Genomic DNA, 57018 nt, shown 5'->3' with positions numbered 1-57018 from the left:
CGACGACAGTCGTCTATTTCCAGGCAACGTCCTCGCCGTCCAACTATAGTTTTTCCCCAACGTCAGACTACGCGGCGCGCTACGCGGACGCTGCTTCGACACCTGTCGATCCTCCGGTGATTCTTACTTATACCGGGGATAAATTTGCTGGACTCGAAGCCACGCCGAGTACAGCGGTCTACCTGAAGGACGATGACAATGGTCAGTTCGTTAATCCCGGCGGAGCGGACGTGATCCGCGGTGAGTGGAGTTGTTCGCAACTCAATACTATCGGCTTTCTCGAACCACCCGATGGGGATCATGTGACCGGTGTGGCCTGGGTGTTGGGACCCGACGGTTCACGCGTGACAAGCTCGGACCCCTCTAAGCCAGTAATCGTCGACACTTACATGCCCGACCCGCCGACAGTCACAAGCGCCACACCTACCAGCGTGGTGGGCACCGAGACGGTTTCCGCCTTGTACAGGGCCAATTACGCCAATATCAGCATCCACATCGCCGAGAAGGCAAATCCGTCAATTCCAAGGGGTGACGCAACTCTCAGAAGTGATCTTAGCTGGACTATCGCCCCGATTCCGCCGCTGCATTCCGGCGATAAGATGATAGCTTGGGCCAGGACCAAGGCAGGTAATGAATCAACTAACAGAGACTTTACTGTGGGCTCGGACATCAGGCCCAGGCCGCCGACAATCCTGCAGACGGGCAAGACGATCGGGGGGGCTGGCGTTAACGGCACAACCGTCGAACTATTCCTGGACGGGACTTCTCAAGGAACGCAATCCGTTACTGGCCGAGCTTGGAGTATTCCTCTTCTCTCCGGCACACCGGCAACCAACGGACAGATTCTCTCGGCGCAGGCGACAAATTCAAGCGGTGCTCAATCAGACTTCTTCTACTACGAGGTCGGTCAGGACCCAACAGATTTGACCCTGGTCTCTTTGTCGACAACGCAGGCAACCATAACGGTATCCGATCTCAACCAAACGATTCTGGGCTGGCGCGGTTCCGATGGAAAGAAAGTGATCGACACGGTGCTGACGGGCGAGGGCCAGCAAACTGTCGGTTACATTTCGGGATCGAAGATTGCGGATAATGACACGATCTTTATCTCCGCGCAGGGTCCCAATGCCAACAATGAAGGGACGATGACGGACTACGTTGCTCAAACCGTTCCCTTTAATTGATGTGGCACTTCTGAACCCATCCTTAGCAACTCCACAGCCGGCGGCAAAGCCGCCGGCTGGAAGTGACAATGAAAGCGATGACCCTGACCAGGGGAAAGAAATATTCATATGCGGCTCAAACCGTCGCTCTCCACCCGTGCAGGCGCCCGCGCCAATGTGGCGGCGCCCGCCCTATGAATCAGGCGCAAGCGCTGTTGCCTATCGGTGTGCTGTAGCGACCTTTTTTGATCTCACGCGATTACGGAGAAAGTGATGTCTTTGGAACGTCCCAACCTGGCCCCCCGCACATCGAACGCAGTGCGACCATTGCCGCCCGAGGTGAAGTTCGACCCCGCCGCACGCCGCTTCCATGGAACGGCTCAACCCGGCAAGCTTGTGCAGATGACGAGTAGCGTAGATGCACAGACCCATACCGTTGAAGTTGATCTCGATGGGAGCTGGGCCATTGATCTCGGGTACAAGCCTCATTGGTTCACCATTTTCCGTATCTGGGCTTGCGACCCCTCCAGCGATGTCACTTCGCCAGGGGTACAGGTGACTTTCGGGGGCAAGCGGCCGAGACTCCAAGATGTTTATGCCTGCGAAAGGGTTATTTTCGGCCGATGCAACACTGCCGCGACGGAGATTGCGGCATTTGGTGCCGCCGGGCAGTTGCTCGGCAAGTCCTTTCTGATCGGCGAAGGAGGAGGCTGGTCGATTGCGTTTCCGGAGCGACTGGAACCGGGTGAAAGGATTTGCGTTGTCGCAAGGCTCTTGAGTGGCAATACCTCCCTGCCTCTTTCGGTTGAGGTGGATAAATTCTCCGTGTTGGAGCGCAATATCGCCAAGCTGGGTGGCGACGGGGCCATGCCCGGAGATGTCATTGAGATCTTTGATATCGCGCTCGGTCATTGCATTGCCGAGGCGCAGGCAGACGAAGCCGGCGCGTGGTCGATCAGCTTCGAGAGCCGTCTCGAACCGGGTTCAAGACTTCGCTTAACACGTGCTCATGCGAACGGTTCGCGGTCCGAAGGTCCTGTCGTTACCGCGATCACAGACCCTTGCCTCCCCCCAGAGATTGACGTTGTTTCGGCCAAAAGCGTTGTCGGAACAGCGCAACCTGGGCTTGATGTGCATTGCGGGCACTTCCGCCGCGGCCTGCGCTTGGCCGCATATATTGCACCTGTTTCAGATTCCGGAAGCTGGTCGATTGATGGCCTTGACATCTGGGACGGTGACAGCATCGTGGCAACGACACGCAGTCGCGATGGGACTGCGTCTTCCAGGGCCTGTGCTGCGACTACGCACGCAAGCTACGTACCCGGCTTGCCGCTCCTCTCTCACATCGATGCGCAGGGGGCTTCCGGTCTTGCCAATCCCGACGAGTTCGTTGTGGCATTTTCCGCGGTAGGCGATGTTGTCGGCTGGGCAAAGGTTTTGAAGGATGCGACCTGGTCGTTGACCTGGGCAGAACTGCCGGACAGTCTCGCAAAGACCACCATAGTCCGTTTTGCCTCCTACTCAGGTCTTGTTGGAAAGGGTGTCGGCATTTCATCGTCCTGTTTTGCTGCCCGCTTCGCCTCTCTCTCTTCATGGAAACCAGATCCACCGGTGATCGTTAGTTACAAAGATCTGGTCGTTAGTGGTACCGAGACGACGCCGGACACAAAGGTTAAGGTGGTTGACGACACACAGTTCAAAAATGGTGTGGGTTCTCCCGCAACGGTTAACGACGGCAATTGGTCTACCTCAGCGGATCCGGACTCTCCCCCAAATTTTGGCGACGCGCTTTATGCCTATGCCAGTAGCACAGCACCAACGACGTTCGGGATCACCTCTGAAAACTCCACCCTTTTCTATGTCACTCAAACGTAAATTCGCGATGCAGGTCCTGATCCTTCCATGCCAGAGCCTGTCACCAGACTGAAAGTCTTTTGATGCCGCTCCATTTCGAGAGCGGCATTTCATTCATTGGCACAATGATCACCCCAGCCAACTTGATCTCCAATCTATTGAAGTCAAAGTAAGTTTCATCTGTGTCCCTGCGCTGTTCCTCAATCTGAAACCCGCGACTAGGCTGTGCCGCCTTTGCCTTGGCGGACACCAGCTGGACTCGAAATAGAGTGAGGGATCAAAGTCCGTGTTTGGCAAGTTGACGGCCTTTCAAACGGATACTCTAGGTCGCTGAGCTTGCGGGACGTACCGATTGACGTTCGACCAGGGTGACGGGAAGGAAATGGTGAGAGCTGGGCGCATTTGCCGGGCCGGTGATGGCTTTCAGCGTGGCCTTTGTCAGCGAGGACAGCGACTGGCTGACGGTGGTGAGCTGGTGCGAGGACCAGTCGGAGATCGGCGCGTCGTCGAAGCCGATCACCGAGACATCTTCTGGAACGGACAGGCCGAGTTCGTGGCGCGCGGTGTTCATCACGCCGAGCGCGATTTCGTCGGTCACGCCGAAAATTCCGTCGATGCCCGGCTTGGCGAGAAGCCCGCGGGCGGCCTCGACGCCGGTTTCGTAAGTGTTGCGCCCCCGGCTCCACTGGGTGACCGGCACGAGATGTTTCTCCATCACGGCGATGAACGCTTCCGCGCGTGCCAATTTGGCCGACGTGCGCGAACCGGACAGGACAACGGCCACGTTCCTGCAGCCGGCCGCGATCAGCCGCCGCGCGGCCAGCGCGCCGCCGGCGGCCGAATCCGCCTCGATCTGGTCGACAAGGCCGATCTTCTCCGGCAGCGGCCGGTTGATGAGAACGAGGCGCGTGCCATTGGCCGCCGCCAGCCGCATCAGCGTATCCGGCACGGCCCCGGACAGAAGGACGACCGTGCGGACCCGGTATTCAAGCAGCTTTGCGACGGCATTTTCCATATCGTTCTGCTGCCCCGCCAGATTGAGCAGCATGCATTGCAGACCGTTTTCGTAAAGCGCTGCCGTCAGCGCATCGACCTGGGCGGAAATATAGGGGTTGGAGAGGTTTGCGCCGACAAGGCCGACAAGATCCGAGCGTTCCTTGTGCAGCGTACGGGCAAGGAGATTGACGCGGTAACCAAGCTCTTCGGCCGCCTTCATCACCCGGGCGCGGGTCTTGGGCGCGACGCTCGCGCCCTCCGTGAACGTGCGCGAGACAGCGGAGCGTGAGACGCCGGCGAGACGGGCGACATCGCCCGCGGAGATGAATTTCTCGGCCATGCGCCACCTATATCGCGTGTTCCGCGCCCAGCAGGCTGCCCCGCCTGACCTCTTCGGCAAGGGCGAGCATCGGCGGCAGCGGGTAGCTGTCGCTCAGACCGCGCAAGGTTCGAAGATGCGCAAGAGCGCTCTCGAAGCTGGCGAACCGGTCACGGGCGAAAGTGGAAAGCCACAGCGCGATCAGCGCGACCGAACGCGAGCGTCCGCCGCGGCAATGCACCAGGATATTGCCCTTGCGATGGCTTGGATAATGCGGTTTCGAGGGCACATAGCCGCGCATCAGGCCTTCGATCGTCAATACGCCCGCCGCCAGAAGATGCGGATCGTTGCCGGCGCCGTCGATCATCCCGATCTGGTAGCGGCGGATATGGGTGCCGTCCGGAAGCAGCAGCGGACCGGGAAACATGTTGATCGAGACGTTGAGGGTTTCCGTGATCCCCGCCGCGAGAAGACAGTCGGCGTCTTCGGCGGCCGCAAGATTGCCGAGAAACAGCGCCTTTGCATGCGGGCCGACGCCCTCAATGACGGAGAAGAGAAGCGGAAGCCCGTCCTCGCGTTCCTCTCCCTCGGGCACGTGATCTGGAACGCCGAGGCGCTTTTCTGTCATGGTCTAGATCTCCGTCTCGCGTTCCAGTCTCAGGCGTTCGCCGAGGGCTCGCGCAAGTTCAGGGGCGGTCGTCATGTCGACAAAGGCTGGCAGAACCTGCTTCGACCCGCAATGATCGGCAAGTGCAAGAACATCGTCCCGTCGCGGATGGACGTTCCAGGGAAGCCAGACGGCCGCGTTGCGCTCAATGAGAGCACGCGCCGGCGTGCCGTTTGGAACATGGCTCGAAAATATCAGGCGAAAATCCTCCCTTTGCAAAAGTGCAGCCGAAAGACCGGCCTCAGCGTTGGATTCCGTCGCGACGATCACCTGGTCAGGCTCCGCGCTTTCGCCGTCCACGACGGGGAACGTCTCGCCGGTCGCGGCCTCGACTTCCCTGCCGATGGCCGCGCAGACATGGACGTCATGTCCGCGTGAGGCCATTGCGAGCACCATGTCGGTGCCCCGTCCGGCACCCGGACAGCAGAGCACCGCGCCGCCTTCGGCGTAGTCGGAAATGGCCGCGATCTGGTCGTCGAGATTTTCCGCACGGTCGCCATAGGAGGCGTCGACCACAACGGTCGCTGCCGGCGGGGGATGGTCGAACGCCATGCAGTGCGATTCAAGGCTAATGTCGCCGGTGTAGAGGAGGCCGCCTGCTGCCGTCTCCATATGAAACCAGACGCCGCCGGGCGCGTGGCCGCAGCGTCCGGTGGTCAGCCTAAGGCCACAGGCCTCGAAAGAACCCTGTTCGGGAATAGCCCGGGCAAGCTCCGCGGGTATGCGGCCCTGCAGGAAATCCAGTGTCCTGTCCGTTGCGAAGACGCGAGGGTTGCCGACCGCATCGAGGTGTTCGATCGACGCGGCATGGTCCTGATGGGCATGGCTGAGGAAGATCGCATCGACGGCGCCGATGGCGTCGATATCGGGGTGCTCGTCCTTTTCGAGGCCATCGCCGAAGTCGAACAGGACGCGCGTGCCGGCCGCCTCGACGAGGAAGATGGCCGCGCTCTTGCGGTTCAACCCGCTGATCACGGTCAGTCGTGCCACGGCAGTACTCCCTGCGGAAGCCTTCTTGCGAAGGTGAGGCTGAAGAGCATCAGCGCGAGGATGACGATGACCATCAGGCAGCCGACGGCGGCGGCCAGCGTCGACGACCCGGCTTCCTCCAGGAAGATGATCATCGGGCCGATGGTCTGCGCGCGCGAGGAGACCAGCAGGACGGAGGTCTGGATCTCGTTGATGGCGGTCATGAACACCAGGATGGCAGAGGCTGCCGCCGCAGGCGCCAGCACCGGCAGGATGATATCCTTCAGCCTGCGGAAGATGCCCGCGCCAACCACCTGCGCGGCCTCGTCGAGCGACCGCTCGATCTGAGCGAACCCGCCGAGGATCGGCTGCAGCGCCAGCGCGAGAAAATTCGAGAGATAGGCTGCAAGAATGACCCAGATCGTTCCGTAGAGACTTGTGCCCAGGACGGGCAGGGGCTTCAGGAAGAACAGGATCATCGCCACCCCGATGATGATACCGGGAAGCGCATAGGCAAGCTGTGAGGAGAGATAGAGCAGGCGCGGGGTGACGCCCTTTCGCCAGCTCAGGAAATAGCCGAGCGCGACCGAAGCGGGTATCAGGATGGCGACCGCAAGCCCCGTCAGCCAGAGGCTCGTGAAGAAGGCCTCGCGAATGCCCTCGTGATGGAGGATCGCATTGGAGAAATTCTCGAAGGTCAGCGTTTCCAGCGTGAGCGGCTGCCCGTATCCGCGCACCAGAGCCGAAGCGGCCAGCGCCGAAAGCGGCAGCACCAGCGCAATGAGAAGATAGCCCCACGCCAGCGCGGTGACGGGAAGGCGGAATCCGGCGAGCGGAAACTTGAACGGTTTGGACGCGCCATCGACGCGCTGGTCGCCCATGCGGCTGAGAAAGCCGGCAATAGCCATGCCGAGAATGGTAAGAACCGCGAGCAGCAGCGCCAGAAGCGCCATGTCGTTCAACGCCGAGGGACCATAGGAATTGAGCTGCCGGTAGATTAGCGTGATCAGCGTTGGCACGCGGGCGGGAATGCCGAGCATGGCCTGAATGCCGAAATTGCCGATCGACGACACGAAGGCAAGCGCCGCGCCCGCGAAAATGCCGCCGCGGATCAACGGCAGGATCACGCCGATTGTGGCGCTCAGCGGCGTCGCGCCCACCGCGCGGGCCGCTTCCACCAGATCGGCGGGCACGCGGCGCAGATTGGCCCGGACGGCCAGAAACACCAGAGGCGCGTTGTAGAGGCCGAGCAGCAGGACGATGCCGCCGGCCGAATAAAGCGGATGCCGCATGCCGGGTTGAAGGGCAATGCCGAGAAGGTTCATGACCGGGCTTGCCGGCGAGAAGGCTTGTATCCAGGCGAGCGCAATGACCTGCGGCGGGATCATTAGCGGTAGAACGAAGCCGAACACCCACGCGGTTCGCCCGCGCATGTCGCTCGCGCCGACAAGAAGCGCTGCGATTGTTCCGGCGAGCGTGGCAAGCGCGGTGGCTGAAAGCGAAATCCAGATCGTGTTGACCGTCGCCTCGAACACGCGACGGCCGCCGAGAACATCGGCGATGCGGCCAAGCTCGAATCCGGCACTTGTTACAAACGCCGCGTAGACAAGCCGCCCAAGCGGCAGGATCGACAGGACGCCGACAAACAGCGCCAGCGCCAGCATCAGCGCCCGCTCGTTCTTCAAAAGCCCGGAAAGGGTGGAGAGAGTCCATGAAGGACGCCCTCCGGCGGCTGTGGTCGATAGCGACATTGCGATTACAGACCGAAGATCTCGGCGAACTGCTCGCGCACCGCGTCGTTGTTCGTCACGGCCTCGTCGACGTCGTAGCCGATCAGCTTCATCGAGGAGAGGTCGGGATAGCCCTCAGGTGCTGCGACGCCCGGCAGAAGCGGGATGTTGCCCTGGGCGGATACCAGTTCCTGGCCTTCCTTCGAAAGCAGGAAATCGACGAATTTCTTGGCGGCTTCCTCATGATCGGTCGTGCTCATGATGGCGACCGGCTCGCCGATGAAGGACACGCCTTCCTTGGGGGCGATGTAGTCGACGGGCGAACCGTCGGCCTTGGCGCGCAGCGTGTTGGCGTCGACGATGATGGCGTATTTGGCCATGCCGGAGGCGACAGCCTTGGTTGCCGGACCGTTGCCGCCCTCGGGCACGATGTCGAGATCGTTCAGGCCCTCATAGAAGGCCCAGCCGATTTCCGGCGTGTTGATCAGGGCGTGCAGGTGGTTCAGCGCCGCACCCGAATAAAGCGGGCTCGGAACGGCGATCATGCCGCGATTGTCTTCGACCAGAAGGTCGTTCCAGCTTTCGACCGGCTCGGCGATCTCGGTATTGTAGGCAATGCCCGTGGTGATCGCCTTGGTGCCGAAGAAAGTCATGTCCTTGTCGTAGGCAGCCTTGTCATAGCCGTCGACGGGCGCTTCCGGATAGGCCATCAGATGGCCTTCGGCCTTCAGCGTGCCGAGATTGATCGGGTCGGCGACGAGCAGGACGTCGGGCTGGATATTGCCGGCTTCGATTTCGGCGCGCATCACGTTCATCAGGGCCGAGGTGCCGTTGCGGGTCCAGTTGACTTTGATGTCCGGATTGGCGGCCTCGAAGGCGTCGACGGTCTGCTGGGCCTGTTCCGGCGGCTGGCTGGTGTAAAGCGTGATGGTTTCCTCGGCATGGGCCGCCGTGAAGGCAAGCGTGCTGAGGGTCGCAAGGGCAAGCGTGGAGAGTTTCATCGGGGATATCCTCGATTGTTGGTGCTCAGTGGGAGGCTTCTGCTGCTTTCGGGTCCGGCAGGACCCAGCCGTCGGCAAGCGTGACGGCCACGCGCTGCCCGGCTTCGATGCGTGCCGGGGCAGGGACGTTCATGAAAAAGGTTCGCTCATCCGGGCCGAGCGAAAGCTCGACCCGCACAATGTCGCCGCGATAGGTGATGCGGCGGATGGTGGCGCCAAGGCCGCCTGTGTCTGTCAGCTTCAGGTCGCCCGGGTGAAAGGCAATGCGCGCCTCGTTGCGGGGCAGGGCCGAAGGGTGGTTGCGCACCCGCACCTGCTCGCCGAAGAAGCGGGCGAAACCATAGCCGCTGCGATCGGGCACAAAATCCGTAATCGGCGCGATCTGGCCCTCGCCGATAAAGGTCGCGACCATGTCATTTGCCGGCTGGCTGTAGAGTTCGGAGGGGCTGGCGAACTGGCTGATCTTGCCCCCGTCCATCACGGCGACGCGGTCGGCCAGCGCGAGCGCCTCGGACTGATCATGCGTGATGTAGAACATCGTCGCGCCCGAGGCCTTGTGGAAGCGGGCAAATTCTTCCTCCATCTCGCCGCGCAGATGGACATCGAGATTGGCGAGCGGTTCATCGAGAAGGACGAGGCCGGCATCCATCGCCAGGCAGCGGGCGAGCGCCGTGCGCTGCCGCTGGCCGCCCGAAAGTTCGGCTGGCCGTCGATCCGCAAACGCGCTCAGTCCGACCGTCTCGAGAACGCGAGCCGTGCGCGCCTCGCGCTCGGCGCGGCCAAGCCCCTTGACCTTGAGACCATAGGCGACATTGCCGGAGACCGTCATATGCGGCCACAAAGCATAGCTTTGAAACACGACGCCGATGCCGCGTTCTTCCGGGGCGACGTGCCGGCCATGGCCTGAAAGAAGCGCGTCCCCAACCCGGATCGCGCCGTGGTCGATCTGTTCGAAGCCGGCAAGGGCGCGCAGCAGCGTGGTCTTGCCGCAGCCGGAGGGGCCGAGGACGGCGACGAACTCCCCCGAACGGATCGAAAGCGAAATCCCACGCAACACGCTCGTCTTGCCGAAAGACTTGTCGACGGTCTCGATTTCGATCGCGCTCATAGGGTCTTGTCCCGCGCTGACGGTCGCAGTCGGAAGACCCCTTCTGAAACCGGTGGAATGGCGTTTTGCAATGCTTTGCAATCTTCGCCGCCATCAATGCACCGATCGTGTGACAGTTCTGTTTCAGTGTGTTTTCGGTTTTGTGAAAATTGGCTTTTGAGAGCGCAACGTCCGAACGTGGAGGCAGGCCCGATGCTCTGCGGCGATGCCTTCTCCGTTGGCTCTGGCTAAAACTCCCCCTCCTGCAGCGTTAGGGTGCGCAAATGCTCGAGCATTTTTTCGGCAGCCGGGCTGAGCCAGTCGTTGCGCAGGCGCTGGATGCCTGTGGTCCGTTTGGGGAGTGACCGGGAAAGCGGCAGTTCGGTCAAGCCGGGATGACCCCGCAGGATGGGCGTGACGGCGAAGGTGAGGGCGTCGGACTGTTCCAGATAGGTGGTGATGAAACCGTTCGAGGTCGAGCGAATGCGGGCGACCGGCGGGGTGAGGCCCTCGGTTTGAAACAGCCCGTCGAGCCGCTTCTGGGCGTTGACGGCCTTGTCGGGCATGATCCATGGAAACGCGAGCAAATCCGGAAGCTCCAGCGTTCCCGCCTGCTCCAGCGGGTGCCCGCGGCGCGCGACCACGGCGTAACGCGCGGAAGCTAGCGGTTCCGAATGGAGATCGGAAAACTCCGGGTCGTCGGTCAACTCGGTGAGGATGAAAGCGACCTGTCCGCGCCGGACCAGTTCGGCAAGCTGGCGCTCGAAACCGCCGATCACACTGATTGAGACGCCGGGCAGGTCCCGCGTGGTCAGGTTGATCGCGCGCGGCAGCAGGCCCGTCAGCCAGATCGGGCCAGAGCCCACGGAAAGCTCCGTCTCCTCATGTTCCTGCAAATGCCGTATTTCGTGCTGGGCGTCTTCGAGTTGCCGGAAAATGACTTGCGCCCTGCGCACCATCACCCGCCCGAATACGGTGAGCCGCATGGCCTTGGGAAGCCGCACGAAAAGCTGCGCTCCCACTTCGTCTTCAAGCGCCGCAAGGCCGCGGCTCAGTGCCGGCTGGGTCATGTTCAACTGCTCGGCCGAGCGGGTCATCGACCCCGTTTCGGCTATGGAAAGAAGATAGCGGAGGTTTTGCAGGTTCATAATTCTGATTACCAAAATGCATGACGAATGCGTTGTTAATTATTTGCATTAATGAAACCCTCTCTTTAGCCTTTGTCAAATCCAAGGGAGGAGAAATGATGAATTACAAATCACTGGCCCGCTTTGCGGGCGTCGCTCTTTCGTTTGCCGCTTTCGCCGGTGCAGCCGCGGCACAGGACTTTCCGACGCGCCCGATCACGCTGATCGAGCCCTGGGAGGCCGGCACGTCCGGCGACATAACGGCGCGCATTGTTGCCGAATTTGCTTCCCAGAAGCTGGGGCAGCCGATCGCGGTGCAGAACATCGCCGGCGGCGGCGGCGCCAAGGCGATGCTTGCGCTTGCCGAGGCCGATCCCGACGGCTACACCATTGGCAATTCATGGGTCGCCACCCAGATCATGGTGCCCACGTTCGAGCCGCGTATCGGTTTCGATCCGATGGGCTTCGATCCGATCGGACTGATGTGGGTGAACCCCTTCACATTGACGGTGGCCGCCGATCACCCCGCAAACAACGTTGATGAATTCGTGGAGTGGGCAAAGGCCCAGGACGGTGTCCTCAGGGTTGGCGTCTGCCCGGCGGTCAGCCTGCCGCATGTGGTGATGCGGCGGTTCCTCGAAGTGGCCGAGATCACCCAGTATCAGCCGATCCCGGCGGATGGTTGCGAAACCTCGAATATTCAGGGCCTGTTCGACGGCTCGCTCGACTTCACCACCGGCTCGCTCGGTGCGGTGAAAATCTATGGCGACAAGATCAAGTCGCTGGCGATCTTCACCGAAGAGCGTTCACCGATCGAACCCGGGATTCCGACGGCAAAGGAGCAGGGCTACGATCTTGACTGGGGTGCTGCGACTGCCGGCTGGTCGGGACTGGTCGCGCCCGAGGGCACGGATCCGGAACACTTGAAGAAGCTTCAGGACGTGTTCCGTGAGGTCATCAACTCCGAGCCCTTCAAGAAGAAGATGTTCGAAGGCGGATTCACCGTCCAGTACATGGAACCGGACGCGTTTCAGGACCTCTGGCAGGTTTCGCTCGACCGTCTGGCGCCGGCTCTGGAAAACCTGAAGAAAAATTGAGCGTTTCGCGCCGCCTCGCAATATTGGCCGGCGGCGCGATTTCCTTTCTGACCTGAGGTTCTCCCGATGTCCAACGACGAAACCTTTCAGGCTCCGCAACGGGAAACGGCAACCCGGTCGCAAGACCTTGCCGCCATCGTCGTGGGAGCAGGATCCTTCATTCTCGGCCTCTGGATGGTTCTGGATATCGCGGCGATGGAGGATAATCCCATCGCATCGCTGTCGGGCGGCATCGATGCCAAGCAGTACCCGACATGGCTGGGCGTGGGCCTGATGGTCCTGGCGGTCGCCGTTATCATCCGCCCTGCGGTGCGGCTGATTTCCGTACACGACCGGCCCAATGAAGCCTTGCCGTGGGGACGCATTATCGGCGTCGTCGCGGCGCTGTTTCTCTATCTTTTGGCGTTTCCGCGGTTTGGCTATATCGCATCGACCACGCTTTTCGGCGCCGCGCTGATGGTTGCCGGCGGCGCGCGCCGCCCGCTTTCGATCATCGGCTTTCCGGTGGCGTTCTCGCTGGCCCTTTACTGGCTGGTGCGGATCGTTTTCGACATTCACCTGCCCTTCGGGCGGTTTCTCACCGCGCTGACCGGAGGCTGAGGGACATGGATACCCTGCTTTCCGCGCTGGACCTCGCCGGCGTCATGTCGCTTCTTCTGGCCATCATCGTCGGCATCGGCGTGGGCATCATCTTCGGCGTCCTGCCGGGCATGGGGCCATTGCTGGGCATCGCGCTTGCGATCCCGTTCACCTTCTACATGGACCCGGTCCCTTCGATCGCCCTGCTGATGGGCATCTATCAGGGCGGTAATTTCGGCGGCGCGGTCACCGCGATCATGATCGGCGTTCCGGGCACGCCGATGGCCGCGGCGACGCTGCTGGACGGCTTTCCCATGGCGCGCAACGGCCGCGTTTCCGACGCGCTGGTGCTTGCCACGCTGTCGTCTTTCGCGGGCGCTGTTGTCAGCGCGGTCCTGTTGATCCTGCTGTCGCCCTATCTTGCCGCCGCCGCGGCCAATTTCGGGCCGATGGAGACGATGCTGCTGGCGGCGCTCGGCCTGTCGACCGTTGCCTCGCTGACCGGAAAATCGCTTCCGCGGGGTCTGCTGGCGGCAGCGCTCGGGCTCTCGGCGGCGGCGATCGGTACCGACCCGATCCTCGGCCTGCCGCGCATGACGATGGGCCTCTCTGGTCTTGATGGCGGGTTCAACCTCGTTGCTCTCCTGATGGGGCTGTTCGCGGTCTCCGAGCTTCTGACCCAGGTGGCCTCAGGCGAACACCTGAAGGCAGACCGTGTACGCCTTCAGTTGCGCAACGGCGTCCTCGGAAACTTTCTCGGACGCTGGACGAACTGGCTCCGCTCCAGCGCGCTCGGCATCTTCATCGGCGCCATTCCCGGCATTGGCGGCGATGCCTCCGCCTATATCGCCTACCGCGTTTCGCGCGATTTCTCCGATGAACCGGAGAAATTCGGGGAGGGCGCGGATGATGGCGTCGTGGCCTCGGAATCCGCCAACAGCGCCACGACCGGCGGAGCGCTTCTGCCGATGCTGGCGATCGGCATTCCGGGCGATCCCGTCGTGGCGGCGCTCATGGGCGGATTCCTGATCCAGGGGCTCACTCCGGGCCCACAACTCTTCCAGCAGCATCCGGAGATCGTCTACGGCGTTCTGGCGGCCTTTCTGCTCGGGGCATTGCTGCTGCTCCCGATCGCGCTGGTCATGCTGCGCGCCCTGATCCGCACGCTGGCCGTGCCCAAACCCTATCTCGTCGCCGCCGTCGGCATGTTCAGCGTGCTCGGCGTGTTCATGGTGCAGCGCTACATGTTCGACCTCTGGGTGTTCTTCGCCTTCGGTCTGATCGGCTACGCGCTTCGACTGGCGGCGATCCCGCTCGCGCCGCTGATCATCGGCTACGTGCTTGGCTCGACCTTCGAGGAGGAACTGAGGATGACATCGCTGGTCACCGGCGGCGACTGGGTCGGGTTCTTCCTGAACCGGCCGGCCTCGCAGATCATTCTGGCGCTTCTGGCTCTCGTCCTTTTCACGCCGATCATGCAGGCGCTGCTGCGCCGCCGTGCACGGCGCAAACCTTCCACTTCGACCCGTGAGACCCATTCATGACCGATACCCGTCCCAATATCGTCTTCGTCATCACCGACCAGCAAAGGCACGACACGATCCGCGCCATGGGCTTTCCCTACATGGATACGCCCAATCTCGACGCGCTGGTGGAAGAGGGGACGGCGTTTTCGAACATGTATGTGACCTCGCCATGCTGCGCGCCTTCGCGCGCAAGCCTGTTCACCGGGCTCTATCCGCACAATTCGGGCGTGCTGCGCAATGACGAGGTCTGGCCCTCGACCTGGGTCAGCGACCTGGCGGCGGCCGGCTATCACTGCTGCAATGTCGGAAAGATGCATACCCATCCCTTCGAGGCACCGTTCGGTTTCCATGAACGCCATGTCGTCGAGAACAAGGACCGGGCCCATCCGAACCTGCCCTTCTTCCTCGATAACTGGGACAAGGCGCTGATGGCGCGCGGCGTCGAAAAACCCGACCGCCGCACCTATCGCCGACGGCAGGACTATGCGACCGCGCTCGGCGCATTTTCGTGGGAGCTCGACCGGGACCTGCATCCGGATGTCTTCACCGGCCGGCTCGCCTGCTGCTGGCTGAAGGAGTGGAATGGGACGAAACCGTTCTTCCTTCAGGTCGGCCTGCCCGGACCGCACCCGCCTTACGACCCCGCGCCGGAGGATCTGGAGCCCTATCTCGATCGCGACCTGCCGGCGCCGATTCCCTCGGACATAGAGGCGCAGCCGAAGGCGCTGCAGGAACTGCAGGCAAACCATATCCGCGACGATCACGATGCCGTGCGCCATCTTGCGCATCCGACAGAGGAGCAGACCAGGCGGCAGCGTGCCCATTATTACGCCAATGTCTCGATGATCGACGGCATCATGGGGGAGATCAGGGCGGCGCTCGATGAACGCGGCGTGGCCGACAACACGATCATCATCTTCACCTCTGACCACGGCGATTGTCTCAACGACCACGGTCACAGCCAGAAATGGACGATGTACGAACATTCCGTGCGCGTTCCGGCGATCATCCATGATCCCCGCCATCCCGGCGGAGCCCGCGTCGACGATCTCGTCTCGCTCATGGATCTCGGGCCGACCGTGCTGGAATTTGCGGGCCTTGTTCCTCCTTCATGGATGGAGGGCCTATCGCTCGCGCCCTACATCCGGGGTGAAACCGGGGCGCCGCTGAGGACCGAGGTCTTCGCCGAACTGGCGCGCGACATGATCCAGAGCAACGCCGCGTTCTTCACCATGATCCGGACCGGGCCGTGGAAGCTGGTGCACATTTCCGGAACGACGGAAGGGCAGCTCTTCAACCTCAAGAACGACCCGGACGAATGCGCCAATCTCTGGGATGACGCGAACCATGCCGACACGCGCAGGGAACTGACCGCGCGGCTTCTGGAATGGCGCATTGAAAGCGGCCTCGCCGCCCAGGGTTGGCTCGGAAGGGTGGCATGCTGATGTCGGCGCACTGGGATTTTTCGGTTGATGGCAAGCGCGTTCTGATCACGGGCGGCTTGGGCGGCATCGGCTCGGCGCTCGCGGCGGGTTTTGTTCGCCATGGCGCGGAGGTCATCGTCACCGGCCGCGCGCCTGATCGCGTACCGCCCAAGGGCTGCCGCTACGAAGCCGTGGACCTCACGAACGATGCCGATGTGGACCGGCTTGCCGAACGAACCGGCGCGATCGATGCGCTGATCCACTGCGCCGGACAGATCGAGCGCGAGCGCGAAATGCAGCCCGATGGCTTCAACGCGGTGCTCGACGTTCATCTGACCGGCGCGCTGCGGCTTGCCAATGCCTATCGCGCGGGACTTGCCGCGCGCGGCGGTGCGATCATCAATATTGCCTCGATGTTTTCCTATTACGGCGCGCCGCATATACCGGCCTATGCTGCGGCCAAGGCCGGCGTGGTGTCGCTGACGAAATCGCTGGCGCTTTCGTTTGCGGAGGATGGTATCCGGGTCAACGCGATCGCGCCCGGCTGGATCCGCACGCCGATGACAGAGCGCGGCCGGGCCGACCCGGAGATCCGCCAGAAAGTCCTGACCCGATTGCCGAAGGGCGGCGACTGGGCCGATCCGGACGAACTCTGCGGTACGGCCGTGTTTCTGGCATCGTCGGCGTCGCGCATGATCACCGGCGTCACGATCCCCGTCGATGGCGGCTATACCGCTGCATAGGCAGGATGAAACGAGTGAGGAGGATCCGATGGCCGGACATGTTCTCACTACCGGCGCGGCGGCGGCATCGGTTCCGCCGCGGCGCGCATGCCCCATTGCGATGGTGGCTTCCGGCGTTTCCTGACGACCGATGCAACGTAGCGTCGGTGGGTGCCCGAGCGACTGCCGACGAACCAGGACCGGAGGTCCGTGCTGACGGGTCGAGGCGGAGGTGGCCGCTGGAGCGCCGTGCATCCATTCGGACGCACAAAGCACGATGCGCTAGTCTCGCGGTCGAGAGCGGACCTTCGACGCGGCACTGATAGAGACGGGATTTCGACCGGGTGGGTCTCCAGCGCTCGGGTGGTGCTCGACGAGCCAGGGGCGTTCCGCGAAATAGCGTGTCTCGAAGGCGTCGAGATCGTTCAGAATGGCTTCGGTGCGGCCGATGGCATCCTCCCCGGCGAGCATGGCGGCTTTTCGCTCGGCGCCGATCCCGAACGATATCACGCGATCCGCCAGCGCGATCGTCTGGCGTTCAAGGTCGATCGTTATCTCGCATGCGGATTGCGAGGCAACCTCATGAAGGCGATCGACGTCATCGGGATTGCAGGCGATGAGCAGCAGGCCGTTATTGTCGGCGTTATCGGCGAATATCCCGCCGAAGGTGGTTCCGATGATCGCGCGGATGCCGAACTGCATGAGGCCCCATACCGCATGCTCGCGCGAGGACCCGCAGCCGAAATTAGGACCCGTCGCCAGGAATTTCGGCGATGCGGTTGCAGCACGGTTGAGGGCGAAATCGGGATAGGTTTCGGGCGATGACCTGAGATCGTAAAACACGCCGCGCGCAAGCCCCTTGCGGTCGATGCCCTTGAGAAACTGCTTCGGCATGATAACGTCGGTGTCAACGTTCGACAGCGGAATCGAGGCGATCACGCCGGTTTCGACCTTGAATGGCTGCATGTCTCAGGCTTCTTTCGGCAGAAAATCGCGAACATTGGCGAGGCGGCCGGCGATGGCGGCGGCGGCGACCATCGCCGGGCTCATCAGGTGGGTGCGCCCCCCGGCGCCCTGGCGGCCGCGGAAGTTGCGGTTGGTGCTCGACGCGCATCGCTCACCGGGGGCGAGAACGTCGTCATTCATCGCAAGGCACATCGAGCAGCCAGACTCCCGCCACTCGAAGCCGGCGTCGACAAACACGCGGTCAAGTCCCTCGGCCTCGGCCTGGCGTCGGACCGTGCTGCTTCCAGGCGAAACCATGGCGCGCACATGGGACGCGACCTTGCGTCCGCGGAGGATGCGCGCCGCCTCACGCAGATCGCTCAGCCGCGCATTGGTGCATGAGCCGATGAAGGCGCGGTCGATGCGGATCTGCGACAGGGGCATTCCCGGCGTCAGGCCCATGTAGTCGATCGCCGCCCGGGCGTCGCCGCGCCGGTGTTCCGGCAGGTCGGCGGGGTCGGGCACCGCGTCGCCGATGACGGAGGCCTGGTCGGGGCTGATGCCCCAGCTTACCATCGGTTCGATCCGGGCCGTCTCCACCGTGATTTCGGCGTCGAAGCGGGCGTCGGGATCGGATGCGAGTGCCAACCATGCGACGCGCCCCGCCGCGAGCGCCTCGCCGCGGGGCGCGCGCGGCCGACCGGCAACATGCCGGAACACCTTGTCGTCGGGCTCGATGAGGGCGACCCGCGCGCCGCATTCGACAGCCATGTTGCACATCGTCATGCGCGCCTCGACCTCAAGCGCAGTTATGGCCGGGCCGGTCATCTCGAGCGCGTGTCCGACGGCGCCATCCGCGCCGATTTGCCGGATCAGCGCCATGATCATGTCCTTGGACGTCAGCCCCGGCGCGAGCGGACCCTCGAAATTTACCCGCATGTTCTTCAGCCGCCTGTATTTGAGGGTCTGCGTCGCAAGCAGATGTTCGATATCGGACGTTCCAATGCCGAAGCCGACTGCTCCGAACGCCCCGTATGTCGTGGTGTGGCTGTCGCCGGCGGCGATCACCATGCCGGGCAGCACCCAGCCGAGTTCGGGAAGGACGACATGCTCGATCCCCTGGCGCGGATCGAAAATGTCGAAAATCTCGATGCCGAATTCCCTGCCGTTTGAGATGAAGTAGTCGATCTGGCGACGAGCTTCCTCGTCTTCGGCGGGCCTTCGGCGGGCAGGATCCGTCGAATTCACGTGATCGACGACGCCCAGCGCCGAGCGTGGACGCCGCACCGGTCGCCCCGCCTCGCGCAGGCCGCTGAAGGCCTGCGGGGAGGTGTATTCGTTGAGCACCGTGCGATCGATATACAGGAGCATTTCTTCCTGCTCGCCGCCGGCGGCATCCAGCGTCTGGATGCGATGGCTGTCGATTATCTTGTCGTATAGCGTTCGCGCTGCCACTGTGCAGGCTCCCTTGGAAACTGATTTCCGCCAGAATGGCCTTTTGCGGGCGGCGGATGCCAATGCCGTATTCGCATCAAATGTTGCCGCCCGCGCGCGTGGCGCCGGTCTCGTCGGTCTGATCTGTGCCCGCTGCTATTGCCGCCGGAACGTCTTGACCCAGCGTTCGATGAGTTGGTCCGTGCCGGCCAGCGCCTCGGGCTTGTAGGACATGAAGAAGAGGTTCTCCTCGCCGACGATGTCGCGGATCATCGGCAGCGTATAGAACGGCACTTCCTCAGGCGAGATATCCTCGCGATAGGGCGTGAAGCCGCCTTGGCGAACGCAATCTGGCCGGGGCGCGAGAGGATGAAGTCGAGCAGCAGCCTAGCGCTGTTCGGGCTGGACGCGGCCTTGGTGATGGCGATGCTCTGCAGGGAAAGCGGCGTGCCATCCTTGGGAAAGGCGTAATCGAGCGTCGCCTTGCCGCCCGGCGCCTCAAGCTGGGAAATGCCGAGCCCGGACGTGAACACGATCGACAGGTATTCGCCCGTCGATGTCTTTTCCCGCATCGTTCCGGCACCGCGCTCGGGCAGGGTCATCGGGCCGATGACCTCGAAAAGCGTCCAGTCATTGTTCTTGTGGTTCAGCCAGTTGCGCATGATCGCGAGGCCGTAGGGGTTCACCTCCGCGTCGTACATGGTGATCTTGTCGCGCCATTTGTCCGGATCCGCCTTGACCATCTCGGCAAGTTCGGCGAGCGACTGTGGACCCGGATTGACGAGGGCGCGGTTCCACACGATCGGCATCGGAACCGCGGAAACCGTGTAGAGGCCGTCGAACGGCACGGACCATTCAGGCAGGTTGGGCAGCTCCGGCGATGCATAGGGCTCCGCGTATCCGTCTTCCACGAACTGCACCCAGTGTTCGGGAGCGACTGTGGTGATGATGTCGGCAGTCCGAACCCCCTGCTTGGCTTCAAGGCGGTATTTCTCCCACATTTCGGCGTCGAAATTGGCCGTTTCGACCTTGATCCAAGGATAGGTTTCGCCGAATGCCGTGATCAGCGGCTCCCAGTAGGATGCGGGGAAGTTGGAATAGACCAGCACGCCCTTCTCGTCCTTCGACGCCGCGATCGTCTGGGCGTAGTCGGCGGGATAGCCTTCGGGCACCGTTTGCGCCTTCGCGGCGATTGTGCACGCAGCGAGCAGCGTCGCAGCGATCATCATTCGCATGTTCATGGTTTTCTCCTCCATTTTACGTCGCAACTCCATTGACGCGACGTTATCTTCCGACCGGCGCGATGCCACGCATCTCAGCCAGGTGCAGATGTCCTGCCATCCGCCACCACGCAGTCGCGGTTGAGCGGCCCGCCGCTGAGCACCGCGACGACGCATTCAGCCGCAACCCGATTGGTGCGGATCAGACCCTCTTTCGTGGAAGCGCCGGCATGCGGGGTCGCGACCACGTTCGGCAGTCGCAGCAGTGCCTCCGTCACCGGCTGGTAGGCCGCGTCGCCTTCGCTGACGAAAGTGTCGAGCGCCGCGCCGAAAAGGTGGCCGCGCTGGAGCGCCTCAAGCAGGGCGCGGTCGTCGACCAGCCCTCCGCGGGCGGCATTCACGAGGATCGCGTCCTCCTTCATGGCGGCCAGGGCATTGGCATCGATCAGGAATCGCGTGGCTTCGGTGAGGGGCGCGTGCAGGCTGACATAATCGCTTTCCCGCAGAAGACGATCGAGGGTGCAGTATTCGACGCCGCTCGCCGCGGCATAGGCCGGGTTCTGCGTCCGGGTGGCGACCAGGATGCGTGCCTCGAACCCCCGCAGGCGCTGAACGAGGCTCTTGCCGATCCGGCCCAAGCCGACGATGCCGACGGTCTTGCGATAAAGGTCGCGGCCGGAGAGGATCTTCCAATTGCCATCGATCATATTGGCCTGCGATTGGCGGAACCTGTGTCCCACGGCCAGCATCATAGCAAGGGTGTGGTCAGCGACGGAGGCATCATTGCCGCCCGCGGCAATGCAGACGACCTTCCCGAGTTCTTCGGCCGCCTGGTAATCCACCCGTTCGTAGCCGACGCCGCGCCGCGAGATAATCTTCAGATCGGGCAGCGCCTCCATCAGCGCCCTGGTGACCAGGGCGTGTCCGACGATCCAGCCATCCGCGCCGGCCAGCAAGGCGGCCAGCGCGTCATGATCCATGTTGCGGTCGGCCGAGCCGGGCGGCAATTCCGCCTGGATAACCTCGCAGCCGGCGTCCTCCAGATACTGCCTTGTATCGTCATCGAAGAAATTCTGGGTCACCACGACCCGGTGTGGTTTCCCGTTCATGCGCGCAGTTCCTCCGCGGCCCTGTTTACGGCTGAAGGCGAGCCCGCCGATGGGTCGTCGTCGGGGTATCGCAGCGTGACCACCAGATTGTAGAGATGGTCGACGGCGAGACTGGAATCCGGGCCGGCCGTGAATGTCGTCTCGCGCTCCTCGAACACCGCCGGACCTTCGATGATCTGCCCCGGCTTCAGCGCGTAGCGGTCGTAGACGGGTGTTCTTGTCGCCCCGTGGACCGGGAAGATCACGTCGCGCGGCATGCGCTCGGCCGGGGTTTCGACCACCGAATAGGCGAGGCTTATGTCGCGCGCCGGCAGGAAGGCCGCCAGCCGCCAGTTCACCGCCTCGACGGGAATGCCCCTGGCGGTTCGCCCGAAGGTTTCGAGATAGGTTTCCTCGAAGGCGCGGTGAATCGCGTCGAGATGCTCCGGCCCGAGCGGTCCGGCGGGAATGGGGACGGTGATCTCGAAACCCTGGCCGAGATAGCGCATGTCGACGCTCCATTCGAAGCGGATTGCGTCCTCCCCGACGGCCATGCCCCCGAGCGTCTGCTCGGCCTTGTTCCGCATCTCGTCATAGAGCCGATTGACCAGATCCCAGTCGACGCGAAGAAGCGGGGTCAGATAACCGCGCGCGTCGTCGGTGGCGGGCGGCGCGACGAGAAAGCCGAATGCCGAGATCACGCCGGCGCCCATCGGCACGATCAATGTGCGCAGCCGCAGCAGCCGCGCGAGGCCGAAGGCGTGGACCGGGCCGGCGCCGCCGAAGGCGATCATGGCGTAATCGCGCGGATCCTTGCCCTTTTCGGCAAGATGCATGCGCGTCGCGCCCGCCATGTTCTCGTTGACGATGCTCTGAATGCCCTGGGCCACGAGGTCCGCGGGCATGTTCAGCGGTTGGCCGAGCAGCGCGTCTGCGGCGTTCTTCACGTCCTCGAGCTTCAACGTCATCTCGCCGCCGAGGAAGTAGGCGGGATTGAGGTAACCGAGCAGGAGGTCCGCATCGGTCACGGTAGGCTGGGTGCCGCCTCTGCCGTAGGCGACCGGCCCCGGAACCGATCCGGCGCTGCGTGGGCCGACCTTCATCAGGCCGAGATTGTCGATCGAGGCGATTGAGCCGCCGCCCGATCCGATTTCGATCATATCGATCACGGTGACCTTGAGAGGCAATCCCGAGCCGGGCTTGAAACGGTCGATCCGACCGGGTTCGAAATCGTGCTTGACGTGAGGATGGCCGTTCTCGATCAGGCACATCTTCGCGGTCGTGCCGCCCATGTCGAACGAGATCACGTGCGGCGCGTCGAGCTTGCGCGCGAGATAGGCGACGCCCATCGCGCCGGCGGCGGGGCCGGACTCGATGAGCCTCACGGGAAAGTCCTTCGCATCCTCGGCCGAAATCAGCCCGCCGGCTGACAGCATGATCGACAGAGGTCCGCGAAAGCCCAATCCGCGAAGATCGTCCGAGAGCCTGTTGAGATAGCCGTGCACGCGCGGCTGGACATAGGCGTTGACGCAGGCCGTGTTGGTCCGCTCGTATTCGCGAATGACCGGCGCGACCTCGGAGGAGATGGTGACATAGAGGCCGGGATACCGCTCGACCGCGATATCGCGCGCGCGGCGCTCGTGATCCGGGCAGCGATAGGAATTCATAAACGAGATGGCGAGCGATTCGATTTTCTCGTCGCGAACGAGATGGTCCAGTTCCGTGACGAAACCGGTCTCGTCGAACGCGATCAACTCGGCTCCGTCCGCCGTTATCCTGCCGGCCACGCCTCGCCGAAGATTGCGCGGCACGATCTCGGGCGCCGGCCGCTGCCGCAGATCATCGACGTCGAAACGCGTCTCGCGCCGCATTTCGAGGATGTCGGTCAGGCCATGGGTGGCGATCAGGCCCACCTTCGCGCCGGTCCGCTCGAGTACGGTATTGGTGATGAGGGTGGTGCCGTGGATGATAGAGTGGATCTGCTCCGGCTTCGTGTTCGTCTCGTCGAGCAGCCGCAGTATTCCCTCGATGATCGCCTGGCTCGGCTGGTCGGGAGTCGTGGGCCGCTTGCCGGTCCGGGTGATCCCGCGTTCTTCGTCGTGCAGAACGAAATCGGTGAACGTTCCCCCGATATCGACGCCAATTCGTGTAGTCGGTTTCATACCCCGTCTTCCTTGATGTACAGTCCATAGGCGCTCTGGGCGGCGTGTCTGGTTATCTTGCCTTCCGTGAGATCGCGCTCGACCGCGCCGCGCTCCCGTGTAAGTGGATCGCCGTATCCGCCGCCGCCCGCGAAATGCAGCGCAAGGCATGATCCGGGAGCAAGCGTGCTGCGCGATTTTAGCGAGATTGGCTTTTCGCCGTCGATTATCGCTGCCGCTGGCGCGCCGGGGCCGCCGCCCAGCAGACCGAGCGGGGGGTGTCGTTCGCGGTCGCCGACGATGATGACCTGACACGGATAGGGCGAGTTGTTCCGGACCTCGCAAACCTGACCCAGACCGCCCCGGAAACGGCCGATGCCGCCGGAGTCGGGACGCAACATCTTGCGGGTGAAGACCAGGGGCGAGATCGCCTCGATCGCCTCGATGCTGCCCGCTCCCGAGTTCGTCGGAAAGGCGGTGGTCGACAGGCCGTCCATCTCTGCCGATGCGCCCATTCCGGCGCTGGCGAACAGCATGACGCCGAAATCGCGGCCGTCGGCGTGTTTTCCGTAGAAACGCACGCGAAGAGAGGGCGCCCCGCCGCTGTCGGCGACCACCCGCTCCGGCAGCACGGGAGCAAGGGCCTGATAGATCGCGCAGCTCAGCAGATGGCCGGTCAGATGACGCGCCGCCACGGCAGCCGGAAAACGCGCGTTGACGATCGCTCCCTCCGGGGCGGTCACCGTGATCGGCCGATAGGAGCCTTCGTTCCTGCGGGTGTGCGGGTCCAGCAGGCATTTGAGCGGGTAGATCGAATAGGCGATGGTGTAGTTCAGCGTGCAGTTGATGGCGCGCGCGATCTGCGGCGAAGTGCCGGCATAGTCGATGGTCATGTCGTCGCCGGCCACCGTGATCGCGCAGCGGATGACCGTCTCCTGGTCCTCGTATCCGTCCACTTCGACGGTCGAGGCGTACACGCCGTCCGGGATATCCTGGATCGCCGCGCGCATGGCGGCCTCCGACATTGCGTTGATCTCGCGTGACAGCGCGGCGAAATCGGCGAGACCGGTGTTGCTCAGGAAGTCTGCCGCTCCGCGCGCGCCGATCCGGTTGGCGCCCACCTGGGCGTCGAGATCGCCGAGAACGAGATCCGGGAAACGGACATTTGCCGAGATGATATCGAAAACCGCCTCGTTGCGCCTGCCGTTGCGGTAAAGATGGACCGGGGGAAGGCGCAGGCCCTCCTCGTAGATTTCCTTGTTCGACGAACCGATCGTGCCTCCGATATCGGGCGTGTGGGCGGCGCTGGCGGCGAAGCCGACAAGCCTGCCTTGGTGGAACACGGGCATGATCACGGAAATGTCGGGCAGGTGACCCGTGCCGATCCAGGGGTCGTTGGTGATGATCACGTCCTCGGGCCGCCAGGCGTCCGGCGGGTATGACTTGAGAAGGTGCCTGGCGGTGCGGCCGAGGAGGCCGGCGAATGTCGGCACGCCGCCGCTGCATTCGACCAGCGTTTCGCCGCGGGCATTGAGCAGGCAGGTCACGTAGTCATTTGACTCGCGAATGATCGTCGAGAACGCCGTGCGAAGCAGCGTGCTCGCCGCTTCGTCGGCCACGGCCACCAATCGGCTCCAGTAGACCTCGAGGGTTATCGGGTCATATTTCGATCGCATTTCCACTCCCATTCGGGCGACTTGCCCGACCTATTGTTAGGTATCGCCCCACACGCGAGCCAATTCGAAATTTGCATTCTTTGATGCGCTGCGGCCGTGATGGTCCGCCCCTCCGGGACGGCTGCGCCTATGCCGTTTCGGCCGCGGCGGGGCCGTTGGCGCGCACGTTCAGATCAAGCAGGCGGACATAAGATTGACCGCTGTGCATGTCGCGCTCCAGCGTCCCGCCCTGCGGGGTCTGCCGCGGATAGGAGATCTTGACCATTGACAAGTTCGGCACCTCGAAGCGCTTCACCAACTCGGACGGCACGCCGTAGATCGCGCCGATGCTTTCGGGTGAGAGAACGGCTGCGTTGCGGTGCGCCTCGAAGGCTTCCTGATTGTTGAAGAAGATGTCCACAGTCACCCAGAACGGGCCGGCGTTCTTGGAGCGCACATAGCGCGTGACGTCTTTTAGCCGGGTCATGTTCACGCCTCCTCTGGGCTTCTGACGGTTACATATTCGGTGCGGACGCATTCCATCGGGTCCCCGACCGCCATCACATGGTTGAGTTTGAATTCATAAACCTGCCCCCGTTCGATTTCGGCGGGAGAGAAGGGAAAGGCATAGCTCGGGAGCGGAATGCCGCGCCGGAGAGGAAAGTGGAAGAACTGCGGGTTCAGCGCCTTGGCGATGCGTGTCGCCAGGTCCTGGGTGGGCGCCGTCACCACCATCATCAGGCCGACCTCGCTCGGGACGTACCCGTCCCTGGGCAGTCCCGAAACCGCGTTGTACCCATAGGGTCTGAAGGAAAGGTCATAGTCGACGAGGTCCGGAAACGTGGTGCGGACGATCTCGTTCAGCCTGGTCGTCATGGACTCCAGGAAGAAATCGAATTCCTTGAGGACCGAAGGATCCTCGATGCCGATGATCATCAGTGTCTGGAAGGGGCCGACCGATGCGCCTTCCAGCTTCATCGTGTAAGGCATCGGTTCGCAGCGCGAACCCGTAACGCGGACCGTGGTTTCATCCGTCTGGCTGTAGGCTGCGTCCGTCACGTCGAGCACGCGGCCCGGCTCGTAAAGGCGGAACGGATCGCTGTTCTCGTAGAGCATGTGGGCTGATATGGTCTGCGGCGTCACCGTGTTCTCCGGCGCGAGGGGCCGGACATCGAAGTAGTCATCTCCGACCGTGATCAGCACGCCGCCGTCACGCGGATTGACCGTGCAGAGGCCGCCGCATTCCGCTGTCTTGGCCGCGTGCCATGCCGCTCCCGCTCCAGCGCCGAGCATGAGCGGTGTAGCGGCGATCACCGCAGTGTCCGTGGTGCGGCCGCCAAGAATGATGTCGGCGCCTTCCTTTATCGCGGCGATGTAGGGCTCGGGCCCCATCAGGGCGACGATATGCGCACATTCGCGGACTGTTTTCGGATCCAGCGGCTCCGTCGGCGACAGCGGCGTGATTTGCCCCCGGTCGATCTTGTCGAGGATTACCGATTGGGACTGCTCGCTGTAGAGCAGCGCAATCTTCGGGGCGACGCCCATTTCCCGGGCAATGTCGATTACGATATCCCGTGTCCAGTCGACGCCGATATCCGTTCCGCTGGTGCCGCAGGTGCCGATGAGGATCGGAACGCCCGCGGGCGTCGCCGCCTCCATCATGGCCTTGATATCCCGGCGGACGGCGTCACGGCTCATTTTCGACACGCCCGTTGCCAGACATGACGGGCCGCTGTCGGTGGACCCCGCATCCACTGCGACCGCAACGGCGCCTTGCCGGATCCCCCATTCGACCTGCTCCCGGCGTATGCCGGCGCCAAGCACGCCGGCCGGCACGACGACCGATACCGTCTTTTCGTTGCTGGACATTCGAACTCCCTGTTTTCTTTCGATTGTTTCCACGGCTCTGTACCGCGTCAGGCTGCAGTGTGGAGGAGGTCCCCCCGGCTTTCCGCCGGCAGAAGATCGGCCTGTTCGGGCGGGAACACGCGGATCGCCTCTGGCGGGATGAAAAGGTGACCGGTTTCCGCGTTCGGGGTCTTCGCGTCCGTCTCGGCCCGGATGACGTTGCCCGCCACGTCAAGCACCAGGAGTGCCCGCGACCCGAGGTAGCTGCGTGCGTGCAGCATATAGGGGATTGAATTCTTGCCGGACGGTTCGGCAGCCGGCGAAATGGCCTCGGGCCGGATGCTGACCATGACCGGGCCGTCGGGCAGGTCGGTCTGGGTCGTCATTTCCAGAGGCGGGCCGTTGCCGAGCCGGACTTTCCGGCTGGATCCATCGCGCAGCAGCGTACCGCTCAGAATGTTGGAGGCGCCGACGAAATCGGCCACGAAAAGGTCTGCCGGCTGTTCGTACACTTCCAGCGGGGCGCCGATCTGGGCGATCCTGCCCCGGTTCATGACGATGATCCGATCCGACAGGGAAAGCGCCTCGGCCTGGTCGTGGGTCACGTAGACCATGGTGACGCCGGTTTTCTTGTGCAGATCGCCGAGCCAAAGCCGCGCCTTCTCCCGAAGCTTGGCGTCGAGGTTGGAAAGAGGCTCATCGAGAAGCAGGATTTCCGGCTGGTAGACCAGAGTGCGGGCAAGCGCGACGCGCTGCTGCTGTCCGCCCGACAGCTCGCCGGGATAACGCTGGATGTATTCGAGCATGTCGACCATATCGAGGGCCTGCTCGATGCGCTGCCGCGCGGCCGAACCGCGAACTTTGCGCAGTTCCAGCGTGAAGTCGAGGTTCTTGTAGACCGTCATGTGCGGCCACAGGGCGTAGGATTGGAACATCAGGCCGAGGTTGCGGAACTGGGCATCCACGAAAGTGTTCGTTTCGCTGTCAAAGACTGTGCGATCGCCGATCTGGATCAACCCGCCCGTCGGCCGGTCGAGCCCGGCAAGTGCCGCGAGCGTTGTCGATTTGCCGCATCCGGACGGGCCGAGGAGGGTGAGGAATTCTCCGGCGCGCACGTCGAAGGAGATTCCCTCGAGTGCCTTGAAGGCCCCGAAATGGCGGCTGAGATTGCGAACGGTGAGACTAGTCATGAAGCTTTACTCCGAAAAGGCGGGTGGAGATGGCGATGAGGATCGTGGTGATGCCCACCTGTATCGTCGCGAGTGCCGCGACCGGGCCCGGCTGTCCCTGCAGCCACAGGCTCAGCATGGTGGAACCGATCACCTCGCTTCCCGGTGCCATCAGGAATACGGCGGAGGCGTATTCCTTTACGATCAGGATCATCAGCAAGACGAAGCATGACATCAACGCGTGCTTCTGAAGCGGCAGGATGATATGCGACATCGTTCGGATCCAGCCGGCGCCAGATGCCTTGGCTGCGCGGTCGAAGTCCGGCGTGATCTGGAACAGCGCAGGCAGGACTATTCCGTATCCGGCGCTGATGAAGCGGATGAGATAGGCGAACAGCACCAGCCAGATCGTCGCACGAAGCGCCCCGAGCACCGGCAGATAGACGGACGCATAGAAGACGCCGAGCCCGACGATCAGACCGGGCAGCACGCGCGGAAGCTGGGCCAGCAGGTCGACCAGCCGGCGGAGTGGGTAGTTCGACCGCTGCGCCACAAGGGCAAGGCCGGCGATCAGCATCGTTCCCAGACCGGCTCCGAGCACGGCGAGAACCATCGTATTCACGATTGAGCGGACATAGACGTCGACCGTGAGCACGTCGATGTAGTTCTGCCACGTCAGCACCTGGGTGATGGGGACGTAAGGCGAAATGACATGGGTCGCCGCGCGCAGAAACACCGATCCGATCAGAAGAAGTATGGCGAAAAAGACGTATGCCCACGCCAGGCCGAAGATCGGCCACTTAGCGCGGCCGAGTTCCAGCGGCTTTATGCGCGCCGCCTTCGACGAGATGCTGACGAACCTGTGCGAACGGCGCAGGGCGAGCCGCTGCAAGCCGAACATGATCAGGACGAGGATCATCAGAACGAGGACCATCGCGGAGACGAGGCCGTAGTCCGGCGTGCCGTTCGCCGAGAAGATTTTCTCGAAAATCAACGTCGTGACGAGCTTGATGCCGACGGGGGAGCCGACGATCAGGGGGATCGACAAGGTCTCCAGCGCGTGCACGATATTCATGATGAGCGCGAAGATCAGGGCAGGTCGCATCAATGGCAGGCCGACTCGCATCAGCGTGTACAAGGGGCCCGCACCGGCAATACGCGCCGCGGCGTCATGGTTGGGGTCTTGCTGGCGTGCCGCCACGATGCAGTAGAGGGTCGTGACCGGGGTCGCGGCGATCGCCGATATGACTGCGATGCCTGTCACCGTATAAAGGTTCCACGGCGCCGGGACCCCGAAAAATTTCTGCCACAGCAGCGTGACGATGCCCGAGGGCCCGTAGCTGATGATCGCGCCGAAGCCGATCACCTGCGGTGAGATGAAGAGCGGCCACAGGAGGATGGCGCCGAGCAGGGCCTTCCCGGGCAGGTTGCTTCGGCCCAGCAGGATCGCGAAGGCGATGCCGAGCAGCATCGAGAGCACGGTGACGATCACTGTGAACAGCGCCGTCGCGCCATAGGAGGCTTTCACCTCCGGATCCGTGAAGACCCTTGCCAGATTGTTCAGCGTAAACTGCGCGTCGTCATAGTAGAGTGGCTTGTCGAGGAAGACCTGCAGAAACGCCGGCACGACGACGACCGACAGCAACACAACGATCACCACGGTGATCAGCGTTTGAATCCAGAAACCGTCTCCCTGGCCGACCGGCGATGTTTTCTCGCCTGCCGCTTCCTCCGAAAGAGCTGCCGACATATGATCCTCCCTTGTCCTGTGCATGAACCGACGGCCGCATCAATCGCCCTGCAGCAATCCGTCGCGTGCCGCCCGGATGTGCCGCATCATCAGCTCTTCTGCTTGCGCGCCGTTTCTGGCGGCGATGGCCTCGAAAATCTCCTGGTGCTCACGCGAAGCCGTCAGCAGCCGCTCGTGCGTGCGTTGCCAGCGCTCATGCGCGCCGCGGATGAATTCCCACACCTCGCGGGCGAGGAACTTGCGGATTTCCTCATTCCGTCCGATCCGCGCGATTTCGGTGTGGAAGCCGCGGACGGCGGGGAGCTTTCGCGTATCGGAGGAGGCCTGCGCGGTGAACCTGGCGACGAATGCGTGGCCGGCCTTCACGATCTCTTCAAGACCTTCGATTTCTTCTTTCGTGGCAAGCTCCGCGGCGCGTCTGGCGCTGCGCCCCTCGAGCAGTTCGCGTATCTCGTAGAGTTCCAGCAATGTATGCCTATCGATGGTGGCAACCCGCATACCGGAATAGGGCTTCCGCTCGATAAGCTCCCGCTCCTGGAGGCGGAACAGCGCTTCCCGGAGGGTGGCGCGATTGACGCGTAGCCTGCGGGCCAGTTCCACCTCCGTCAGCTTTGTCCCGGGCCTCAGGTCTCCCCGCAGGATCGAGCCGCTGAGTTCCTGGAAAATGTCTCGCGGCGACGGTTTGTCCACTTGCAACTCCCCCTGATTGTCGACAATCTAGACACAATGCGTGTTGTCCGGGCCTTCTGCAACCTGCGACTTGCGCATCAAACGATGCATTGGTGCGCCTTGCCGCCGTCGCGGCAGTTTTCTATGGGCATACCGGCGAGGGGCGTTGTTCCGGCTTCAACGAAGGGCGGCGCGCGCCGGTATGACGAGTGAATGCAGGCGGCGCATCGGCGTCGGTTCTTTGGGAGGAACTTCGGTGAACTCGATATGGCTGCAGGATTTCCTCGTCCTCTCAGAGGTCAGGGGCTTTTCGCGCGCCGCGGAGCAGCGGTTCGTCACGCAACCAAGCTTCAGCAGGCGAATCCAGGCGCTTGAGGACTGGGTGGGCGTCACCCTGGTCGACCGGAGCACGCACACCTTCAAGCTGACGCCGGCCGGCGAGGCATTCCTGCCTCTGGCCCGCGACCTGCTTCGCCAGTTGAACCACGCGCGGGTCCATGTGCAGGAGGTGGGATCGATTTCAGAGCAGAAGCTGAGATTCGCCGCAACCCATGTGCTGTCCCTGACGTTTTTTCCCCAGTGGCTCAGGCTCCTGGAAGCCGAGGAGCCGCTCACTGCCACGGTGGAACTGATCGCCGACCACATGGTCGCATGCGAGAACCTGATGCTGGAAGGGCGCGCGCAGTTCCTGATCTGCCATCACCATGTGAACGCGCCCGTGCGGCTCCAGGACGATTTTCGTTCGCTCGTCATCGGCCGGGACGTGCTGCTGCCGGTTGCCACGCCCGGGCTGATCGAAAAGCACGCCGTCGAGGACCTGCCGCTGCTGACTTTCACACAGGAATCCGGAATGGGGCGCATTCTCTCCAACCGGCAGCGGGACGGATATTTCGAGAAGAACAATCCGACGATATTCTCGTCGCATCTCTCCAGCGTGCTGACCGCCATGGCGCGAAGCGGCCGCGGCGTGAGCTGGAGCCCGAACAGCCAGGTTTCCGACGACCTCGCCAGCGGCCGCCTCGAGCGGGTGGCGGCATTTGGTGACCTGGTCGATATCGAAATCCGGATATGGCGACCCAAAAGCCGGCAATCCGGCGCGGCCGAAGCTCTGTGGAGCCGCGTCAAAGCATATTCCGGCCGCCTTCTCCAGGCGACCTGAAAGGTCATGCGGCGCACAAATTCCGCGGTGACCCCGTAGCCGTCCATTCAGCCAAAGTACGAAGGGTTGTCGGATTCCTCCGGAAACCGTGTCTATGACGTTGGATTCCGATCGGATTTCGCTGAGAATTCAGCCGCCTGAGCCAAGTCGATTTTCACAGTATGGAAATTCAAGGTACTTTTTTCTGCTTGCCTGCGTGGTTTGGCCGGCGGGGAATTTCCGCTTGACGTTGACCTTCCGTCCGTCTTGATTGTCGCCACACGATCCGCCGCCCGTTTGGCGTGATGCGGATGGCCGAAGGAGAATGACATGGCAGCAATCGACACCACCCCCGCTTTTGAAACCTGGACCTATGTCGATGGCGAATGGCTTCCCGGCAATCCGCCGCTGATCGGCCCGACATCGCATGCGATGTGGCTCGGTTCCACCGTCTTCGACGGCGCGCGCTATTTTGAGGGTATGGCCCCGGACCTCGACGAGCATTGCAAGCGCATCAACCGATCCGCCCGCGCGCTCGGCCTGCAGCCGACCAAGACCTCGGAGGAAATCGAGGCGCTGGTCTGGGAAGGACTGAAGAATTTCAAGGGCGCGGAAGCCGTCTATATCAAGCCGATGTACTGGGCCGAGCACGGCCTTGATGGCCTCGTGCCCGCCGATCCGGCCTCTACCCGTTTTGCGCTCTGCCTGTTCGAAACGCCAATGCGCTCCACCGTGCCGGTGCGGTTGACGGTTTCGCCGTTCCGCCGCCCCTCGCCGGAAGTGGCGATGACCCATGCCAAGACCGGCAGTCTCTACCCCAATTCCGGCCGGATGATGCTGGAGGCGCGCGCCCGCGGCTTCGACAACGCGCTGGCGCTCGACATGCTCGGCAATGTCGCCGAAACCGCGTCCGCCAATATCTTCCTGGTCAAGGACGGCATTCCGATGACGCCGGCGGACAATGGCTGTTTCCTCGCAGGCATCACCCGCAAGCGCATCCTCAAGCTGTTCCGCGACAACGGCATTGCCGCCAAGGAGAAGACGCTGACGGTGAAGAACTTTCTTGAAGCGGACGAACTGTTCCTCACCGGCAACTACAACAAGGTCGTGCCGGTGATCAGACTTGATGACCGCGATTTCGAACCGGGCCCGATGGCGAAACAGGCGATGACGCTCTACATGGACTGGGCGCGCTCGACCTGCAAATAGCGCGCGGCAGCGTTTTTGAATTGACAAGACCCGCGTTTGAGCGCATTGGATTTCCCATGATCAAGACCGTGACCCACAATCATATGTATTTTTGGCTGTTCCAATAGGAGCGGCCTGTTGATCATGTTCATCACCGGCCGCCTGGGGGCGGCAAGGTGTTGAAAGAAAACGTCCCCCACGGCGGCAGAATTCGAAGGCCAAGGGACGATAAAATGACTGACGATCAAGACAAAATCGCACTGGAACGACCTGCCCTGATGACCATCAGGAAGGCGGTCGAATCCGATATTCCGCAACTGCTCGAGATGATCGGATTGCTTGCCGCCTTTCACGACGATCCATCGGAAATGACGGCGGAAAGCCTCAAGCGCGACCTGTTCGGGCCGACGCCGTGGGTGACCGCGCTGGTCGCCGATGCCGGCGCGCAGCTTCTCGGCTACGCGCTCTTGACGCCGCTCTACCGGGCGCAGCAGGGCCGGCGCGGCATGGATCTCCACCATCTTTTCGTGCGCGACGGTCACAGGAACCACGGCGTCGGCCAGCATCTGATCGCCCGAGCGCGCGATTTCGCCAAGGCCGCCGGCTGCTCCTACATGTCGGTCAGCGCCGCCACCGGCAATTTCGGCGCCCACCGCTTCTACCAGCAGATGGATTTCGTCGCGCGCCCGGTGACCGGCATGCGTTATATGCAGACGCTCGCCGATTGAGCTACTGCGCGGGCACGGCCTTCAGATAGGCGGCGATGGCTTCGAGGTCGGAGCGCGGCAGATGCGAGAGGTTCTGCTGCACATCGACCATCGAGCCGCCGGCGGTATCGAAGTCCGGGGTGAAGCCGGTTTCGAGATAGTCGGCGATTTCAGCCGCCGTCCAGTTGCCGATGCTCTTGGAGCCCGGGGTGATGTCCGGGATCGTCCCTTCGCCGTCGGGGTTTGGCCCGCCGGCGAGCCATTTGTCATATTCGAGCCCGCCAAGCGCATTGCGCGGCGTGTGGCACTCGCCGCAATGGCCCGGTCCTTCGACAAGATACTGCCCGCGCATGATCTCGGGCGAGGCGTCGGCGAGCTGAACCCGCGGTTCGTTGACGAAGAACAGCTTTTTCCAGAACGACAGCCCCAGCCGGACATTGAACGGGAAGTCGACATCATGCGGCTTGCTGGGCGTGTCGCTCGGCGGCAGCGTCATGATGTAGCCGTGAAGGTCCTTCACGTCCTGATCCTTCATCCGCACATAGGAGGTGTAGGGCAGGGAGGGGTAGAGATTGCGCCCGTGCGGGCCAACGCCCTTCTTCACCGCATTGGCGAAGTCCATCAGCGACCAGTCGCCGATGCCTTCCTGCTTGTCAGGCGAGATGTTGGGGGCATAGAAGGTTCCGAAATCGCTTTCGATCGGGTGACCGCCGGACAGGACAAGCTTCTCCTCGCCGGTTGCGCCCGGGGCGGCATGGCAGCCAGCGCATTGGCCGGCCCAGAACATCTTCGCGCCATTATGCGGATCGGCGGCCTGCAAATCCTGATAGTCCGCCGGGTCGAGCTTCGGCGGGGTGAAGGCAACCACAAAGGCCGCCCCCATGAACAGGGCGGCGACAGCCAATACGATGATCGTCAGCTTTTTCACGCCGGGTCTCCCTGTTCCCGAATTTCAACAAAAAACAGCAGTTCCGGGCAAACGGGGAACCGCTCCAACGCCCGGAACTGCGACAAGACAATGAGAGGGCTCTATTTGTCGACGCGGTAGAGCTTGTGGCAGGCCGCGCAACTGGCGCCCAGCGTCTTCATGGCAGCTCCAACGGCGGCCTGATCGGCCGGCAGGTCGGCCAGCAAAGCGTCGGCGTCATCGGCGAGTTTTTGCGCATGGGCCTCGAAGTCGTCCATGTTTTCCCAGATCGCCGGGCTTGCCTCGGTGCCGTTTCCGGTTTTCGAATCATCCGGGAAATGAGTCGTGAAATCGGTGATGTTGGTGGAAATATCGGAGAGCGCGCCCTGAACCACGATCGGGTCGTAGGCGTTTTCGCCCTTGGCGATCGCGCCGAGCTGGCCCATGGCCTTGCCGATCGCCTTCATGTCGTCCTGGCGCAGCATCTGCGGTCCATCCTCTGCGACCGCAAAACCCGCGCTGAGACAGAGCGCGACAGCGCCGGCGATCATAAATCCGTTTTTCATCCAAAGCCTCCTTCGTTGCTCAGGCAGCAGTATACGCAGCCTCTGTTTGGAAGCTAGGGGCAGGATTAGCGTAGAAAAGATGAACGGCGGCTGACTGCGGGTCGACGGCATCACGTTTTGGTGACTTCGCCCCACAGCGCATGGAAATGATGGGTCGGCCCATGGCCGGAGCCGACATGGAGGCTGTCCGAGGCCGCGATCGCGGCGACGACATAGCGTTTGGCATTCGCAACCGCTTCCGAAAGCGGAACGCCCTTGCCGATCTCGGCCGCGATCGCGCTTGAAAGCGTGCAGCCGGTGCCGTGGGTGTTGGCGGTATCGATGCGCGCGCCCTCCAGCCATTCATGGCCATTGGCGGTGACCAGCAGATCCGGGCTTTCCGATCCCTCCAGATGGCCGCCCTTCAGCAGCACCGCCTGCGCGCCGAGGCCTCTCAGCGCGGTCGCCTGCTCGATCATCTGATCGCGGGTGGTAGCCGTATCGGCATCGAGCAGGGCGGCGGCCTCGGGCAGGTTTGGCGTCAGCACGGCGGCAAGCGGTATAAGGTGCTCCTTCAGCGCCTCGATGGCATCTTCCGGCAGCAGCCGGTGGCCGCCCTTGGCGACCATGACCGGATCGAGCACGACCGGCACCTCCACATGGTGGCGCAGGCTGTCGGCGATGGTGACGGCGATATTGGCGTTGACGACCATGCCGATCTTGATCGCGTCGACCTTCACGTCATCGAAGATCGCGGCGATCTGTTCGGCGACGAAGGCCGAGGGAACCTCGTGCACGCCGGTGACGCCGCGCGTGTTCTGCGCCGTCAGCCCGGTGAGCGCGGCCATGCCGTATGTACCAAGCGCGGAAAAGGTCTTGAGGTCGGCCTGAATGCCGGCGCCGCCCGAGGGATCGGAACCGGCGATCGAGAGGATGTTTGCGATCATTGCTTCGCCTTCCGGATGGCTTCGGCAAGATCCGCCGTCGCCTGATATGGGTCGGGCTGGCCGCAAATGGCCGAAACGACGGCGATCCCGTCGGCCCCGCTTTTGAATGTGGACGCCACATGCTCCCCTTTCAACCCGCCGATGGCAACCGCGGGCAATCCGCAAAGGTCGATCATCGAGGAAAGGCCGGCAAAACCCACCGGCAGCGCATGGTCGGATTTCGTGCTGGTGGCGAACACCGGCCCGGCGCCGATATAGTCGATGCCGGTGGGATCGAAGGCGCGCGCGACGTCGAGGCCATTGACGGAAACGCCGAGAATCTTGTCGTCGCCGATCATTTCCCGCACCTCCCGCGGATGGGCATCCTCCTGGCCGACATGAACGCCGTCGGCATCGATCGCGATGGCGGCCTCGACGTCGTCATTGATGATCAGGCGGAACGGCGTTCCGGCCGTGACCTGTTTCAGCGCGAGGCCCATATCGATGCGCTCGCGGGTCGTGGCGTGCTTCATGCGGAGTTGCACCATGGTCGCCCCGCCGGCAATGGCATCCCTGGTGGTGGCGACCATGCCATAGTCGCCGCAAAGGTCCGGGTCGAGAACGAGATAGAGGGAAAGGTCGAATTTCATGGCCATTCAATCTCCGCTTCAAGGTCAAGCGCTTCGGGTGTCACGGCGGCAAGCGCATCGAGGAAATGGACCTGAAACGAGCCGGGGCCTTCCGCCTTTCGATGCGCGCGGCTGCCGGCCACCGCGTAATGGGCAAGCGCCGCGACCGTGGCCCCGAAGGCGTCGTCGCGCCATGCGCCGGCATAGCCGCCGACAAGCGCCGTCAGCGCGCAGCCGAGCGCCGTCACCCGCGGCATCAGCGCCGAGCCGCCGCCGATGCGGGCGACGCGGCTTCCATCGGTCACAAAATCGCGTTCGCCGGTGACGGCCACGACCATGTTGCGTTCGCGGGCGAGCGCCTTCGCCGTCTCTTCAGCGGCGGCGACGCTGTCGCCGGCATCGACGCCCTTGCCGGCGCTGGTGGCGCCGGAGAAGGCGAGGATTTCGGAAGCATTGCCGCGCAGGATCGTGGGGCTGAGGTCGAGAATTTCGCGTGCGGCCCTGGCTCTGAAGCCGGTGGCGAAATGGGCGACGGGATCAAATACCCAGGGCGTTTGCTTGCCATTCGCCGTCTCGATCGCCGCCTTCATGCCGGCAAGCCATTCGGGCGAAAGCGTGCCGATATTGATGGTGACGGCGGACGCGATGCCGGCGAATTCACCGGCTTCTTCCTTGGCGTGGACCATGGCCGGGGAAGCGCCGGCGGCAAGCAGCACATTGGCCGCGATGTTCATCGCCACATAATTGGTGATGCATTGGGTAAGCGGCGCGTCCGCGCGCATCTTTTGAAGAATGGGGGCGATATCCGCCATCAGCTTCCTCCTTGTTCGTCGCGGAGGAACTCGGGAGCCGAAGCGAAAACCCGAGTGACTCCCTCCGCCGGCATGATCCGGATCAGGTTCCAAGGGTACATCTCAGCCCGCTGTCACGGACGCCCCTGTCGCTCTAGTGGCGTTGTTATAACAGAAAAAGTCGCTTCGGAAAGAGGCGGCGTTACTCCGGTGCAGGATCGCGCCACGCGGTGTCGCCACAGGGCCCGGTGGTCGCCAGAACGGATGCAAGATCGCGATCTTTGACCGCCTGCTCGACGAAACGCTTCCGCTCGGGTGAAAGCTGGGCGGCGAGATTGTCCTGGTTCCAGGCGCGATGCCAGTAGATGAATTCTTCATCGAAGAGGCGCTGCTCGTCGGCCGTCTGCGTGCCCGTAAGGCTTGCACGGAGATAGTAGAGGACGTCCGGGTTCAAAGGAGTCAGGCCCTCGCCATCATCGGTGATGAGAAATGAGAGAAGGGCCGCCTCGCTGCCTCTTTTCGCCGCGTCTTGCAGGCGCTCCATCAGTCCAGCGAATTCGACTTCGCCCTCCGTCTCCGGGTTACGGGAAAAACGGCCGCAATAGATAAGGTCGCTGTCAATGCGTAGCTCGCCTGCCAGCTGGAACATAGCCATGACATATGGCAGGGTCATGCAGGTATTGAGGTCGTCGAAAGCACTGTCTGTCTGGATGTATTCGCGCCAGAGTTCATAGCGCGCCTCTTCTGTTCCCGCCTCTGCGAATGCCGGATAGCGTCTTTCATAGATTTCGTAGTGCCCGCGCAGATAATCACCGCAATCGGGAATGCGGGGATTGTAGTCGAGTTCGGTGGTCGCGAATTCCCATTCCTCGAACGTCATTTCCGGTCTTGTCGGCTGCGGATGCGTTTCGAACAACCATGCAGAGGCTTCACAGGCGAATACGCTGCACGCCGCGAAGGCCATCAACAATCGAATCATAATACCCACCGGTTCCTGCGGGACACCCGTAAAAGTAGTGACAGGTTAACACTGGTAACCAAATGTAGAAAGACGTGGAGCAACCGCAGAAACACGTGACCTCCGCGCACTCAGGACGCGGAGGTCACGTTTATATATTACTTCATCGTCGGCATCGAGAATTCGGCGCCGGCGCGGATGCCCTTGGGCCAGCGCTGGGTGATGGTCTTGAGGCGGGTGTAGAAGCGCACGCCTTCCGGGCCATGCATGTGGTGGTCGCCAAACAGCGAGGCCTTCCAGCCGCCGAAGGAGTGGAACGCCATCGGAACCGGGATCGGCACGTTGACGCCGACCATGCCGACTCTGATCTTGTGAGCGAATTCGCGGGCGGCGTCACCATCGCGGGTGAAGATCGCCGTGCCGTTGCCGAATTCGTGGTCGTTTATCCACTCTGCGGCCTCATCGTAGCTCTTCGCGCGGGCGACGGAGAGGACCGGGCCGAAAATCTCTTCCTTGTAGATCTTCATGTCGGTGGTGACCTTGTCGAACAGGGTCGCGCCGACGAAATAGCCGTTCTCGTAGCCCTGCAGCTTCAGATCGCGACCGTCGACCACCAGTTCGGCGCCTTCTTCCACGCCCGAGTTGATGTAGCCGGTCACGCGCTCGAGTGCGGCCGCCGTCACCAGCGGGCCCATATCGGCTTCCGGATCTGTGCCGGGGCCGACCTTCAGCGCTGCGATGCGGGGCTTCAGCTTGTCGATAAGCTTGTCCGCCGTCTCGTCGCCCACAGGTACGGCGACCGAAATCGCCATGCAGCGCTCGCCGGCGGAACCGAAGGCGGCGCCCATCAGGGCATCGGCGGCCTGGTCCATGTCGGCATCGGGCATGACGATCATGTGGTTCTTGGCGCCGCCCAGCGCCTGGCAGCGTTTGCCGTTGGCGGTTGCGGTGGTGTAGATGTAGCGCGCGATCGGGGTCGAGCCGACGAAGGAGACGGCCTCGATATCCGGGTCGTTCAGGAGCGCATCCACGGCTTCCTTGTCGCCCTGGACGACGTTGAAGACGCCATCGGGGAGGCCCGCTTCCTTCAGCCATGCGGCAATCAACAGAGAGGCGGAGGGGTCGCGCTCGGACGGCTTCAGCACGAAGCAGTTGCCGGCGGCAAGCGCGATCGGGAACATCCACATCGGCACCATGGCCGGGAAGTTGAACGGCGTGATGCCGGCGACGACGCCGAGCGGCTGGCGGATCGCATAGCTGTCGACGCCGGTGCCGACATTCTCGGTATATTCGCTCTTCAGAAGCTGCGGGGCGCCGGTCGCGAATTCGACCACTTCCATGCCGCGCTGGATTTCGCCAAGCGCATCGGAATGGACCTTGCCGTGCTCTGCGGTAATGACTTTCGCCATCTCGTCGATCCGGTCTTCCAGGATCGACAGGAACTTGTTCAGGATGCGGGCGCGGCGCAGCGGCGTGGTCGCCGCCCAGTCCGGGAACGCTGCCTTTGCGGCCTCGACGGCGGCGCGCACATCGGCGGTGCTGGCCAGCGACAGCTCGCCGCTCTGCTCGCCGGTGGCGGGGTTATAGGTCGGCACGGTGCGGGTGCTGGTTCCCGCAAACGGCTTGCCGCCGACAAAATGCTGAATGGATTTCATGGGTATTCCTCCGGTGTTGCTGCCAATGAGGCTCTTGGATTGTGAAGCCATCAATCTTCCCGCTTGAGGGCAAGGCTGTCGTCCATACCCCTTCCGCATAGCCCCCAATCTTCTCGCCCCGGAGGGGAGAGATGTCGCGAAAGCGACAGTGAGGGGGGAGTTTATCCCCGCGAACGCCCTCACGATTCGAAACGCTGCGCCACCCTCACTGCCCCTTTCGGGGCATCTCTTCCGCCAGCGGGAGAGAGTATTGGGAGCAAGCCGCACGGCCAAATGCAATTTCCCTGCCTTCAACGGGAAAGATCGATGCTGTGTGCCCACAATATCACCTATTCATTTCTGCAAAGAAACACGATAATTCTAAAATCCATTGTGCAAAATTTATAGGGCAGGCGAATGGATTGGGATCATCTGCGGGTCTTTCTGGCGGTGGCGCGGCGGGGGCAGATCCTTGCCGCGGCGCAGGCGCTCGGGCTCAACCATGCGACGGTTGCCCGGCGGCTGAACGCGCTGGAGGAAACGCTCGGCGAACCGTTGTTCGAGCGCCGCCCCTCGGGCTCGACGCTGACGGAGGCGGGCGAGCGGCTGTTGGCGGTGGCCGAGCGGGTGGAGACCGAAATTCTGGGCATTGCGGAGGATACCAGGGCGCGCGGCGCGAGCCTTTCGGGCACGGTGCGCGTCGGCGCGCCGGATGGGCTCGGCACCTATTTTCTCGCCGCCGAACTTGGTCGCCTGCAGGAGGAGCATCCGGGCCTGATCGTCGAGCTTGTGCCGCTGCCACGCACCTTCTCGCTGTCAAAGCGCGAGGCGGATCTCGCGATCACCCTCGATCCGCCGACGGAGGGCAGACTGGTGGTGTCCAGGCTCACCGACTACACGCTCGGCGTCTATGCCGCTTCATCCTATCTGCGCCGGCACGGCATGCCTGAAAGCGAGGAAGCGCTCGCCGACCACGTCGTCGTCACCGGCGTGGAGGACTATGCCTATGCCTCGTCGCTGAATTATGCCGGACATCTGGCCCGTTTTGCCGGCCGGCAGTTCCGCTGCGCCGGCGTTGCCGGTCAGATGGAGGCGGTGCGGGCGGGGATCGGTATCGGCATTCTTCACGACTTTGTTGCCCGCGATACGGCAGGGCTGGAGCGTATCCTGCCATCTGTCGGCTTCCGCCGCGCCTACCACCTTCTCTCCCACCCCGATACCGGCAGCCTTGCGCGAATCGCGCTCATCCGCGCGTTTCTGACACGGCGGTTTCGGGAGGAGCGGGTGCGGTTCGCGCCGTAAGGAAGGCCCTCAGCTATCGAGTCCGAAGACCTTTTCGAGATCTTCCCAGCTCGTGTCCATGGCGTAAGGGCCGATGCCGGGCAGGGCGACGTGGCCGTAAAGCGGCGAGAGCTGCCATTCGGCGGTTTCCTCATCAACGCCGCCGAGCTGTTGGAGATAGATCACGGAGGCAAGCCCGGTGCGATCGGCGCCCGCCTTGCAGTGGATCAGGATCGGTTTCGGCGCGTCGCGCATCAGCGCCAGCAGCTCCATGCTGCGCTCGGGCGACAAGATGGTGCGGTCCGACATCGGGAAATCGATATGTTCGACGCCCTTTTGCGCGCTCACCCTGATCTCGTCGTCATACCAAGAACGGCCGGGGCTGGCGCCGCGTAGGTTGATCACGGTCCTGATGCCGTGCCGGTCGATATAGTCCGCAAGCGCGCTCGCGCTGGGTTGGGCCGAGCGATAGAACTCGCCCGCCTTGACCTCGTGAAAATTGCCGCTTGCCTGCAGGCCGCCAAGATAGACGCCGCTGGTCAGCACCAGAACGCCGACGGCGGCCGCAACCCGGCGCGCGAGACGCTTTTTGTTCATCCGGTAGTCCTCTTTACCCGTGGCTCATCATAGCCGGGTTTTCGCCCGCGCGACAGCTGTGATGACGCATATCCGGCACAGGCGGTACAAATGTGTCAAAAGCCGGGCAATTTATCTTGACAGTTATAGTCATGTTTTATAGCGGATAGTCCAACACCGGCGGCCGCCGGAAAATACCCAGCCAGCCAGTACGCCATGCCGTTCGCAAGCCAGCCAGGTTCTTCAGTGAAAAAGAAGGATTCGGTGATGCGTATTTCGCGGATTTTGGCATCATGCACGGCTCTGGCGACCCTTGCGTGCGCCACGGCCTCATTGGCTCAGGACAGCACCCAGACGACCGTGCTTTCTCCCGTCAACGTGACGACGACAGGGGGCAAGGAGGGGATCGCCGATACCCCGCTTGCCACCGAGACGACGCGCGAGGATCTCGACCAGAACATCGTCACAGATTTCGACGACTACACCCGTATTCTGGAGCCGGGCGTAACCTTCGTCGGCGATGATTCCGGCTCGGTCAATATCCGTGGCATGCAGGGTCCGCGCGTTTCGACCGTCATCGACGGCATCCAGATTCCCTATCTCGATGACACCGCGCGTTCGGACGCCAGCGGCGGCGGGGACGCCTTCTCGTTCGATTCGATCGCGACGATCGACATCGTTCGCGGCGCCGACAGCTCGCGGTCGGGCAGCGGCTCGCTTGGCGGCACGGTCGTGCTCAGGACGCTTGAGCCCGAGGACCTCATCGATCCGGAGAAGGGCTATGGCGGCCGCATCGGCTTCACCTATGACAGCGCCGATAACAGCATGGACGGCGAGGGCGCGTTCGCCATCCAGTCGGGTGGTACGTCGCTTCTGTTCCAGGGCGATATCGCCACGGGTGATGAAATGAAGAACCAGGGCGATGTCGGCGGCTATGGCGCGACCCGCAGCGAGCCGAACCCGGCGACCTTTGACGAGAACAACCTGCTGTTCAAGATTCGCCAGAACATCATGGAAGCCCATACCATCGGCCTGACGGTGGAGCGTTACGACCGCGACAAGGATATCGAGCTGCTGACCGATCAGGGCGCCACCTATGCGCCGGACAACTGGAACGGCACCGAAGACAAACACCGCGACCGCGTCTCGATCGACTACAATTACGACGCCATCGCCGATGACGGTCTGATCGACCAGGCCTTCAGCACCTTCTACTGGCTGAAGAGCGAGCGCGAGAGCGGCACGTCCGGCATCCGCCTGTCGTCGCGCGGCACACCGCCCTACGGCGAATATTCGCGCACGTCCAAGACCGACGAGGAACGCTATGGCTGGTCGGGCTGGGCCGAGAAGAGCGTGGAGACCGGCTCGCTGCTCCATACCTTCACGCTCGGCGGAGACTTCTACTATTCGCAGACCAGCCAGTATTCGAGCGGCGTTGACAATTGCGGCCCCGGCCCGTTCGCCCCGTTCAGCACCTGCAGCTTCCTGCACACCAACCAGGCCGACACGCCTGATGTGAACGGCTATGTTCTGGGCCTCTACGCCCATGACGAGATCGTCTTCGGCGACAGCGGCTTCGCGCTGACGCCCGGCGTGCGCTTCGACTGGTATCAGTATGATCCGCAGGAAACCGCCGGCTACCGCGACAACCCGAATTATAACGGCCTGCCGGAAGGCCAGAGCGACTGGCACATTTCGCCGAAGCTGCTCGCCACCTACGAGCTCAACGACTTCACCCAGCTCTACGGCCAGATTTCGACCGCCTTCCGCGCGCCGACCCCGGGCGAGCTCTATGTCGACTACGGCGCGCCGGGCAGCTATCTCAGGATCGGCAATCCCGATCTCGAGCCGGAAACGAGCTGGGGCGTCGAGCTTGGCGCGAATTTCGGCGATGACGACGATGGCGGCCGGGTTTCTGCCTTCTACAGCCGCTACAAGGATTTCATCGATACCCAGTCGGTCGACCCGACCGATCTCGGTTTTGCCGCCGGCCTCTATCCGCTCGGCATCACTCAGACCGTCAACATCGACAATGTCGAGATCGCCGGTATCGAAGCCAGCTACCAGAAGACGTTCCTCAATGACTGGGACATGCACGCCTCGCTCGCATTCGCCCGCGGCTGGAACATGGATACCAATGACATTCTCGGTTCGGTCGCGCCGCTAAAGGCGGTGATCGGTGGCGGCTACAATGTCGAGACCTGGGGCGCGAACGCCAACTGGATCCTGTCGGCCAAGGTGCCGGATGGCTCCACCGCCGAGTTCAAGGCGCCGGGCTACGGCATCGTCGACGTCACCGCATGGTGGTCGCCGGAGCAGTTCGAGGGCCTGCTGGTCCAGGCCGGCGTCTACAATCTGTTCGACCAGACCTATTACAACGCGCTGGACCTGCAGGACACCACCATGACCCAGCCGGAACGCTTCTACTCCGAGCCCGGTCGGACATTCAAAGTGTCCGTGACGCAGACGTTCTAAGCGGCGTCAGACGTACATGAAGAAGCCGGCCTCCGAGGGGGCCGGCTTCCTGCTTTCGGGAGTTCTTCCCGCCTCGAAAAGACGAGGCAGTAGGACTACTTCTTCAAAATCTCGACGCCCGGCAGAACCTTGCCTTCCATCCATTCCAGGAACGCGCCGCCTGCGGTGGAGACGTAGCTGAAGTCATCCTTGACACCGGCATGGTTGAGCGCGGAGACCGTGTCGCCGCCGCCGGCGACCGAGGTCAGCTTGCCGTCTTTGGTGCGTTCGGCCGCGAACTTTGCGGCGGCAACGGTGGCGGCATCGAAGGGTCCGATCTCGAACGCGCCGAGCGGGCCGTTCCAGACCAGCGTTTCGGCCTTCTCGATCCACTCATTGATGGCCTTGACGGATTGCGGGCCGACATCGAGCATCATCTTGTCGGCGGGGATCGCGTCGATCGCGACGGTCTCGTTTGCGGCATTGGCCTTGAACTCGCCGGCGACGACGCCATCGACCGGCAGCACGATGGCGCAGCCGGTCTTCTCCGCTTTCGCCATGATGGTGCGGGCGGTGTCCGCAAGGTCGTGCTCGCACAGCGACTTGCCGACATCGATGCCCTTGGCCGCGACGAAGGTATTGGCCATGCCGCCGCCGATCACCAGCGCATCGACCTTGTCGATCAGGTTTTCCAGAAGGTCGATCTTGGTGGACACCTTGGCGCCGCCGACGATCGCCACGACGGGATGCTTCGGATTGCCGAGGCCGCTCTCAAGCGCCTCTAGTTCGGCCTGCATGGTGCGCCCGGCATAGGCCGGCATGTGGTGGCCGAGGCCTTCGGTCGAGGCATGGGCGCGGTGGGCGGCGGAAAACGCGTCGTTGACATAGACATCGCCGTTTGCGGCAAGGGCCGCCACGAAATCGGGATCGTTCTTTTCCTCGCCCTTGTGAAAACGGGTGTTTTCCAGAAGCAGGATATCGCCGGCACGCATCGCCGCGATCGCCTTTTCGGCGGGCTCGCCGACGCAGTCATCGGCGAAGGCAACGGCGTGATCGAGCACTTCCTCGACGGCATGCACGATCGGCTTCAGCGACATGTCCGGCACGACCTGGCCCTTGGGACGGCCGAAATGGGCCATCAGAATAACCTTGGCGCCCTTGCCGGAAAGCTCGGTGATCGTCGGCGCGACGCGCTCGATCCGGGTCGTGTCGGTCACCCGGCCGTCGCTGAAGGGCACGTTCAGATCGACGCGCACAAGGACGCGCTTGCCGTTGAGGTCGGGCAGATCGTCGAGGGTCTTGAAGGCTGGCATGGATCGTCCTCTTGAATGTTGTGGCACCCCGGGGAAGAGGCGCGGGTTTGGCTGTGGCGCGTCTCGATGTCTGGCAGCAGACAAGCCACTGAAATCAACGAATGGAGTCCTATTCAAAAACCGCCCGCTCGGCAATGTCGCGGCGATCAAAACCCTATCGCCGGACGCTGCGCCTCAGTCGGCCGAAGAACCGGCTCAGGGCGCGGAGAGGTCCCTCGGGGCGTTCGCTTTGCGCATCGCGCCAGACGCCGATCGAGATGATGTTGTGATCTTCATCGGCATCGCGCACGATCAGCGCCAGCGGACCGAGATGCAGGCGGTCGGCGATGATAGGCTTGCCGCCGAGTTCCTGTTTCATGTAGTCGGCCAGCCGCATCTCCTCGATCTCTGCCGGTATTGCGACGGCCGGGTCGATCACGCGCAGTTCCTTTACGGGGCGGTCGGGCAAAAGCACCTGGGTGCCGAGCAGGGATTCCTCTCCTGCGCTTGCCGCAAGTGCGGGATCGGCGAAAAGCTGGTCGAGCAGATAGGACATGCCGGGGATCACGAACAAATAGAGATAATCGCCCGCCTTCAGGTTGCCGGCATAGAAATAGCGCATGGAAAGCCCGTCGCGCACCACCAGCGAGGGAATAGCCCAGCGCGGTATCGACGCGCCGTCCAGCACCGGCGCGCCCTCGGCAAGGCGGTAGACCAGCAATTCGTGCTTGGCGTTTTCATGGAGGTCGATGTCGACGATCTCCAGCGCCCCGGTTGCTCGCGGCTGAACCAGCTTCAGGAGGCGGGCAAGCGGCGCCAGCGTCCAGCCCTGCAGGATCAGCGATACCAGCACCATGACGAAGACGATGTTGAAGATGAGGCCGGCATTCTCCAGTCCGTAAAGGCTCGGCAGGATGGCGAGCAGGATGGAGGCCGCACCGCGCAGGCCGATCCAGGCGATGAAATTGGTCTCGCGCGGGCGGTAATCGAACTTCCAAAGACAAAGCCAGACGGCAATGGGACGAGCGACGAAAACCAAAAACAGCGCCAGCGCGAAGGCCGGCATGAAAATCTCGGGGAAGTTACGGGGCGTCGCCAGCAGGCCGAGCAGCAGGAACATGATGATCTGCGCGAGCCAGGTCATGCCTTCCTGAAACCGCCTGATGGAGCCGACATAGCGGACGTGGCGGTTGCCGGCGATGAGGCCCGCGACATAAACCGCCATGAAGCCGCTGCCGCCGGCCGCCCCCGTGGCCGAGAAGATCAGGAGCGCCGCCGTCAGCACCAGGATGGGCGCGAGACCGCGATTGAGGCTGAACCTGTTTGCTATCAGCACCGTCAGGCCGCCGCCGACCACGCCGAACAGCAGGCCGAAGCCGATCTCCTGCACGAAATGGAGCAGCATCGGCAGGATTTCCTGAACGCCGGTTTCATTCATCGAGAGAATGGACACCAGCGTCATGGTCAGGAAGATCGCCATTGGGTCGTTGATGCCGGACTCGACTTCCAGTGTTGCGCTCACCCGGTCCATCACCCTGATGCCGCCGATGCGCATCAGGAAAAACACTGCCGCCGCGTCCGTCGAGGCGACGATCGCGCCAAGCAGGAAGCCTTCGAGCAGGGAGAAGCCGAGGATCACGGCAGCCGCCAGCGCCACCAGCCCGGCCGTCGCCACCACGCCCGCCGTTGCAAGCAATAGCGCGGGCGCTGCGCTCGTTTTGAAGGTCTTGAACGATGTGCCGAAGCCGGAATCGAAAAGGATCACGGCAAGCGCCAGCGAGCCGACATAGAAGGTCAGCGCGTCATTGTCGAATTCGATCCCGAAGCCATCGGTCCCCGCCAGCAGACCGACGCCGAGAAACAGGAGCAGCAGGGGCGCGCCGAAACGGAAAGCCAGCGCGCTGGAAAGCGCGGCAAGAAGAACGAGGCCGGAAAACACCAGCACCGCTAGATAAAACGTCGTCAAATTGTGTCCTTCCGGCAGAGCGGCGCGAGGGCGTGGAAACGAGGTTTGGCAAAACCTGCTTTTTTCAACAAAATAGGCTATTTGCGGCATTTTTTAAAGCGTTGCCGCTATTGTCGCCGTTTGATGCCCGCGCGCGGCGGAAACAACCACCCGCAGCTTCTCGGGGCAAGCGGAGGGCGTTGCTTTCAGGCTGAAGCGGCCGCGACACGGAAACTTTTGCCGGCATCATTATTGCCACGCCCGGTGCGTGTGGTAACCAAGAGGCCAATGTTGATATCCGGCGCAATGGCGGCTCCCTCAAACCCGTCCAATCCGTGCTCGCTTCGCCCTGAAGGAGGATTTTCGTGAATTCCAGTCTGACTGAAGCTCAGGCCGAGCCGCATCCGGGCCGGTGGGTGGCGCTGGCCGTCTTGCTTTGCGCCGTGTTCATGAACATGCTCGACGTCACGATCGTCAATGTCGCGCTGCCCTCGATCCAGAAGGGGCTCGAGGCCTCCAATTCCGATATCGAATGGGTGGTCGCGGGTTATGTGCTGGTGTTCGCGCTTGCGCTGCTGCCGTTCGGCAGGCTTGGCGATATCGTCGGCAAGAAGCAGATGTTCATGATCGGCGTGTTCAGCTTCACCATAGGTTCGGCGCTTTGCGGGTTGTCTCATAATATCGAGCTTTTGGTTGCGTCGCGCCTGTTCCAGGGCTTTTCGGCCGCGATGATGACGCCGCAGGTGCTGGCGCTGGCACAGGTGATGTTTCCTCCGCATGAACGCGCGCGGGCCTTCTCCTTCTTCGGCATGATGGCGGGGATCGCGACCGTCAGCGGCCCGATCATTGGCGGGTTGCTGATCGATCATGATGTCTTCGGCCTCGGCTGGCGCGCGATTTTCCTGATCAACCTTCCGATCGGCGTGTTTGCAGTTCTGGCGGGCTGGAAGCTCGTGCCCCATACGGAAAGCCATCCCGGCGGGCGCAACGACTATGCGGGCATCGCGCTGATTGCGGCGGCGATGTTCATGCTGATCTTTCCGTTGGTCGAGGGTCGCAATTTCGGCTGGCCGGCCTGGTGCTTCGCGATGATGGCGGCCGCCATACCGGTGCTGGCGGCATTCGTGTTGTGGGAACGTCGGCAAAACCGCCGCAACCGGCCGCAGCTTCTGGCCTTCGCGCTGATCGCGAACCGCAATTTCATGGTCGGCAGCGTCATGGCGCTGGTGTTTTTCTCCACGATGCCGGGCTTCTTCCTCTGCCTTGCGATTTTCCTGCAGGTCGGCTTCGATTTCGATCCGCTGAAATCGGGGCTTACCACGGTGCCGTTTTCGGTGGGCGTCTTCCTGGCATCCGTTGCCAATGGCCGCTTTGGCAGCGTGGCGCTGAAATTCAGGATGATCTGCGGGCTAGCGCTGCTTTTCGTCGGCATTTTCTGGCTGCGCTCCTATGTGCTGACCATCACTGACACGATCTCGCACTGGGACGTGCTCGGTCCGTTGCTGACGGCGGGGCTAGGGCTCGGCATGTCGATCGCCTCGATCTTCCAGCTCGTGCTGGCCGGCGTGCCCGCCCGCGAGGCGGGGTCGGCCTCCGGCGCGCTGCAGGCCGTTCAGCAGCTCGGCGGCGCGTTCGGCATCGCGATCATCAGCGGGATTTTCTTTTCCAGACTGGCGAGCCTGCTTCCGGCCGGCGGCGACCAGCACCCGGCCTATGTTCATGCCTTTGCCGGCGCGGTGGTCTTCAATCTGGTTGCCTATGTGATCGTGGCCGTGCTCGCGACGATGCTGCCTGCCCACAAGGCCGCAAGCGGCCCGGGCAAGGCCGAGCCGCATATCGCCTGATGACTTTATCGCGATGGGCGGAGCTGTCCGGTTCGCCCGGCTTGCTCAAGGGACGATGAGCGTGCCCGCGCCGCCCTTGGTGAGGATTTCGAGCAGGACCGAGTGCTTGACCTTACCGTTCAGGATGACAACGCCCTCGACGCCGGCCTCGATCGCCTCGATACAGGTCTCGACCTTGGGGATCATGCCGCCCGAAACCGTGCCGTCGAGGATCAGGCTGCGGGCCTCGGCAACAGACAGTTCCTTGATCAGCTCGCCATTTTTGTCGAGTACGCCGGGGACATCGGTCAGGAACAGCAGGCGTGTTGCGCGCAGCGCGCCGGCAATCGCGCCGGCGAAGGTATCGGCGTTGATATTGTAGGTCTCGCCGGAACGTCCCGGCGCCACCGGCGCGATCACCGGGATCATCTCGGATTTCGCCAGCAGGTCGAGCAGGGTGGTATCCACGGTCACGACCTCGCCGACAAAGCCGAGGTCGAGCACGCGCTCGATGTTGGAATCGGGGTCGACAACTGTCTTCTTGGCCTTTTCGGCAAACACCATGTTGCCGTCCTTGCCGCAGAGCCCGATCGCCCATTCGCCGGTCTGGTTGATCAGCGCGACGATCTCCTTGTTGATCGAGCCCGCAAGCACCATCTCGACGATTTCGACGGTGGCCTGATCGGTGACCCGTAGCCCGCCCTCGAACTTCGATTCAATGCCCATGCGCTTCAGCATGCCGCCGATCTGCGGCCCGCCGCCGTGAACCACGATCGGATTGACGCCCGATTGCTTCAGGAGCGCGATATCGCTGGCGAAGGCCTGGCCAAGCTCGCTGTCGCCCATGGCGTGGCCGCCATATTTCACGACGATCGTCTTGTTCTCGTATTTCTGCATATAGGGCAGGGCCTGGACCAGAAGCCGCGCCTGCTGTTCGCTTTCCGACAGTGACATGAAGTTTCCCGCTGCAATTTGCTCAGCGGCCTTTTAGCGCAAACTCGCGGTCTGGGAAACTCCTCCCGCGTCTTTCCGGACAATGCGGTCTCCACTGGAATACCCGGTTTCCGCCGCGAATTCGACATGCATAGAGGGAATATACAGGGTTCGCTCAATCAGGAGCGGAGCTTCGCGGTCCCGTCGATTGAATCGCGGTGACCAGGTTTCGGGCAAGATCGCCTCATCCCGACCGGATGCATGATCAGAATGTTCGGCGGAAAGCACCAACCCCGGTGTCAATTCGGCCGCCCTTCGGGGCGGCCTTTTTCGCACGATCACATGTTGATCGTTTCGATGATCGCCTGGCGCAGTTCATCGAGCCCGTCATGTTTTTCCGACGAGGTCGCGAGAATCGCGGGGAAGGCGGCCGGGCGCTTGCGGATTTTTTCCGCGGTGGCGGTCAGAAGCTTGGCGACCGCCGGCGGCTTGATCTTGTCGCTCTTGGTCAGAACGATCTGGTAGGAGACGGCGGCCTTGTCGAGCAGGTCGAGCACATCCTCGTCATTCTTCTTGATGCCGTGGCGGGCGTCGATCAGCACATAGACACGCTTCAGCGTGGCGCGGCCGCGCAGATAGTCGAACACGAGCTTGGTCCACTGGTCCACCTGGGCCTTGGGCGCCTGGGCATAGCCGTAGCCGGGCATATCCACCAGCGCCATTGGCGGCAGGTCCTCGCCCTCGCCGGAATAGCCGTCGGGAACGAAATAGTTGAGTTCCTGGGTGCGGCCCGGCGTGTTGGAGGTGCGCGCCAGCCCCTTCTGGGTGAGCAGCGCGTTGATCAGCGAGGACTTGCCGACATTGGACCGACCCGCAAACGCCACTTCTGCCGGACCTTCCGGCGGCAGGAATTTCATCGACGGCACGCCGCGGATGAAAATCCACGGGCGGGCGAAAAGCGCTGCATCCTGGGCGATCTGCTGGGTCATATCCCGATCCTTACCATGAAGAAAACGCCCGGCAAGGGTGCCGGGCGTGTTTTCCTTAAGGCGTTTGCCGCCATTTGAGCCCTCTCCGGGAGGGGCGAACTGGCCTGACCTATTCCGAAGCCGGCTTCTTCTTGCGGAAGATGCCCTTCAGATTGTCGAACAGCTCGATCTTGACGCCGTGGCGCTTCATGATGATCGACTGCTGCAGGATCGACAGCGAGTTGTTCCAGGCATAGTAGATCACCAGACCGGCCGGGAATTTCGCCAGCATGAAGGTGAACACGACCGGCATCCAGTTGAAGATCATCGCCTGGGTCTTGTCGGGCGGCGTCGGGTTCATGCGCATCTGCATCCACATGGTGATGCCCATGATGATCGGCCATGCGCCAATCATCAGCACCGCCGGAACCGCGAAGGGCAGCAGACCGAACAGGTTGAAGATACTGGTCGGATCAGGCGCGGAAAGGTCCTGAATCCAGCCGAAGAACGGCGCATGGCGCATTTCGATGGTGACGTAGAGCACCTTGTAGAGCGCGAAGAAGATCGGGATCTGGATCAGCATCGGCCAGCAGCCGGCGACCGGATTGATCTTCTCCTTCTTGTAGAGCTCCATCATCGCCTTCTGCAGGCCCATGCGGTCGTCGCCGTACTGCTCCTTCAACTCGGTCATCTTCGGCTGCACGCGCTTCATGTTGGCCATGGAGGCGTACTGCTTGGAGGCGAGCGGGAAGAAGATCAGCTTGATGATGACGGTCGTGATCAGGATCGCCACGCCGAAATTGCCGACCTGGTGATAGATGAAGTCCATCAGCTGGAACAGCGGCTTGGTGATGAACCACAGCCAGCCCCAGTCGATCATCCGGTCGAAAAGCCGGATGTTGAACTGGTTCTCGTAGGCCGTCAGCGTGTTGGTTTCCTTGGCGCCGGCAAACACCATGGTCTTCAGGTCGGCCGACTGTCCGGGCGCAATCGTCAGCGCGGCGTTGTCGGAATAATCCGCCTGATAGCGCGCGCGGCCATCGGTGAAATGCGAGAACCGTGCATCGTAATTGACGTTGGCCTGCGGAATGACGGCGGTGCCCCAGTATTTGTCGGTCACGCCGAACCAGCCGCCGGTCGCGCCGTCAAAGCTCTGGTTTTCCTTGTCGACGGATTTGTAGGTTTCCAGCGTCACGCCGGCATCGTCGCCGAACACGCCGAGGAAGCCTTCGTGCAGAACCCATGCGGACGGCTCGTCCGGCAGGCTGAAGCGGGTGATGCGGCCATAGGGCGTCACCGAGGCCTGCTTTTCGGAATTGTTGGTGACCTTGTCGTCGACGGTGATCATGTATTTGTCGTCGATCGAGAAGGTCCGGGTGAACTTGATGCCGGCATCATTGGTGTAGGAAATCACCACCGGGGTCGACGGCGTCAGTTCGGTGCCCTTTTCGAGCGTCCAGACCGTCTGCGGGCCCGGAACCGTGCCGGAATTGTCGCCCTGCACGAAGCCGAGTTCGGCGAAATAGCCGTTCTGGGTGTCGGCCGGCGAGAACAGCGTCACGATCGGGCTCGTGGGGTCAACCGTGACGTGGTAATCCTTGAGCTTAATATCGTCGATCCTGGCGCCGGCCAGATTGATCGAGCCCTCGAGCGAAGGCGTTTCGATCTTGACGCGCGGCGCGGAGGCCTGCTGCGCGCCGGACTGGGAAAATACCGCATCGCCGTTTGCCCCGGCCTGGCCGGAGACGGCGGGCGTCGTGGTCGCGCCGTCCGGCGTGACGGTCTGTTCCTGCGTCTGCTGCTGCAGGGCGGCCTGTTCCTGGGCCTGACGCTGCGCCTCCATGCGCGGACCCATGAAAAAGAACTGCCAGGCGAGGACGATCAGGACCGTCAGGCCGATCGCGATCATAGAATTGCGGTTATTTTCCATCTTTAGTTCCTGGTGCGGAAGCCTTTCGGCTCCGTCGGATTTGAGGCGGGTTCGAGATCCGCGATTCCAGCGTATCGACAAGCCGCGCAAATGGCGCATCAAGCACCTCGCTGCGGCCCACGATGACATAATCGCAACCGGGCTGCATTGCAAACGCTGCCTTGAGTCGAACCGCCTCTTTCAGGCGGCGGCGAATGCGGTTGCGCGCGACGGCATTGCCCTGCCGTTTTGTAACAGTAAAACCGACGCGAGGCCCCGTTTGGGGTTCGCGTCGGTCGAGAACTTCAAGCAGAAAAAGGGGCCCCTTGCGCCGCTCGCCCTTTTGTACGGCGAGAAACTGTGGACGGGTCTTCAGCCGTCCGACTTCGGCCTTTTTATCGGGCCCGGACATAAGGGCGAAACGCCCTTACGCCGAAAGACGCTTGCGGCCGCGGGCGCGGCGTGCATTGAGGACCTTGCGGCCACCCTTTGTTGCCATGCGCGAGCGGAAGCCGTGGCGGCGCTTGCGAACGAGTTTGGAAGGCTGATAGGTACGCTTGGTAGACATTTGTTTTAATACCGCGGTGTGCGGCCCTTCTTGAAAACCGGCCGAAACCGGTTAAGCGTGTGGTTGATGTTCGTTCGCTCCGCAAAAAATCCGGGTGCAGAGCCGAAACTGCGCGGCTTATAAGGGAAACCGCCGCGAATTGTCAATCGCGCGACTGAGAAGTCGCCGGCGGGGCGGCTAATGTGTCTGGAGTCGCCCGGCGGTTTTGCATTTGTTGCGTTCGGGCATAATATCGCGGCAGGTTGAAACGGAGAAAGCGGATGCGGTCTGAAAACCGCCCCCGGGAGACGGACAGTGCAGGTCGCCGCGTCAGCGCCGACGGCGTCGCGATGCCGCGTTTTCTCTCCGGCCTTTCCGGGCGCATCCTGTTGCTGACGGTCGCCATCATCATGTTTGCCGAAATCGTGTTCTTCGTGCCGGCGGTCGCCACCATGCGCCTGCGCTGGCTTGACGACCGGCTGAACACCGCCGCCGCCGCGGTCACCGTCATCGATGGGCTGCAGCCGCTGTCGCTGCCGCGCGCGCTTCAGGACGAGACACTGATGGCGACGGGCACCAAGGCGATCGTGCTCAGGAAGGACGGCATGTCGCAATTGCTGGCGGTGACCGATATGCCGCCTGAGATCAGCCGCAGCTACGATCTGACCGATGTCGGCCCGGTGGAGGCGGTGGTCGATGCCTTCGACGAGCTTCTGTTCGGCGGCGATCGGGCGATCCGCATTCTCGGCAATATCGGTGATACCGATGCGATCATCGAACTGGTGATCTCCGACGACGAATTGCGCCACGCGCTTTTGATCTATGCGCGCAATATCTTCGCGCTCAGCATTCTGCTGTCCTCCGTCACCGCGATGCTGATCTTCTTCCGGCTGAATTCGATGCTGGTGCGCCCGCTCAGGCGCCAGATTGCCAATATGCAGGCGTTTTCCGAACATCCCGAACTGCCGGAGAGCGTATTCCGCCCGAGCGCCGAACCCGATGAACTGGGTATTGCCGGCCGTCATCTGGCCACCATGCAGAGCGAATTGCAGAAGACCCTGCGCCAGCAGAAGCGGCTTGCAGAGCTCGGTCTGGCCGTGTCCAAGATCAACCACGACATGCGCAATATCCTGTCCGCTGCCCAATTGATGTCGGACCGCATTGCCGGGATCGACGATCCGGTGGTCAAACGGGTCGCGCCGAAACTCTTGCGCGCGATCGACCGGGCGGCGCTCTATTCGCGTTCCGTGCTGAGCTATGGCCAGGTTTCCGAGGCCGAGCCGAAGCGGCGGATGATAGACGTTCAGTCGCTGGTCAACGACGTTCACGACTATCTCGAACTCTCAGCCGATCCCTCGATCGAATGGATCAACCGGGTGCCGGAAGGGCTGAAGATCGACGCCGACCCCGAGCAGCTGTTTCGGGTGATCTTCAATCTCTGCCGCAACAGCGTCGAGGCGCTCGGCCAGCAGGCCAAGGCCGAATCGGTCAACTGTCTGACGGTTTCGGCTCAGCGCCACGGCAGCGTGGTGTCGCTGACGATCGACGATACCGGGCCCGGCATGCCGCAGAAGGCGCGCGAGAACCTGTTCGCCGCTTTCCGCGGCTCCGCCCGCAGCGGCGGCACGGGGCTTGGCCTTGCTATCGCCCGCGAACTGGTGCTCGCCCATGGCGGCACGATCGGGCTTGTGGAAAAGGCAGGCCAGGGCACGCTGTTCCGCATCGAAATTCCCGACCGCCCGGTGATGCTGGAAAGCTGGCGCGAGGAGAGCGAAGCCGGCAGCTAAGGGCTTCGCGCCCGCCGCCTGCTTTGATGTTTCAGGAAAATGACAACAATTTTCCGAAATCCGCTTGCATTCCAAATCGCAAGGTTCTAGAAGCCGTTTCGCACGCCGCAGACAGATGCGGCGACCGCAAAAGGCAAGCGCTCGTAGCTCAGCTGGATAGAGCACCAGACTACGAATCTGGGGGTCGGGAGTTCGAATCTTCCCGAGCGCGCCATTTCCATTATTTTACACAATGAAATCAATCGTTTACGGCGCATTGTGCCCCACGTCAGAACCATGTGTGGGGCACTTCGAGGCGGTGCATGGCGTCGAGCGCCAGTTTCCAGCGTTCCACGCGGCGGGTGTAGGTCTCGCTGGTCTTGGCCTCGGTGTGACCGAGGATTGCCATCATGGCGTATTGGCTGATGCCGCTCTCGGCAAGCAGTTCTGAAAGTCCCTTGCGGACGCCGTGGGCCGATCTGTTCTCAAGGCCTGCATCCCGGCACCACCTGATAAACATGGCCGACATGCTGCCGCCGCTGGCGAAGGGCTTGCCGCCGCGTCCGAGGACATAGGTTGCGCCCTGCACCTTGGCGGCGCGGGTGGCGGCCTTCAGCGGCGGCAGCAACGGGATGGATACCTCGCTGGAGCCTTTCTTCAGCGGCTGCCAGCGCAGCGCCTCGACGCCGTCGATCGTACATTCATGCACGCGGCCGAGGATCGTCAGGTCCTCGACGCGGCAGCCGGTCCATAGCAGGACGGAAAGCGCTATATGCGCCTTGCTGCCCGGCTTGTGACAGGCGAAATAGCGGTCGAGATCGGCGCGCTTCCATGGGATCGCGCCGGTTCCCTTCTTGTAAGTCTTTTCGATGCCGCGCGCCGGGTTCTGGCTGATCAGCTTGCGTTTGATGGCCCAGTCATACATGACGGCGACGGCCTCGATGAAGGCATGCGCCTGGGCGGGCGTTGCGGCCATATCATCCTGCATGGCGATCAGGCGTTCCTGCGGGATCAGCATCACCTTGTCCGGCGCAGCCAGCAGGCGGGCAAGCAGGTTCTTTTTCTTCTTCAGCGTCTTATGGCTGGCCGTGCCGGCCGCCACGCGCTTTTCGAGGTGCTCAAGGTAGAGATTAACCAGCCATGCGATCGATCGCGGCTTGGCATAGTCTGACGCCTGGCGCAGAGGCTCCGGCTTTTCGCCGCAACGCGCGGCAAGGTATTGCCGATGGAAATCGGGATCGTCCGGCCCGCAGGAGAGCGTGATCTTGACCGCGCGCTTTCCTTCCGGGCGGACCCGCCAGCGGATCGCGCCGGAGGGCAGGACCTCGCGCATCAGCCCCTTCAGACGAATTTTCATGCAAGCCTCTACCATTGTTCGAGGCCTTCATCCTTTGGCGGCGGGGCCTTGCGCTCAACGCCGGCGAAGTGGATTTCATACTGTCCACCGGTAATGCACAGCCTTTCCACAGCCAGCCCCTCCGCCTGCACGGCGCGGAGCGCCTTGCGCAAAGCGGCCTCGCTGGCGCGGGTCTGGCGTGGGGCTGAGGCTTGTTCCGGCATGGCTGCGTTACACCCGCATCAGCATGATGACGATCAGGTCGTCGGCGTGGCCGTCGGGGCTGGTAAGCCTGATCTGTCCGGCGCCTGCGCCTGTGTGGATGGCGATGCGGGCGCCGGGCATATGATCCAGCGCACCCGCGAGGTATTGCTGTTTGACGCCGATGCGGGCTTCGATCTCGCCATCGATCTCGAGGTCCTCGCTGGCGTCCCCGGCTTCGCGGTCTGCGGCCTCGATCGTCAGCAGGCCTTCGGCGAAGGTGAGGACTGTGGCCTGGCTCATGGCAGTGAGCACCAGGCCGACGCGCTTGGATGCCTCCAGCAGCTTCTTGCGCTCGACCGTGATCGTGTCTTCAAGGCCGGC

At 62.7% G+C, this 57018-nt stretch carries 52 protein-coding genes, 1 tRNA gene and 1 riboswitch (2 of these 54 running past the window's edge); of the genes, 15 read left to right on the top strand and 38 right to left on the bottom strand.

What is annotated here, in order from left to right; translation table 11 throughout:
* A protein-coding gene (locus V6766_RS04800; protein WP_448464144.1) for a hypothetical protein crosses the window boundary here: on the top strand, positions 1-1184 show its end. It extends 1255 nt beyond the left edge of the window; the window shows 1184 of its 2439 coding nt (coding positions 1256-2439); the start codon falls outside the window, past its left edge; its stop codon occupies positions 1182-1184.
* 252 nt (positions 1185-1436) lie between these two features.
* Positions 1437-3038, top strand: coding sequence for a hypothetical protein (locus tag V6766_RS04795; RefSeq protein WP_448464142.1), 1602 nt, complete (start codon positions 1437-1439; stop codon positions 3036-3038).
* 301 nt (positions 3039-3339) lie between these two features.
* Here the strand turns inward: V6766_RS04795 and V6766_RS04790 are convergent, their stop codons facing one another.
* From V6766_RS04790 to V6766_RS04760, 7 genes are all read right to left on the bottom strand, one after another.
* The gene (locus V6766_RS04790; RefSeq protein ID WP_448464140.1) at positions 3340-4353 is read right to left on the bottom strand and encodes a LacI family DNA-binding transcriptional regulator; all 1014 of its coding nucleotides are present in this window, start codon (positions 4351-4353) and stop codon (positions 3340-3342) included.
* A 7-nt stretch (positions 4354-4360) separates the two neighbouring features.
* Positions 4361-4960 carry a dual specificity protein phosphatase family protein gene (locus tag V6766_RS04785; protein ID WP_448464138.1) on the bottom strand — a complete coding sequence of 200 codons (600 nt, stop codon included), beginning with the start codon at positions 4958-4960 and terminating at the stop codon, positions 4361-4363.
* A 3-nt stretch (positions 4961-4963) separates the two neighbouring features.
* The gene (locus tag V6766_RS04780) at positions 4964-5989 is read right to left on the bottom strand and encodes an MBL fold metallo-hydrolase (protein WP_448464136.1); all 1026 of its coding nucleotides are present in this window, start codon (positions 5987-5989) and stop codon (positions 4964-4966) included.
* On the bottom strand, positions 5977-7719 hold the full coding sequence (locus V6766_RS04775) for an ABC transporter permease (protein ID WP_448464134.1): 1743 nt from the start codon (positions 7717-7719) through the stop codon (positions 5977-5979). The genes V6766_RS04780 and V6766_RS04775 overlap by 13 nt, the downstream gene beginning before the upstream one ends.
* A 5-nt stretch (positions 7720-7724) precedes the next feature.
* On the bottom strand, positions 7725-8699 hold the full coding sequence (locus V6766_RS04770) for an ABC transporter substrate-binding protein (protein WP_448464132.1): 975 nt from the start codon (positions 8697-8699) through the stop codon (positions 7725-7727).
* A gap of 25 nt (positions 8700-8724) precedes the next feature.
* Positions 8725-9807 (bottom strand): ABC transporter ATP-binding protein, encoded by a 1083-nt coding sequence (locus tag V6766_RS04765; protein WP_448464130.1) that lies wholly within the window; start codon positions 9805-9807, stop codon positions 8725-8727.
* 227 nt (positions 9808-10034) lie between these two features.
* Positions 10035-10934 carry a LysR family transcriptional regulator gene (locus tag V6766_RS04760; protein WP_448464127.1) on the bottom strand — a complete coding sequence of 300 codons (900 nt, stop codon included), beginning with the start codon at positions 10932-10934 and terminating at the stop codon, positions 10035-10037.
* Between the two features lie 98 nt (positions 10935-11032).
* On the opposite strand from V6766_RS04760, the gene V6766_RS04755 reads away from it, so the two are divergent.
* The 5 genes from V6766_RS04755 to V6766_RS04735 all read left to right on the top strand — a co-directional run bounded on the left by V6766_RS04755 (position 11033) and on the right by V6766_RS04735 (position 16282).
* Positions 11033-12010 (top strand): Bug family tripartite tricarboxylate transporter substrate binding protein, encoded by a 978-nt coding sequence (locus tag V6766_RS04755; protein ID WP_448464125.1) that lies wholly within the window; start codon positions 11033-11035, stop codon positions 12008-12010.
* 66 nt (positions 12011-12076) lie between these two features.
* Positions 12077-12610, top strand: coding sequence for a tripartite tricarboxylate transporter TctB family protein (locus V6766_RS04750; RefSeq protein ID WP_448464123.1), 534 nt, complete (start codon positions 12077-12079; stop codon positions 12608-12610).
* A gap of 5 nt (positions 12611-12615) precedes the next feature.
* Positions 12616-14133 (top strand): tripartite tricarboxylate transporter permease, encoded by a 1518-nt coding sequence (locus V6766_RS04745; RefSeq protein ID WP_448464121.1) that lies wholly within the window; start codon positions 12616-12618, stop codon positions 14131-14133.
* A complete protein-coding gene (locus V6766_RS04740) occupies positions 14130-15560 on the top strand; it encodes a sulfatase family protein (protein WP_448464119.1) in 1431 nt (476 codons plus the stop codon). The genes V6766_RS04745 and V6766_RS04740 overlap by 4 nt, the downstream gene beginning before the upstream one ends.
* Positions 15554-16282, top strand: coding sequence for an SDR family NAD(P)-dependent oxidoreductase (locus V6766_RS04735; RefSeq protein WP_448464117.1), 729 nt, complete (start codon positions 15554-15556; stop codon positions 16280-16282). Before V6766_RS04740 ends, V6766_RS04735 begins: the two co-directional genes overlap by 7 nt.
* A 261-nt stretch (positions 16283-16543) precedes the next feature.
* Here the strand turns inward: V6766_RS04735 and leuD are convergent, their stop codons facing one another.
* The 12 genes from leuD to V6766_RS04675 all read right to left on the bottom strand — a co-directional run bounded on the left by leuD (position 16544) and on the right by V6766_RS04675 (position 30201).
* A complete protein-coding gene (gene leuD, locus V6766_RS04730) occupies positions 16544-17227 on the bottom strand; it encodes a 3-isopropylmalate dehydratase small subunit (RefSeq protein WP_448464115.1) in 684 nt (227 codons plus the stop codon).
* Positions 17228-17230: 3 nt separating this feature from the next.
* Positions 17231-18661 carry a 3-isopropylmalate dehydratase large subunit gene (gene leuC / locus V6766_RS04725; RefSeq protein WP_448464113.1) on the bottom strand — a complete coding sequence of 477 codons (1431 nt, stop codon included), beginning with the start codon at positions 18659-18661 and terminating at the stop codon, positions 17231-17233.
* A 135-nt stretch (positions 18662-18796) separates the two neighbouring features.
* The gene (locus V6766_RS04720) at positions 18797-18934 is read right to left on the bottom strand and encodes a hypothetical protein (protein ID WP_448464111.1); all 138 of its coding nucleotides are present in this window, start codon (positions 18932-18934) and stop codon (positions 18797-18799) included.
* Positions 18910-19881, bottom strand: coding sequence for an ABC transporter substrate-binding protein (locus tag V6766_RS04715; protein WP_448464109.1), 972 nt, complete (start codon positions 19879-19881; stop codon positions 18910-18912). Before V6766_RS04715 ends, V6766_RS04720 begins: the two co-directional genes overlap by 25 nt.
* A 74-nt stretch (positions 19882-19955) precedes the next feature.
* Positions 19956-20969, bottom strand: a complete 1014-nt coding sequence (locus tag V6766_RS04710) for a phosphoglycerate dehydrogenase (RefSeq protein ID WP_448464107.1) — start codon at positions 20967-20969, stop codon at positions 19956-19958.
* The gene (locus tag V6766_RS04705) at positions 20966-23110 is read right to left on the bottom strand and encodes a hydantoinase/oxoprolinase family protein (RefSeq protein WP_448464105.1); all 2145 of its coding nucleotides are present in this window, start codon (positions 23108-23110) and stop codon (positions 20966-20968) included. Before V6766_RS04705 ends, V6766_RS04710 begins: the two co-directional genes overlap by 4 nt.
* Positions 23107-24765, bottom strand: coding sequence for a hydantoinase B/oxoprolinase family protein (locus V6766_RS04700; protein ID WP_448464103.1), 1659 nt, complete (start codon positions 24763-24765; stop codon positions 23107-23109). Before V6766_RS04700 ends, V6766_RS04705 begins: the two co-directional genes overlap by 4 nt.
* A gap of 127 nt (positions 24766-24892) precedes the next feature.
* Positions 24893-25231, bottom strand: coding sequence for a DUF4387 domain-containing protein (locus tag V6766_RS04695; protein ID WP_448464101.1), 339 nt, complete (start codon positions 25229-25231; stop codon positions 24893-24895).
* A 2-nt stretch (positions 25232-25233) separates the two neighbouring features.
* Positions 25234-26613, bottom strand: coding sequence for an acyclic terpene utilization AtuA family protein (locus tag V6766_RS04690; protein WP_448464099.1), 1380 nt, complete (start codon positions 26611-26613; stop codon positions 25234-25236).
* Between the two features lie 47 nt (positions 26614-26660).
* A complete protein-coding gene (locus V6766_RS04685) occupies positions 26661-27782 on the bottom strand; it encodes an ABC transporter ATP-binding protein (protein ID WP_448464097.1) in 1122 nt (373 codons plus the stop codon).
* The gene (locus tag V6766_RS04680; RefSeq protein WP_448464095.1) at positions 27775-29511 is read right to left on the bottom strand and encodes an ABC transporter permease; all 1737 of its coding nucleotides are present in this window, start codon (positions 29509-29511) and stop codon (positions 27775-27777) included. Before V6766_RS04680 ends, V6766_RS04685 begins: the two co-directional genes overlap by 8 nt.
* A gap of 39 nt (positions 29512-29550) precedes the next feature.
* Entirely contained in the window at positions 29551-30201 is a 651-nt protein-coding gene (locus V6766_RS04675) for a GntR family transcriptional regulator (protein WP_448464093.1), read from the bottom strand.
* 70 nt (positions 30202-30271) lie between these two features.
* Here V6766_RS04675 and V6766_RS04670 point away from each other — a divergent pair, with 70 nt between their 5' ends.
* The 3 genes from V6766_RS04670 (at position 30272) to V6766_RS04660 (ending at position 33234) form a co-directional block, all read left to right on the top strand.
* The gene (locus V6766_RS04670; protein WP_448464091.1) at positions 30272-31339 is read left to right on the top strand and encodes a LysR family transcriptional regulator; all 1068 of its coding nucleotides are present in this window, start codon (positions 30272-30274) and stop codon (positions 31337-31339) included.
* 309 nt (positions 31340-31648) lie between these two features.
* The gene (locus tag V6766_RS04665) at positions 31649-32527 is read left to right on the top strand and encodes a branched-chain amino acid aminotransferase (protein ID WP_448464089.1); all 879 of its coding nucleotides are present in this window, start codon (positions 31649-31651) and stop codon (positions 32525-32527) included.
* 212 nt (positions 32528-32739) lie between these two features.
* The gene (locus tag V6766_RS04660) at positions 32740-33234 is read left to right on the top strand and encodes an N-acetyltransferase family protein (RefSeq protein ID WP_448464087.1); all 495 of its coding nucleotides are present in this window, start codon (positions 32740-32742) and stop codon (positions 33232-33234) included.
* A 1-nt stretch (position 33235) separates the two neighbouring features.
* On the opposite strand, the gene V6766_RS04655 is transcribed toward V6766_RS04660, so the two are convergent.
* The 7 genes from V6766_RS04655 to V6766_RS04625 form a co-directional block, all read right to left on the bottom strand.
* Positions 33236-34096, bottom strand: a complete 861-nt coding sequence (locus V6766_RS04655; RefSeq protein WP_448464592.1) for a c-type cytochrome — start codon at positions 34094-34096, stop codon at positions 33236-33238.
* Positions 34097-34242: 146 nt separating this feature from the next.
* Positions 34243-34686 carry a c-type cytochrome gene (locus V6766_RS04650; RefSeq protein ID WP_448464085.1) on the bottom strand — a complete coding sequence of 148 codons (444 nt, stop codon included), beginning with the start codon at positions 34684-34686 and terminating at the stop codon, positions 34243-34245.
* Between the two features lie 110 nt (positions 34687-34796).
* Positions 34797-35612, bottom strand: a complete 816-nt coding sequence (thiD, locus tag V6766_RS04645; RefSeq protein ID WP_448464083.1) for a bifunctional hydroxymethylpyrimidine kinase/phosphomethylpyrimidine kinase — start codon at positions 35610-35612, stop codon at positions 34797-34799.
* Complete coding sequence (thiE, locus tag V6766_RS04640) at positions 35609-36247, bottom strand: thiamine phosphate synthase (RefSeq protein ID WP_448464081.1); 639 nt, start codon at positions 36245-36247, stop codon at positions 35609-35611. The genes thiD and thiE overlap by 4 nt, the downstream gene beginning before the upstream one ends.
* Positions 36238-37032, bottom strand: coding sequence for a hydroxyethylthiazole kinase (gene thiM / locus V6766_RS04635; RefSeq protein ID WP_448464079.1), 795 nt, complete (start codon positions 37030-37032; stop codon positions 36238-36240). The genes thiE and thiM overlap by 10 nt, the downstream gene beginning before the upstream one ends.
* Before the next feature lie 42 nt (positions 37033-37074).
* Positions 37075-37169: riboswitch (TPP riboswitch) on the bottom strand.
* Positions 37170-37213: 44 nt separating this feature from the next.
* On the bottom strand, positions 37214-37975 hold the full coding sequence (locus tag V6766_RS04630; protein ID WP_448464077.1) for a hypothetical protein: 762 nt from the start codon (positions 37973-37975) through the stop codon (positions 37214-37216).
* A 152-nt stretch (positions 37976-38127) separates the two neighbouring features.
* Positions 38128-39624, bottom strand: a complete 1497-nt coding sequence (locus V6766_RS04625; protein ID WP_448464075.1) for a CoA-acylating methylmalonate-semialdehyde dehydrogenase — start codon at positions 39622-39624, stop codon at positions 38128-38130.
* Positions 39625-40020: 396 nt separating this feature from the next.
* Here V6766_RS04625 and V6766_RS04620 point away from each other — a divergent pair, with 396 nt between their 5' ends.
* Positions 40021-40905 (top strand): LysR family transcriptional regulator, encoded by an 885-nt coding sequence (locus V6766_RS04620; RefSeq protein WP_448464073.1) that lies wholly within the window; start codon positions 40021-40023, stop codon positions 40903-40905.
* A gap of 9 nt (positions 40906-40914) precedes the next feature.
* On the opposite strand, the gene V6766_RS04615 is transcribed toward V6766_RS04620, so the two are convergent.
* On the bottom strand, positions 40915-41481 hold the full coding sequence (locus V6766_RS04615) for a dual specificity protein phosphatase family protein (protein ID WP_448464071.1): 567 nt from the start codon (positions 41479-41481) through the stop codon (positions 40915-40917).
* Between the two features lie 95 nt (positions 41482-41576).
* Complete coding sequence (locus V6766_RS04610) at positions 41577-41759, bottom strand: hypothetical protein (protein WP_448464069.1); 183 nt, start codon at positions 41757-41759, stop codon at positions 41577-41579.
* A 34-nt stretch (positions 41760-41793) separates the two neighbouring features.
* Between V6766_RS04610 and V6766_RS04605 the strand changes: the two genes are divergently transcribed.
* Positions 41794-43935 carry a TonB-dependent hemoglobin/transferrin/lactoferrin family receptor gene (locus V6766_RS04605; protein ID WP_448464066.1) on the top strand — a complete coding sequence of 714 codons (2142 nt, stop codon included), beginning with the start codon at positions 41794-41796 and terminating at the stop codon, positions 43933-43935.
* Between the two features lie 95 nt (positions 43936-44030).
* On the opposite strand, the gene V6766_RS04600 is transcribed toward V6766_RS04605, so the two are convergent.
* Together V6766_RS04600 and V6766_RS04595 are read right to left on the bottom strand one after the other, a co-directional pair.
* Positions 44031-45227 (bottom strand): phosphoglycerate kinase, encoded by a 1197-nt coding sequence (locus tag V6766_RS04600; protein ID WP_448464064.1) that lies wholly within the window; start codon positions 45225-45227, stop codon positions 44031-44033.
* 154 nt (positions 45228-45381) lie between these two features.
* A complete protein-coding gene (locus V6766_RS04595; RefSeq protein WP_448464062.1) occupies positions 45382-47172 on the bottom strand; it encodes a potassium/proton antiporter in 1791 nt (596 codons plus the stop codon).
* Positions 47173-47516: 344 nt separating this feature from the next.
* Here V6766_RS04595 and V6766_RS04590 point away from each other — a divergent pair, with 344 nt between their 5' ends.
* On the top strand, positions 47517-48995 hold the full coding sequence (locus V6766_RS04590; RefSeq protein ID WP_448464060.1) for an MFS transporter: 1479 nt from the start codon (positions 47517-47519) through the stop codon (positions 48993-48995).
* A 45-nt stretch (positions 48996-49040) separates the two neighbouring features.
* Here V6766_RS04590 and argB read toward each other — a convergent pair whose 3' ends face one another.
* From argB to rpmH, 5 genes are all read right to left on the bottom strand, one after another.
* On the bottom strand, positions 49041-49928 hold the full coding sequence (gene argB / locus V6766_RS04585) for an acetylglutamate kinase (protein WP_448464058.1): 888 nt from the start codon (positions 49926-49928) through the stop codon (positions 49041-49043).
* 317 nt (positions 49929-50245) lie between these two features.
* Complete coding sequence (gene yihA, locus V6766_RS04580; RefSeq protein WP_448464056.1) at positions 50246-50896, bottom strand: ribosome biogenesis GTP-binding protein YihA/YsxC; 651 nt, start codon at positions 50894-50896, stop codon at positions 50246-50248.
* A gap of 109 nt (positions 50897-51005) precedes the next feature.
* Complete coding sequence (gene yidC, locus V6766_RS04575) at positions 51006-52805, bottom strand: membrane protein insertase YidC (RefSeq protein ID WP_448464054.1); 1800 nt, start codon at positions 52803-52805, stop codon at positions 51006-51008.
* On the bottom strand, positions 52795-53196 hold the full coding sequence (gene rnpA / locus V6766_RS04570) for a ribonuclease P protein component (protein WP_448464052.1): 402 nt from the start codon (positions 53194-53196) through the stop codon (positions 52795-52797). Before rnpA ends, yidC begins: the two co-directional genes overlap by 11 nt.
* Positions 53197-53211: 15 nt before the next feature.
* Positions 53212-53352, bottom strand: a complete 141-nt coding sequence (gene rpmH, locus V6766_RS04565) for a 50S ribosomal protein L34 (protein WP_079920770.1) — start codon at positions 53350-53352, stop codon at positions 53212-53214.
* Positions 53353-53612: 260 nt separating this feature from the next.
* Between rpmH and V6766_RS04560 the strand changes: the two genes are divergently transcribed.
* A complete protein-coding gene (locus V6766_RS04560) occupies positions 53613-55118 on the top strand; it encodes an ATP-binding protein (protein WP_448464050.1) in 1506 nt (501 codons plus the stop codon).
* Between the two features lie 137 nt (positions 55119-55255).
* A tRNA-Arg gene (locus V6766_RS04555) sits at positions 55256-55332 on the top strand.
* 54 nt (positions 55333-55386) lie between these two features.
* Here V6766_RS04555 and V6766_RS04550 read toward each other — a convergent pair.
* The 3 genes in view from V6766_RS04550 to dnaN are tightly spaced (at most 8 nt apart) and all read right to left on the bottom strand, a layout consistent with a single transcriptional unit that may run on beyond the window.
* Positions 55387-56454 carry a tyrosine-type recombinase/integrase gene (locus V6766_RS04550; RefSeq protein ID WP_448464048.1) on the bottom strand — a complete coding sequence of 356 codons (1068 nt, stop codon included), beginning with the start codon at positions 56452-56454 and terminating at the stop codon, positions 55387-55389.
* An 8-nt stretch (positions 56455-56462) separates the two neighbouring features.
* Positions 56463-56657 carry a hypothetical protein gene (locus V6766_RS04545; RefSeq protein WP_448464046.1) on the bottom strand — a complete coding sequence of 65 codons (195 nt, stop codon included), beginning with the start codon at positions 56655-56657 and terminating at the stop codon, positions 56463-56465.
* 7 nt (positions 56658-56664) lie between these two features.
* Positions 56665-57018, bottom strand: partial view of a DNA polymerase III subunit beta gene (gene dnaN / locus V6766_RS04540; RefSeq protein ID WP_448464044.1) — the end only. Its footprint extends 765 nt past the window's final position; only the last 354 of its 1119 coding nucleotides appear in the window; its start codon lies off the right edge, out of view; the stop codon is at positions 56665-56667.

Source organism: Martelella sp. AMO21009, from assembly GCF_053484295.1.
This window is presented reverse-complemented; position numbering and strand designations above follow the sequence as displayed.

Excerpts from the sequence above, each read along its gene's own strand:
- V6766_RS04615 (WP_448464071.1), bottom strand. The coding sequence starts at position 41,481 with ATGAACAAAAAGCGTCTCGCGCGCCGGGTTGCGGCCGCCGTCGGCGTT.
- V6766_RS04655 (WP_448464592.1), bottom strand. The coding sequence starts at position 34,096 with ATGGGGGCGGCCTTTGTGGTTGCCTTCACCCCGCCGAAGCTCGACCCG.
- V6766_RS04750 (WP_448464123.1), top strand. The coding sequence starts at position 12,077 with ATGTCCAACGACGAAACCTTTCAGGCTCCGCAACGGGAAACGGCAACC.
- V6766_RS04735 (WP_448464117.1), top strand. The coding sequence starts at position 15,554 with ATGCTGATGTCGGCGCACTGGGATTTTTCGGTTGATGGCAAGCGCGTT.
- thiE (WP_448464081.1), bottom strand. The coding sequence starts at position 36,247 with ATGGCCATGAAATTCGACCTTTCCCTCTATCTCGTTCTCGACCCGGAC.
- V6766_RS04630 (WP_448464077.1), bottom strand. The coding sequence starts at position 37,975 with ATGGCCTTCGCGGCGTGCAGCGTATTCGCCTGTGAAGCCTCTGCATGG.
- V6766_RS04545 (WP_448464046.1), bottom strand. The coding sequence starts at position 56,657 with ATGCCGGAACAAGCCTCAGCCCCACGCCAGACCCGCGCCAGCGAGGCC.
- V6766_RS04705 (WP_448464105.1), bottom strand. The coding sequence starts at position 23,110 with ATGAAACCGACTACACGAATTGGCGTCGATATCGGGGGAACGTTCACC.
- yihA (WP_448464056.1), bottom strand. The coding sequence starts at position 50,896 with ATGACCCAGCAGATCGCCCAGGATGCAGCGCTTTTCGCCCGCCCGTGG.
- argB (WP_448464058.1), bottom strand. The coding sequence starts at position 49,928 with ATGTCACTGTCGGAAAGCGAACAGCAGGCGCGGCTTCTGGTCCAGGCC.
- V6766_RS04560 (WP_448464050.1), top strand. The coding sequence starts at position 53,613 with ATGCGGTCTGAAAACCGCCCCCGGGAGACGGACAGTGCAGGTCGCCGC.
- V6766_RS04625 (WP_448464075.1), bottom strand. The coding sequence starts at position 39,624 with ATGAAATCCATTCAGCATTTTGTCGGCGGCAAGCCGTTTGCGGGAACC.
- V6766_RS04660 (WP_448464087.1), top strand. The coding sequence starts at position 32,740 with ATGACTGACGATCAAGACAAAATCGCACTGGAACGACCTGCCCTGATG.
- V6766_RS04785 (WP_448464138.1), bottom strand. The coding sequence starts at position 4,960 with ATGACAGAAAAGCGCCTCGGCGTTCCAGATCACGTGCCCGAGGGAGAG.
- V6766_RS04695 (WP_448464101.1), bottom strand. The coding sequence starts at position 25,231 with ATGACCCGGCTAAAAGACGTCACGCGCTATGTGCGCTCCAAGAACGCC.
- V6766_RS04740 (WP_448464119.1), top strand. The coding sequence starts at position 14,130 with ATGACCGATACCCGTCCCAATATCGTCTTCGTCATCACCGACCAGCAA.
- V6766_RS04685 (WP_448464097.1), bottom strand. The coding sequence starts at position 27,782 with ATGACTAGTCTCACCGTTCGCAATCTCAGCCGCCATTTCGGGGCCTTC.
- yidC (WP_448464054.1), bottom strand. The coding sequence starts at position 52,805 with ATGGAAAATAACCGCAATTCTATGATCGCGATCGGCCTGACGGTCCTG.
- V6766_RS04665 (WP_448464089.1), top strand. The coding sequence starts at position 31,649 with ATGGCAGCAATCGACACCACCCCCGCTTTTGAAACCTGGACCTATGTC.
- V6766_RS04650 (WP_448464085.1), bottom strand. The coding sequence starts at position 34,686 with ATGAAAAACGGATTTATGATCGCCGGCGCTGTCGCGCTCTGTCTCAGC.
- leuD (WP_448464115.1), bottom strand. The coding sequence starts at position 17,227 with ATGCAGCCATTCAAGGTCGAAACCGGCGTGATCGCCTCGATTCCGCTG.
- V6766_RS04790 (WP_448464140.1), bottom strand. The coding sequence starts at position 4,353 with ATGGCCGAGAAATTCATCTCCGCGGGCGATGTCGCCCGTCTCGCCGGC.
- V6766_RS04795 (WP_448464142.1), top strand. The coding sequence starts at position 1,437 with ATGTCTTTGGAACGTCCCAACCTGGCCCCCCGCACATCGAACGCAGTG.
- V6766_RS04600 (WP_448464064.1), bottom strand. The coding sequence starts at position 45,227 with ATGCCAGCCTTCAAGACCCTCGACGATCTGCCCGACCTCAACGGCAAG.
- V6766_RS04680 (WP_448464095.1), bottom strand. The coding sequence starts at position 29,511 with ATGTCGGCAGCTCTTTCGGAGGAAGCGGCAGGCGAGAAAACATCGCCG.
- rnpA (WP_448464052.1), bottom strand. The coding sequence starts at position 53,196 with ATGTCCGGGCCCGATAAAAAGGCCGAAGTCGGACGGCTGAAGACCCGT.
- V6766_RS04550 (WP_448464048.1), bottom strand. The coding sequence starts at position 56,454 with ATGAAAATTCGTCTGAAGGGGCTGATGCGCGAGGTCCTGCCCTCCGGC.
- V6766_RS04760 (WP_448464127.1), bottom strand. The coding sequence starts at position 10,934 with ATGAACCTGCAAAACCTCCGCTATCTTCTTTCCATAGCCGAAACGGGG.
- V6766_RS04770 (WP_448464132.1), bottom strand. The coding sequence starts at position 8,699 with ATGAAACTCTCCACGCTTGCCCTTGCGACCCTCAGCACGCTTGCCTTC.
- V6766_RS04620 (WP_448464073.1), top strand. The coding sequence starts at position 40,021 with ATGGATTGGGATCATCTGCGGGTCTTTCTGGCGGTGGCGCGGCGGGGG.
- V6766_RS04715 (WP_448464109.1), bottom strand. The coding sequence starts at position 19,881 with ATGAACATGCGAATGATGATCGCTGCGACGCTGCTCGCTGCGTGCACA.
- thiD (WP_448464083.1), bottom strand. The coding sequence starts at position 35,612 with ATGATCGCAAACATCCTCTCGATCGCCGGTTCCGATCCCTCGGGCGGC.
- V6766_RS04710 (WP_448464107.1), bottom strand. The coding sequence starts at position 20,969 with ATGAACGGGAAACCACACCGGGTCGTGGTGACCCAGAATTTCTTCGAT.
- thiM (WP_448464079.1), bottom strand. The coding sequence starts at position 37,032 with ATGGCGGATATCGCCCCCATTCTTCAAAAGATGCGCGCGGACGCGCCG.
- V6766_RS04755 (WP_448464125.1), top strand. The coding sequence starts at position 11,033 with ATGAATTACAAATCACTGGCCCGCTTTGCGGGCGTCGCTCTTTCGTTT.
- V6766_RS04690 (WP_448464099.1), bottom strand. The coding sequence starts at position 26,613 with ATGTCCAGCAACGAAAAGACGGTATCGGTCGTCGTGCCGGCCGGCGTG.
- V6766_RS04745 (WP_448464121.1), top strand. The coding sequence starts at position 12,616 with ATGGATACCCTGCTTTCCGCGCTGGACCTCGCCGGCGTCATGTCGCTT.
- V6766_RS04700 (WP_448464103.1), bottom strand. The coding sequence starts at position 24,765 with ATGCGATCGAAATATGACCCGATAACCCTCGAGGTCTACTGGAGCCGA.
- rpmH (WP_079920770.1), bottom strand. The coding sequence starts at position 53,352 with ATGTCTACCAAGCGTACCTATCAGCCTTCCAAACTCGTTCGCAAGCGC.
- V6766_RS04765 (WP_448464130.1), bottom strand. The coding sequence starts at position 9,807 with ATGAGCGCGATCGAAATCGAGACCGTCGACAAGTCTTTCGGCAAGACG.
- V6766_RS04775 (WP_448464134.1), bottom strand. The coding sequence starts at position 7,719 with ATGTCGCTATCGACCACAGCCGCCGGAGGGCGTCCTTCATGGACTCTC.